Here is a 57671-nt window from a genome sequence, read left to right as displayed (position 1 = left end):
GGTGAACTCCTCGTCGTAGATGACGGTGTCGACATGTTCGCGATTGACCACCTCGGCCAGGGCGGGCCCGGCGAACGCGGTGTTCAGCAGCAACACGTCGGCGCCGATGCGGGTCGCCGCCACCAGTGCCTCGACGAAGCCGCGGTGGTTGCGGCACATCACCCCCACCACTTCGGGGGTACCGCCGGGCAGCGGGTGTAAGCCGGCGGCCAGGGCGTGCGAATTCTCGTCTAGTTCACGCCACGTCAGCGTGCCGAGTTCGTCGATCAGGCCGGGCCGGTCCGGGAACCGTTGCGCTGTGGTGGCGAAACCCGTTGTGATGGAAAGGCCCTCGTCGCGGGCTGCCGCCATCATCCGCAGGGTGCGGTCTGGGCGCATCGGGGTGAGGAACCCAGCCTTGGCCAGGGTGGTCACGGCGTCAGCGACGGCCGTCAGCCGCGACAGCGGGCCCATCAGCCGATCACCGGCAGGCGGCGCTGGGCGGCCAGCTCGTCGAGGGCCTGCTGCATGACGCGGCGGACGTAGGCGTCGACGGTGTCGATATCGGGGTCCTCGCCGAACATCTCGGTGATGTGGATCGGTTCGAGCGTCTGCGTGACGATCTTGGTCGGCAGCGGCACGTTGACCGGCAGGACTGCGCTGAACCCGAACGGGAAGCCGAACGAGATCGGCAGGATTTTCGAGCGCATCAGCTTGTCCAGCCGCAGCAACTTGGCCAGGCCGGTGCCGCGGGAGAGGTAGAGCTGGCTTTCCTGGCCACCGATCGACACGGTCGGCACGATCGGGACACCGGCGTTCAGTGCGGCTTTGACGTAGCCGGTGCGGCCGTCGAAGTCGATCTTGTTCTCCTGCAACGTCGGCCGGTACACGTCGTAGTCTCCGCCGGGGAAGACCACCACCACTCCACCGGAGCGCAATGCGGCGTCGGCGTTCTCGTGGTTGGCGCGGATGAAGCCGTTGCGGATGAAGAAATCGGCGGTCGGGCCCGTCATCAGCATGTCGTGGCTCAGCGTGTACACCGGCCGGTCGTAGCCGAAGGTGTCGTAGAAGCCGAGTGCGAACACCGGGACGTCCATCGCGAACAGGCCGCCGGAGTGATTGCTGACCACGAGGGCGCCACCGGGCGGGAAGGTTTCCAGGCCGCGGACCTCGCTGCGGTGATACAGCCGCAGGAACGGGCGCAGGACGGCCATGGTGCGCTCGACATGCTGGGGATCCCACTTCGCGGTGTCGCCGGGGGCTGCCGTTCGTGCGCCCATGCCATCTCCCTGAGCAAATTGGAACGTGTTCTAGTTTTCCGATGGTACCGCCCTCGGTGCGGCCCGTACACCACGCTCGTTACGATCAGCTGCGTGAGCGATAACGCCGTTACCGAAGAGCCCGCCGTCCTCACTGAGCAGCGCGGCCGCATCCTGATCATCACCATCAACCGGCCCAAGGCCAAGAACGCCGTCAACGCCGCCGTCAGCAATGGCCTGGCGGCCGCGATGGACCAGCTCGACGACGATCCCGGGCTGTCGGTGGGCATCGTCACCGGCGCCGGCGGATCGTTCTGCGCGGGCATGGACCTCAAGGCGTTCGCGCGCGGCGAGAACGTGGTCGCCGAGGGCCGCGGACTGGGCTTTACCGAGCGTCCGCCGATCAAGCCGCTGATCGCCGCCGTGGAGGGCTACGCACTGGCCGGCGGCACCGAGTTGGCGCTGGCCACCGACCTCATCGTCGCGGCCAACAACTCCGCCTTCGGCATCCCCGAGGTCAAGCGTGGCCTGGTCGCCGGCGGCGGCGGGCTGCTGCGGCTGCCCCAGCGCATCCCGTACCAGATCGCCATGGAGCTCGCGCTGACCGGCGAGAACCTGCCTGCCGAGCGCGCCCACGAGCTGGGGCTGGTCAACGTGCTGGCCGAGCCCGGTCACGCGCTGGAGGCCGCGATCGAGCTGGCCGAGCGGATCACCGCCAACGGCCCGCTCGCGGTGGCCGCCACCAAGCGGATCATCACCGAATCGCGGGCGTGGAGCCCCGAGGAGCAGTGGAAGAAGCAGGCCAAGATCATGATGCCGGTGTTCGGCTCCAAGGACGCCCAGGAAGGCGCGATCGCGTTCGCCGAGAAGCGGGCGCCGAACTGGACGGGTAGCTAGTCCGTCCCGGCGCCGATCGCCAGGTCCCACGGGTCGCCCTCGCGGGCGGCGACCAGCGCCATCCGCCCGAGCCGCGTGGCATACGAGGCGGTGTCGCCGAACTCGTCGATCCAGCTGCGCGCCCGCATGGTCGCCAGCCACAGCCGGTGTTCGATCGTCACCCCGATCGCGCCGTGTAGCTGGTGGGCCGCGGTGGTGACCGTTGGTACGACTCGGCCGAGCACCACTTTGGCCACCGTCACGGCGTAGTCGGCCTGTGTGCTGCCGAAGCCGTGCACGGCGGCCGCCGCTACCGCGAGTTCGGCTGCGGCGCGGGCCCGTTCGACCTCACCGGCCATCGAGGCCAACGTGTGTTGAACTGACTGGAACGCGCTGAGCGGACGGCCGAACTGCTCGCGCTCGCGGGTGTGCGCCGCCGAGAACTCGACGGCCGCGTCGAGCGCGCCGAGGGCCTGAATGCAGCGCGCCCACGCGCCGCGGCGCTCCAACTCCGCGGCAGCACCCTCGACGGTCACGAAGCCCTCGTCGGGGACAGCGACGGTGTCGCGAGGCTCACCGCCGAGGTTGTAGCCGCCGGTGATGGCCAGGACGGCCGGCGCCGCCGCGGCCACCCGCAGCCGATCGCCGTCGCGCAGCGCGAACACCACGCCGGCGGCATCGCCTGCGTACGGAACTCCGGTCACAGTCGAACTGCCCGCCGCACCGAGTGCGAGCGTCAGCGGCCCGGTTGCGGGTACTTCGACACCGGCCGTGGCGGCCAGCCAGCCGGCCAGCACGTCGGTCTCGGCCAGCGGAACCGTCACCGCATGCCGGGCCAATGCACGCAGTACCAGCGCCAGTTCGGTTGGGCTGCCGCCTGATTCGGCGTCACTGGTCAATCGCGTCAGCCCGGCGTCCTCGAGGTGGCGCCACGCCGCAGAATCGAAGGAGTCGGGAAGGCCGCGGTGGCCGATCCGCTCGTCGAAGCTACGTCCGCCGATGTCCTCGGCGAGCTGGCGCAGATCAGCAAGATCGTCGCCGTCCGACGTCCCGAACACCCCACCGGCCAGAGCTTTCATCACCTCAACCCCATCCCTCGGGCCACCACACCGCGCAGCACTTCGTTGGTGCCGCCGCGCAGCGTGAACAGCGGTGAATGCAGCCGTGCCACCGCCAGCAGTGCCGCCACCCGCTCACGGCCGGGCGCGTCGGTGGCAAGGTAGGAGAACAGGTCGGCCGCCAACTCCACCGATTCCTGTTCGAAGCGGGTGCCAAGATCTTTCACCAGCGCGGCCTCGTTGACCGGAGAGCGGCCGTCGGCCAGTTCGCGCGCCACCGACACCGACAGTTGCCGCAGCGAAATGAGCTGGGCCACAAGGTCTCCGACTGCTGCCGCAGCATGATCGCCGATATCGTCCTGGGTGGCCAGCGCCCGGATCAAGGCGGTCAGCAGCGGGGCGGTACTCAGGATGCGTTCGGGGCCGCTGCGTTCGAAGGACAGCTCCGCGGTCACCTGGTGCCAGCCGTTGCCCACCTCACCGAGCAGGTTGTCGTCGTCGACGAACACCTCGTCGAAGGTGACTTCGTTGAAGTGGTGTTCACCCGACATCATCACGATGGGGCTGATGGTGATGCCTGACGGCGGGCAGGAGCGCAGCGACCCGGGAGTGGGTCGAGCGTCTGTCGGCACGATGAACTGGCTGAATCCCGCATGCCGCCTGGCCGGGTCGACCGGACTGGTGCGGGCCAGCACCACGATCTGGTGGGACAGGTGAGCACCACTGGTCCACACCTTGGTCCCGGACAGCACCCAGCCCCCGTCGGTGCGGACCGCCTTCGCCGCCGACGCCGCCAGGTCGGAGCCGGCCTGTGGCTCACTCATCCCGATCGCCGAGAAGAGCTTTCCTGCAGCGATTTTCGGCAGCAGTCGTTGGCGTTGCTCCTCGGAACCGTAGGCCAGCAGCCCGGGTGCAACCTGCCGGTCGGCGATCCAGTGCGCGGCGACCGGGGCACCCGCGGCCAGCAGCTCCTCGGTCACCACATAGCGGTGCAGATGGCTCAGGCCCCGGCCGCCGTACTCGCGGGGAATGGTCAGGCCGAGGAATCCGGCTGCGCCGAGGCGGGCGCTGAAGGGTTCGTCCCAGCTCGACAACCAGGTGTCTACCGAAGGTTCCCAACCGAATTCGGCGCGGTCGGCGGCCAGGAAGTCCCGCACCGATACGCGCAGCGTCGCCAGTTCGGGTTCGTCGGCGCACAGCACTGCGAAGTCATCGGTCATAGTGGTCAACGGTATCCAGTGACGCGGGCCATGATGGCGGTCTTGCCGTCGTCGCCGATCGCCACGGCATCGCCGATCGCGGAGTTGCGGCCCACCCGCACGGCCGTTCCCTCGTAGCGGGATCGCTCACCGGCGAACAGCGGGCGCACGAAGTTCACCCGCAGCGACGCGGTGCGCAGCGGTTCGTCCTGGCCGTGGTTGATCGCCGCGGAGGCGACCAGCTCCAGCCCTGCGCTGCTGACACCGCCGTGCACGATGCCGATCAAGTTGTTGATGATGGGATCCGGCCGCTGGGCCAGCGTGAAGGTATCGCCGTCGACGGGCAGCCGATCGACCGACATCAGCTCGGCCAGCGACGTCTCGGGCGTGCGCTCGAGCGAATCCGAGCCGCGGGGCAGCGGCCCGTCGGGGCCGCCGTTGATCGCGACGGTGCGCACCGTGCCGCCGCCGATGGTGGTGCCGGCGTGGGTCAGCGTGCAGATCGCCAGCAGAGTGGCGCCGTGCGGTCCCAGTGGGCGGCTACTGGCCACCACCGGCTCGTCGGGGTTGGCCAGGATGCTGTCGATACCGTCCGGGCTGAGTTCGACGGCGAGCTCGCTGGACACCGTCCACTGCCCGGCGCCGCGGCGGAAGAAGTTGGCGCGGCCGGCGACGTCGTCGACCAGGATCGCCAGCGCACCGATCGTGGGATGCCCGGTGAACGGGTTGACCATCCCGCCGATCGGCATCGACGCCACCACCGTGGCGGCGGTGAGATCCTGTTCGAGCGTGGTGATGGCGAAGCGGGTTAGGACGCTTTCCGGCGTCTCCGGGTCCTGCCCCTCGAAATACGGATCAGACGTCATCACGTCTTGTATTCCAGCACGGCGCCCATAGTCTGCAAGACATGGCCACTGTCTATTTCACCGCCTCGAGTCTGGACGGCTACATCGTCGACGACCACGGCAGCCTGGACTGGCTGACCTCGCGCGATATCGACATCGACGGGCCGTTCGGCTACCGGGCGTTCGAAGCGGGCATCGGCTCGCTGGTGATGGGGTCGGCGACCTACCAGTGGCTGGTCGACAACCAGCCCGGCCCGTGGATGTACAGCCAACCGACGTGGGTGCTCACCCACCGCCCGGGAATCATCGCCGACGGCCATCCGGTGCGTGTGTTCGCCGGTGCGCCAACCGATCTGCACCCCGAACTGGTGCGGGCCGCGGGCGATAAGGACGTGTGGGTGGTCGGTGGTGGTGATGTTGCCGCGCAGTTCGTCGCCGCCGGTCTGGTCGACGAGATGATCGTGTCCTACGCGCCGTGCAGCCTGGGTGCCGGCGCGCCGGTATTGCCGATCCACTCGGAATGGACGCTGGCCGAAACAGGGGTTAACGGCGACTTCGTCTGCGCGCGCTGGCTGTTCAGGCATTGAGGCTGGGCATACCGAACTTCGTCACGAATTCCTTTGCCTTGATCAGGAATTCGAGCTGTCCGGCGACTTCGTGCAACGGCTCGAGACTGCGCACCGAACGGCACAGCACGACCGCGCCCTCCATGGCCGAGATCGTCGTATCGGCCAGCGACGCGGCTTCGGCGTCGTCGAAGCCTTCCCGGATGTAGGCCTGCTTGGACGCTTCGCGCCAGCGGCTGAAGATGTCGCCGGCCACGGCGGTGAGCTGCTGTTCGTCCTCACCGGAGCCGATCGCCGCCGCCAGCACGGGACATCCGGCGGAGTAGTCGCTGGCGATCAGGGCGTCTTCCCAGAGTTGGACGAAGCGGCGCAGCATCACGGTCGAGTTCTTCCCGGCCGCCTCGTCGATGCTGGCGGTGATGGCGTCGCCGGCGTAGTCCAGGGCTTCGCGCAGAAGCTGGCTGCGGCCCTCCGGGAAGTGGTGATAGACCGAGCCGCGGGGTGCGCCACTGCGGGCCAGCACCTCGTCGATGGTCACCCCGGCGGCTCCGCGCTCACGCAGTACCTCAGCGGCGCTGATAAGCATGTTGGTCCGCGTCGAACCGCGGGTTCGACGGACGGCGTCAGCAGGTTCTCTAGGGGCCATTCAGGCGGCAGAAGACGAACGGGAGGGCGAACCCCGCCACGTGAGCGCACGAGCACCGCGGCCGAACAAGTGCCGGCGTTTGTCGGGTACGTGGCGCGTGAACCGGTGGCCGGCGATATTCAACTCGATCAGCCACATGTCGGTCTCCTTGCGGGGCGGGCGGATGCCCGGTCCATAACTATGCTTATGACCATAAGATGAGAGTTTGATGAGCGCAACGGGGAATCCGCCGACCCGGGAAACCGCCGCAAGCGCGATCCCCTGACCTGCGGCAACGGATTGGCTGTGAGCTAGATCTATGGTGTAGATCATATTTTCGGCCGTTACCTGAACGCCCTGATCAGGCCACCTGAACGGGTTACGCTCTGCTCAGCCGCAACGGGAGGCGCAAGCGAATGGGCCATTACAAGAGCAACGTCCGCGACCTCGAGTTCAACCTGTTCGAGCTGCTCCAGCTGGAGAAGGTCCTCGACGGCACGACCTTCGGTGATCTGGACGGCGACTCGGTGCGCCAGATGCTGGCCGAGGCCGCCCGCCTGGCCGAGGGCCCGGTGGCCGAGTCGTTCGCCGAGACCGACCGCCACCCCCCGACCTTCGACCCCGCCGCCCACACGGTGGCCATCCCCGAGCCGTTCAAGAAGTCGCTCAAAGCCTGGCAGGACGGCGAGTGGTTCCGGATCGGGCTCGACGAGGAAGTCGGCGGGGTACCGGCCCCGGCGATGGTGGGCTGGGCGATCAACGAACTGGTGCTGGGCGCCAACCCGGCCGTATTCATGTACCTGGCGGGCCCGATCATGGCCGACATCCTGTTCCACATCGGCAACGAGGAACAGAAGCACTGGGCCCAGCTCGCCGTCGAGCGCGGATGGGCCGCGACCATGGTGCTGACCGAACCCGACGCCGGATCCGACGTCGGGGCGGGGCGCACCAAAGCGGTCGACGCCGGTGACGGCACCTGGCACATCGAAGGCGTCAAACGGTTCATCACCAGTGGCGACACCGACGACCTGTTCGAGAACATCATGCATCTGGTGCTGGCCCGGCCCGAGGGCGCCGGGCCCGGCACCAAGGGCCTCTCGCTGTTCTTCGTGCCGAAGTTCCTGTTCGACCCCGAAACCGGCGAGCCCGGCGAACTCAACGGCGCGTTCGTCACCAACCTCGAGCACAAGATGGGCCTGAAGGCCTCGGCCACTACCGAGATCAGCTTCGGGCTGCACGGCAAACCGGCGATCGGGTGGCTGGTCGGCGACGTCCACAACGGCATCGCCCAGATGTTCAAGGTCATCGAATACGCCCGAATGTTCGTGGGCACCAAGGCGATTGCCACCCTGTCGACCGGTTACCTCAACGCCCTGGAGTACGCCAGGTTCCGGGTGCAGGGCGCCGACATGACGCAGATGACCGATAAGACCGCACCGCGGGTGACCATCGTGCACCACCCCGACGTGCGCCGCGCCCTGATGACGCAGAAGGCCTACGCCGAGGGGCTGCGCGCGCTGTATCTCTACACCGCTGCACACCAGGATCCCGCTGCGGCACAAGTGGTTTCCGGTGCCGACGCAGACCTCGCCGAGCGGATCAACGATCTGTTCCTGCCGATCGTCAAAGGCGTCGGTTCGGAGCGGGCCTACCAGACACTGACCGAATCCCTGCAGACCTTCGGCGGGTCGGGTTTCCTGCAGGACTACCCGATCGAGCAGTACATCCGCGACGCCAAGATCGACTCGCTCTATGAGGGCACCACCGCAATTCAGGCACAGGACTTCTTCTTTCGCAAGATCGCCCGCGACCAGGGGGTGGCGCTGACCCACGTCGTCACCCAGATCGAGACGTTCATCGACAGCCCCGACGCCCGGCCGGAGCTCGCCGGTGCACGGACGCTGCTGGCCGAAGCGCTGGACAGCCTGCGGGCCATGGTCGCCAGCCTGACCGGCTACCTGTTCGGCGCCCAGCAGGACGCGCGGGAGCTGTACCGGGTCGGCCTGGAGTCGGTGCCCTTCCTGCTGGCCGTCGGCGATCTGATGATCGGCTGGCTGCTGCTCAGACAAGCCGAGATCGCACTCGGCGCACTCGACGGCGACCCGGATCCGCGCGAACGCGCCTTCTACAGCGGCAAAGTCGCCGTCGCGAACTTCTTCGCGCGCAACGTCCTGCCCCGCCTGACCGCCCAGCGCCGCATCGTCGAGGGCGTCGACCTGACGATCATGGACCTGGACGAAGAGGCCTTCTGAGCGTCGGTCAAGATGGAGCGCATGAAGCTGATCACGTCTATCGACGATGCCCAATCACTGGTCGGCCAGGAACTCGGCGTCAGCGACTGGCTCCAGATCGACCAGAAGCGCATCAACGACTTCGCCGACGTCACCGGCGACCATCAGTGGATCCACGTCGACGTCGAACGAGCCAAGACCGAAAGTCCGTACGGGACACCGATCGCCCACGGATTCCTCACGCTGTCGCTGATCCCCGCGCTGTCCAAGGACAACTTCCGCGTCGAGAACGCCAAGATGGCCATCAACTACGGGCTCAACAAAGTGCGCTTCGTGGCCGCCGTGCCCGTCGACAGCCGGGTGCGGGTGCGCTCGGAGCTGGCCGGCGCCGACAAGGTCGACGACAGCACGGTCAACCTGACGGTGAAGCACACCATCGAGATCGACGGAGTCGACAAGCCTGCCGCCGTGGCCGAGATGATCGTGCGCGCCTTGTTCTAGCCGCAAAACGAAAAGGCCCCCGCGCGCATGACGTGTCGGGGGCCTTTCCGTTTACCGCGTTTACTCCGGCTTGTAGCCGAAGGGCAGCAGCACGCTCTTGGCCTGCGTGTACTGCTCGATGCCCTCGGGGCCGTTCTCCCGGCCAATGCCCGAGTTCTTGTAACCGCCGAACGGTGCACCCGGATCGAAGGCGTACATGTTGACCGCGTAGGTCCCGGTGCGGATCTGCGCGGCGATCTTCATGGCCTTGTCGTTGTCGGTGGTGTACACCGAGCCGGCCAGTCCGTAGACGGAGTCGTTGGCGATCCGTACGGCATCTTCTTCGGTGTCGTACGGGATCACCGACAGGACCGGACCGAAGATCTCCTCCTGCGCGATGGTCATCGAGTTGTCCACGTCGGCGAAGACCGTCGGCTGTACGAACCAGCCGCCGTCCAGACCCTCGGGACGGGCGCCGCCGGTGACGATCCGCGCGCCCTCCTCGACACCCTTCTTGATGTAGCCCTCGACGCGCTCACGCTGCCGCTCGCTGATCAGCGGGCCGATCATCGCGGCGGCGTCGTCGGGCAGGCCGATCGGCATCGCGGCGACGGCAGCCGAGAGCTTTTCGACGACCTCGTCGTAGCGTGACCGCGGTGCCAGGATGCGGGTCTGGCCGACACAGGCCTGGCCGCAGTTCATCAGTCCCGAGAACACCAGCATCGGCAGCGTCGAATCGAGATCGGCGTCCTCGAGGATGATGGCCGCCGACTTGCCACCCAGTTCGAGCGTGCACGGCTTGAGCTTCTCGGCGGCGATCTTGGCGATCTCCTTGCCGACGGCGCTGGAGCCGGTGAACGTGAACTTGTCGATCTCAGGGTTGGCGGTCAGCGCCCGACCGGTGTCCGGCCCGCCCGGAACCACCGAGAGCACACCCTCGGGCAGCCCGGCCTCGGCGAAGACGTCGGCCATCGCGAACAGCGACAGCGGGGTCTCGGCGGCAGGCTTGACGACGACCGTACAACCGGCCAGCAGCGCCGGGCCGAGCTTGTTGGCGGCCAGGAAGAACGGCACGTTCCACGCGGTGACGGCGGCGACCACACCGATCGGCTCGCGCAGCACCATCGTGGTGCCGTACACCCCGTCGCGGAAGTCGCGCCAGGTGAACTTGTCGGCGGCGCCGGCGAAGTACTGGAACGACGACATCGCCGCGCCGTACTGCATCATGTCGACGATCGTCGGCGGCTGCCCGGTCTCGGCGGCCAGCAGATACTTGAACTCCTCGGCGCGCTCTTCGAGGATCTTGACGGCGCGGGTGAGGATCTCGCCGCGCTCGGTGGGCGACATATGCGGCCAGGGACCTTCGTCGAAGGCCTTGCGGGCGGCGGCGCAAGCGGCGTCGACGTCAGCCGCCACCGCCAGCGGCACCTTGCCGACCAATTCGCCGGTCGCCGGGGAGTGCACTTCGATGACCTCAGCAGAGGCCGGCTCGGTCCACTTGCCGCCGATGAATAGCTTGTCCCATTCGGTCTTGAACGCGGTGCTCTGTGTCATACCCGTCACAGTACCGACTGAAGACAAAAACTAGAACCTGTTCATTCCGGGGCTTTCGGCGGTCGCAGCACGAGCACCAGATTGCTCACCAGGAACTCCCGCACACCCGGAACAGAGGTCAGTCCCCACGCCCATCGCGGGTGGTAACGCGGGAATGCCGCCACCAGTGCGCCGGTGCCGGCCGCCCACCGCAGGCCGTCGGCCGCCGACACCGCGAACAGCGACGAGCCGTAGTTGTTCTTGGGCGGATGTCCGTGCTTGCGGGTGTAGCGGGCCGCCGCGCGCGCACCCCCGAGATAGTGCGTCAGCCCCATCTCGTGGCCGCCGAACGGCCCCAGCCACACGGTGTAGGACAGGATCGCCAGGCCGCCGGGCCGGGTGATCCGCAGCATCTCCGCGCCAAGCTGCCAGGGCTGCGCGACATGCTCGGCGACGTTGGAGGACAGGCAGACGTCGACGCTGTCGTCGGCGAACGGCAGCGCCATCCCGGAAGCACGCACGAACGATCCCGGGCTGCTGCCGCGGACGTGCTCGGCGGCATGCATCTCCGAGGGATCCGGTTCGACGCCGACGTAATCCCAGCCCGCAGCACAGAACGCCGACGCGAAGTAGCCGGGCCCACCGCCCACGTCGACCACGGTGCGCCCGGCGGATCCGCCGGCGCCGCCGGCTCGCCACAGGTCGGTGACCATGGCCGCGGTATCGGCGGCCAGCGCGCCGTAGAAGCGGTCCGGGTCGAGCTGTTCGTAGCGGAACTGCGACAGCAGGCGTACCGACCGGGCCAGCGTCGCACGCCTGGCGAACAGGTCGGTGACGGGCATCGGTTCACCCTAGCCAGCTCCAGATTCACCTTTCGCAGGAAAAGTTCGAGTGGAGAGCGGCAAAAAGTGAAACTCGATCGGCCGTCTAGGCGGGTACTGTCGCCCTCCTCCTCGGGCCTTGGGGGCCCGCATCGTCGGCCGACTAGGCTGGTCTCGATGTCCGCTCCCGTCCGCTCCGTGCTGGTTCTGTGCTGGCGTGATACCGGCCACCCGCAGGGCGGCGGCAGCGAGACCTACGTGCAGCGCATCGGCACCCTGCTGGCGCAATCGGGCGTCGAAGTGACGCTGCGCACGGCCCGCTATCCCGGGGCGCCGCGCCGCGAGGTCGTTGAAGGGGTGCGCGTCAGCCGCGGCGGCGGCCCGTACACCGTCTACATCTGGGCCGGGCTGGCGATGGTGCTGGCCCGTATCGGACTGGGACCGCTGCGCCGGGTCCGTCCCGACGTCGTCCTGGACACCCAGAACGGGGTGCCGTTTCTGGCCCGCCTGGCGTTCGGCCGGCGGGTGGCGGTCCTGGTCCACCACTGCCACCGTGAGCAGTGGCCGGTCGCGGGCCCGGTGATGGGACGCCTCGGGTGGCTCGTCGAGTCGTGGTTGTCGCCGCGGATGCACCGGCGCAACCAGTACGTGACGGTGTCGCTGCCCTCGGCACGCGACCTGGCCGACCTCGGCGTCGACGCCAGCCGGATCGCCGTGGTGCGCAACGGGCTGGACGAGGCGCCCGCCGACACGTTGACCGCCGACCGGTCGCCTACCCCGCGGGTGGTCGTGTTGTCTCGGCTGGTGCCGCACAAGCAGATCGAGGACGCGCTCGACGCGGTGGCCCGGCTGCGGTCGCGGGTCGACGGCGTGCATCTGGATATCGTCGGCGGCGGCTGGTGGCACGACCGTCTCGTCGAGCGGGCAGAGGTGCTGGGCATCACCGACGCGGTCACCTTTCACGGGCACGTCGACGATGTCGCCAAACACGCTGTCGTGCAACGCTCCTGGGTGCATGTGCTGCCGTCGCGCAAAGAGGGCTGGGGTCTGGCCGTCATCGAGGCGGCCCAGCACGGGGTGCCGACGATCGGTTACCGATCCTCCGGCGGCCTGACCGACTCGGTGATCGACGGGGTGACCGGCGTGCTGGTCGACAACGCCGACGAACTGGTCGACGGGCTCGAGCGGCTGCTGAGCGACCAGGTTCTTCGCGACGAACTCGGCGCCAAGGCGATGGCCCGAAGCCGGGAGTTCTCGTGGCAGCAGAGTGCGGCTGCCATGCGAAATGTATTGGAGTCCGTGCACTCCGGAACCCGCGTCAGCGGTGTGATCTAGGAAGCCATGACCGACAACGCACGTCCCAACCCGCTTCAGTACATCGCCTACTGCTACGGCAAGCCGCTACCCGCCTCGATGCGTGACTGGGTGCGAAACGACCTCACCGGCAAGGGCGCCCGGTTGCGAACACTGGTCCGGGTGGCGATTCCCGGTCTGATCCTCGTCTCGCCGCTGTGGCTCGTCCCGACGACGACGCCCATGCACCTGGCCATGTCGTCGCTGCTGTTCCTGCCGTTCCTGTACTTCGCGCACGCGCTGGACAAGATCTGGCGCACCTACCGGCTGCGCCAGCACAACATCGATCCGGCGCTGATCGACGAATTGGCCCGCAAGCGCGACGCGCACATCCACGAGTCCTACCGCGAGCGTTACGGACCCCGCGCAGAAGATTGACAGCTGATTCACGGGATCGCCGTGTGATGATCCGCGGATGCCGAGTATCTATGACTACGTCCGCCACCCCCGCGCCGCGGAGCTGAGCGCCAAGAAGCCGTTGACCGCCGCCGAGATCCGCGGTGTCAAGCACGACAACTGGTTCGTCCGATTCAATGCCAAGTTCGGCCTGAAGATCACCGTGATCGTCGGAACGATGTGGACCGCATACCTTTTCACGGTGCTGGCGCTGTTCGCGCTCCCGGATGCGATCAAACAGGGCACGTACTTCATCGTGGTGTGGCTCTCGAGCAGTTTCCTGCAACTGGTTCTGTTGCCGATCATCATCGTCGGCCAGAACATCCAGGCCAAGGCGGCCGACACGCGAGCCGACGAAACCTACAAGGACGCCGAGGCCGTGCTGAAGGAGGCCTCGATGATCCAGGACCACCTCACCAAGCAGGACGAGCTGATCTCCCACATCCTCGACCAACTCAAGCCGCTGCTCCCCAAGCAGGCCTGAGCCCGCCCGGTCAGGTACGTCGGACGCGGGCCAGCGCCATCGCCACGGCACTCGCCGTCAGCAATGCCAGCCAGGCCAGGTGCACCGCAATAATGGTCAGCCGATCACTATGTGCGGCAACCGGACTGGTTCCACCGGCGCGGTACAGCGTGAGGTCGGCGTCGTGGTAGGCCACCGGCAGCGCGTCGAGCGTGCGTTGCGCGCTGCCCACCTCACCGGCCGTACCGCCTTCGACGACCACCCAGCGCACACCCGCCGCGGCGATCTCCTGCGGCCCTGCCCCGGCGACCAGCAGCCGCTGGATCTCCCTGGCCCGGCCGCCCTCACCTGGCACCGTCTGTCCGGAGATGGTGAGGTCACCGGTGGTCAGCACCTCCGGGCGGACCCAGCGCGGCAGTGGGTCGAGGACCGGCGCCGGCCCGGCCCAGCCGAACCGGCGCATCGTGTCGGCGGGCAACACCGCGACGGCGCCGGGGTCGGCATTGACGATGCCGGCCACCGCGTTCCACCCGCGCGGATAGTGCACCGGGGTGAGCTTGCCTGCCACGCCCCAGGCCAGATCGGGCAGCACCGCGATCAGCGCGGCAATGGCAATCGCCGCCGCGATGCCGGGCCGCGTCCACGCCCGGGCCGTGACCACCGCGCCTGCCCCGGCGACCGCATAGCCGGGCATCGCCAGCGCCACCCACTTCTGCCCGTCTCGCAGAACCCCCAGGCCGGGGGCCGTGTCCACCACCGCGCGCAGCACCGCCAAGCCCGGGCCGGTCGCCATCAGTGCGGGCCCGCCGACACTCACCGCCGCCAGGATCAACAACGGCACGGCCGCCGGACGGCGGATCACGCTTGGAAGTCCGACGGCCACCACCGCCAGGAGCGCAGCAGTCGCCAGCAGCGCTAAAAGCGTTGTGCGCGAAGCCGGTACGGCCTCAGCGTTCCAGATTCCGCCAAGCCCGGCCAGGCTGCCCAGCGTCCCCAGCCCGGGTTCGGCCCGGGCGGCGAAGGCGGCCAGCCCTTCCGACGCCGAGGTGCCCAAGGCGTTGCCCACCGCGGCCGCCGTCAGCCACGGCAAGGCCGCGACCGTCGCCGCCGCGGCGATCCCGGCCGCGCAACGCAGCCGTGCCACACCGCTGCCGCCGACGGCAACGCAGACCCCCGCCACCACCGCCGCCAGGATCAGCCCGGTCGGTGTCAGTCCCGCCACCGCGATCCAGAACACCGCGGCGGCCCAGACCGGCCAGCGGGGCCCGTCGGCGCCGGTGCGCAGCCGGATCACCGACGCCGCAACCCACGGCAGGCAGCCGTAACCGACCAGCAGGCTCCAGTGCCCCTGCAGCAGCCGCTCGGCGACGTAGGGGTTCCACACCGCGAGCGTCGTCGCCACCAACCGGCCCGGCAGCCCCGCCTCCGGCACCACCTCGGCAGCGAGCCGGGCAGCACCCCACCCCGCCAGGAACACGCCGGCCACCAGCAACGCCTTCACCACCACGCCGCCGTCGATCACCGCCGACACGACGGCGACCAGAAAGTCCTGCGGCAGCGCGCGCGGCGCGGCCTGCGACAGGCCGAGGGCGGCGTCGGAGAGATAGGAGCGCGGGGTGGACACCGCGTCACGCAGGAGCAGATAGCCGGGCGCGAGCAGGGGAGCCGTCACCGCGACGGCCAGAATCAGGGCATATCCCGGCACCACCCACCGGAGCGCCCGGCGGTGTGCCCGGGTCATGCGGTCCTCACCGGTCCGGCGGAGGCTCCAGATCGGGTCTTGCGGCGGGCAGCTTCTCGGTGGCGGCCTCGGCGGCCGGCATCGGCCCCGTCTCGTCCTTGCCGAAGAAGCCGTGATCAGCGGAGTCCAGCCCGGGGTCGATCAGGGCCGCCTCGGCGCGCACGCTGAACAAGCCCAGCAGTGCGCCACCGACCAGCGCGACCAGACCGGCCGCGGTGAAGCTGATGGGCAGCACCCGCGACCACAGTCCCACCCGGTCGCGCTCGTCGCGGGCGGCGGCCACCTGAGATTCGATGGTCTGCTCGGTCGAGGTGACCTTGTAGTCGGCCAGCGCCATCTCCGGCTTGAGCGGGTCCCGCGAGTAGTAGTGGTTGGCGTGCTCCTCGGCCTTGACGATGGTCCCCGAGACCGGGTCCACCCAGAAGGTGCGCTGCGCGGCGTAGTAGCGCGTCATCGTGACCGGCTCGTCCGGCGGGCCGGGCAGGCCCCACAGCGACGCCCGGGCGGTCACCTGGCCCTCCTCGTCGTTGTCGTAGAGCGAGGCGTACTTGATCGGGGCGACCAGCTTGCCGTCGGCGTCATAGCCGACGTTCTGGGTGAACCGGTATGTCGTGAGCCCGTTGACGTCGTCCTCGCCGTCGTAGTTGGCGTCGAAGGCCTTCTGGGCTATCGGGTCGAAGTACGGGTACGTCTTCTTCTCGGTGTTGAACGGGAACCGGTAGGACAGGCCCTCGTGGGGCAGCGCGATGTTGGTCGGCGGCTTGGTGTCCTCGATGGTCCGCGGCTTCTGCACCGAACCGCCAGGATGGGTGTCGTCGGACACCGCCATGGCCGTGCTGCGGTTCAGGGTGACCGTATCCACCATCGCCAGTAGCAGGCCGTTGTCCTGCTGCTTGTCGCTGCGCCGCACGGTGGTGCCGACCTGGAAGGTGACCACATCGGCGTTGGCCGGCGACTCGACGGTGATCTGCTGCTGGGACACCAGCGGAACGTTCTTGTCGATGATGAACCGCTCACCGGAGAGTGACACGGGATCCAGTGCGGTGGCAGTGCCGTTGCTGACCAGCGTCTTGTCGATATTCAGCGGGATCTTCTTGATCTTGCCGGAGGTGTAGGTCGACAACAGCAGGGCGGCAATCAGAAGGGCGGCTCCGAGCCCGATGATGCCGTACGCCGCGATACGCAACATGCCCGCGCGATTCACGCTGCCGTGGCCTCCTTCTCCCGTAGGGTTCTGCACCGCCTACACGGCGAGGCAAACCGGTCTGACCCTAACAGCAGACGCCGAGGCACCGGCTAATTAGGAGGTCACGCCGCAAGCAGGGGTACCCACTTTCGCGGGGTAAGCCGCACCGGCAGACTGGCAGACATGAAACCGGAGGCCGAGCAGGTCGGGGGCACCCGCAGCTTCCTGCCCGCGGTCGAAGGGATGCGTGCGTGCGCCGCCATGGGGGTGGTGCTGACGCACGTGGCCTTCCAGACCGGAACCTCCAGCGGGGTGCTCGGCCGGCTGCTGCACCGGTTCGACCTAGCGGTCGCGGTGTTCTTCGCGCTGTCCGGATTCCTGCTGTGGCGCGGCCACGCGGCAGCCGCGCGCGGAATGCGCCACCGCCCGCCCACCGGGCACTACCTGCGATCCCGGCTGGTGCGGATCCTGCCCGGCTACCTGGTCGCCGTCATCGTGATCCTCACGCTGCTCCCGGAGGCCAACCACGCCAGTCCCACGGTGTGGCTGGCCAACCTCACGCTCACCCAGGTGTACGTGCCGCTGACGCTGACCGCCGGGCTCACCCAGATGTGGAGCCTGTCGGTCGAGGTGAGCTTCTATCTGGCGCTGCCGATCCTGGCGTTCCTGGCCCGCCGGCTGCCCGTGCGGGTCCGCATCCCGGTGATCGCGGCGGTGGCCCTGGCCAGCCTGGGCTGGGGACTGCTGCCGATCCACACCCCGCAGGGCGTCAACTTCCTCAACTGGCCACCGGCCTATGCCTCCTGGTTCGCCGCGGGCATGCTGCTGGCCGAGTGGACGGTCAGCCCGCCGGGCTGGGCGCACAAGCTGGCCCGTAATCGCTGGGCGATCACGGGCATCGCCGTGGTGGCCTATCTGTTGTCCGCCTCGCCGCTGGCCGGGCCGGAAGACCTGGTCCCGGCGACGCTGGGCCAGTTCGTCATCCGCACGTCGTTGGGGGCGGTGGTGGCGTGGGCGCTGCTGGCGCCGCTGGTGCTCGACCGGCCCGACACCGCGCACCCGATCTTGGGCAGCCCGGTGATGGTGACGCTTGGCCGCTGGTCCTACGGGCTGTTCGTGTGGCACCTGGCCGCGTTGGTGATGGTGTTCCCGATGGTCGGCAAGTTCATGTTCAACGGAAACCTGATCGTCGTGCTGGTCCTCACCACGATCTTCGGGTTCGCGATGGCTGCGGTCAGCTATGCCCTGGTGGAGTCGCCCTGCCGAAATGCCTTGCGGCGCTGGGAGTATCGGCGGTCAAGCGCCCGGCGCCCAGGGGGCCGGACGGCGCCGGTGCCGCCGCTGGACAGTTCGGTCAGCGACGAGCCCGAACCCGTCATCGCGCACTGAGCGGCCCCTTGCGCCGGGGCGGCGGCACGCCGCTCGTGGGCAAAGCCGGAGCCCCGCCGGCGCGGTGTGGGTCGTCGAACACCGGTGCTGATGCGCCCGGGGTGGCCGGTGCGCAATGATCTGTCAGACCCGATCGAGTCAGAAGGGACCCCCATGGCAGCCACGAGGCCGTTGACCGTGATGTTCTGGCCTGAGTCGGCCTATGGCCCGACGAACCAGTGCATCGGGTTGGCCGCCATCCTGCGGGACCGCGGCCACCGCATCGTGTTCGCGGCGGAGAGTTCGTGGGCGGGCAAGCTGGCGCCGCTCGGTTTCATCGAGGAACTCGTCGATCTCGCCGCACCTGTCGAGGGAGCCGAGGACGAGGACCCGGGCAAGTTCTGGACCGATTTCATCACCGAGACCTCTCCCGAGTTCCGCAAGCCGACGGTCGAGCAGCTGGAGACGTTCATCCAGCCGACCTATCAGGCGCTGATCGACGGCGCGAAGTACTGCGAGCCGCGGTTGCGGGCGATCGTCGCCGAGCACCGCCCCGACGTCATCGTCGAGGACAACGTCGTGCTGTTTCCCGCCCTGGTGACCGCAGGCGTCCCGTTCATCCGGATCGTGTCGTGCAGCCCGCTGGAGATCCCTGGGCCGAACATCCCGCCGCCGTTCTCCGGCCTGCCCAGTGACGACCGCTCCGCCTGGGACGACTACCGCGCCGAACTCGACCGCACCCACCGCGCACTGTGGGAGGACTTCAACGCCTGGGTACAGCAGCAGGGGGCCGACCCGCTGCCCGATCTCGAGTTCATGCCGCGCGAGAACTCCGCCAACCTCTACGTGTACCCCGCCGAGGCGGACTACGTCGAAGCGCGGCCGCTGGACGGCAGTTGGACCCGGATGGACTCCAGCGTGCGGGAAACCGACGACGACTACGTGGTGCCGGCCGAGGTCGCCGACCGCCCCGAGGGCAGCGCGCTGATCTACCTTTCCCTGGGTTCCCTCGGCGGCGCCGACGTCGAGTTGATGCAGCGCCTTGTCGACGTCCTGGCAGGCACCCGGCACCGATACATCGTCAGTAAGGGTCCGCAAGCCGATCGAATCACGTTGGCGGACAACATGGTCGGTGCGCAGATGGTGCCACAGACCAAGGTCATCCCGCAGGTCGACCTGGTGATCTCCCACGGCGGCAACAACACCGTGACCGAGACGCTGCATTTCGGCAAACCGCTGATCGTGCTGCCGCTGTTCTGGGACCAGTACGAAAACGCCCAGCGCATCGACGAACTCGGCTTCGGAGTGCGGCTGAACACCTATGCCTTCGCAGACGAGGAGCTCACCGGCGCGGTGGAGCGGACTCTGGCCGACACCGCCCTGCGGGACCGGCTCGCCGAGATCGGCGCGAAGATCAGGGCACGTGACGGGCTGCGCACCGGTGCCGACGTCATCGAGCGGGTGGGTCAGGCTGCGACGGTCTGATCCGGTGGACCGCGAACTCGACGTCCTGCAACTCGCTGATGCCAAACGCCTGGCGGTGATCGCCGACGACGCCGGCCACTTGGCCGCGTTGCCTCAGGTGCGCGACGCGGGCCGGTGGCGGCGCGCGCAGCCCGGTGACGGGGCGGCCGAGGCGCTGTGCCGGCTGCTTGAGAGCTCACCGGATGTGTCGGTGCGAGGTCGCTTCACCGTGCACGCGTGGGCCGCCCGCCCCGCTGACGGTGAGCGGTCGGTCACCGTCGACCAGACCAACGAGTCGGTGATCGTCGGCGATGCGGCCGTGGTCAAGTGGGCGACCCACCTGCAGGAGGGCCCGCATCCGGCCCCTGCGCGGCTGGAAGTTCTGCGCACCAACGGGTTTCGGTTCATGCCGCAACCGTGGGGCCTGGTCACCTGGCGGCCCGACGACGGTGCGGAGACGTTGGTGGTGAACGTCGACGAGTATCTGCCCGGCGCGGTCGACGGGTGGACCTGGGCGGTGGACAAGATGGCAGAAGCCGCCCGAGAGGCCACTGCGCGACCGGCCCCGGTGGTGTCGGCGGCGGCCGAGGTCGGCACGGTGGTGGCCGAGTTGCACGCCGCGCTGGCCAGCACGGCGGGCAGCGCATCGGTCGCCGACGCGCAGCGGTGGCACGAGGACGCGTGTGCGACCCTGCGCGAGGCGCAGGCGCTGAGCACGCCCGCCACCGCCGCGGTGTTGGACGACCGCCGGTCCGATATCGAGCAAATCTTGGCGGGCCTTGGGGCGCTGGCCGGCAGCCCGGTGATCGACGGTCACGGTGACCTGCATGTCGGGCAGGTCCTGCAGTGCGGCGGGCGTTACGTGGTCACCGATTTCGACGGTAACCCGGTATTGCCCCCGCAGCAGCGCGTGCTGCCGATCCCCGCGGCTCTGGACGTGGCCGGGATGGCACAGTCGTTGGCTCATGTCGCGATCGTGGCGCAGCGGCACCACGACCTCGACCCGCAGGCCCTGGCGATGGTGGACCGGGAGGCGTGCCGGTCCTTCCTGTCCGGTTACTCCGACAGGCTGGCTCGCCTCGGCCACGCCGAGCTGTACGACCCGGCGCAGCTCCCGGCGTTCCGCCTGCAACAGGTTTTGCGTGAAATCGTCTACGCAGCAAGGCATCTGCCGCGGTGGATGTATGTGCCCGACGCGGCCCTGCCCGCACTGCTCGACGAGAGGACCACTGGTGGACGCTGAGGGCTTCGCCGCCGATCTGCACCGCAAACCGGAGACGCTGGGCAGGCTGGCCCATACGCTGGGCGGCGCCAACCCGTGGGCGCCGGTGGTGCCGCCCGGTACCGACCGGGTGGTGCTGCTCGGGATGGGATCCTCGGCCTATGCCGGGGGTGTGGCGGCCGCCCGGATGCGCGCCCGCGGACTGGTTGCGGTCTCCGAGGTGGCGTCCACCCGATCGCTTCCACACTGGGGTCCCGGCACGTTGGTCGTGGCGACGTCGGCCACCGGCGGCTCGGTGGAAACCCTTGACGCGCTGAGTCGCTTGCCATCCGGTGTCACCACCGTCGCGCTGACCAATACGGCGGGCTCGGCCATCGCCGAGCGCTGTGATGCTGTCGTCGAACTGCAGGCCGATCGCGAGGTCGGCGGCGTGGCCTGCCGCACCTATCAGCACACTCTGGCCCTACTGATGGCGCTCGAGCTGCAGCTGGCCGGCATCGGCACCGCGGCGCTGGCCGCCGCCGTCGCCGCCGCCGGGGTGGCCAGCGCCCATTTGCTGGACACCGAATCTGATTGGCGGCCTGCGGTTTCCGGCCTGCTACTCGGGCCGGACGGCACGCACCTGGCAGCACCTGCGCACCGGTTCTGTTCAGCCCAGCAAGGTGCACTGATGCTGCGCGAGGGACCACGCCGCCCGGCGGTGGGCTGCGAAACCGGCGACTGGAGCCACGTCGACGTCTATCTCACCAAGACCACCGACTACCGGCTGCTGGTGTTCGCCGGGTCGCCGTGGGAGGAGCAGATGGCCGAGTGGACGACACTGCGCGGCACCACCGTTGTCGCGGTTGGGGGTAGCGTTCCCGGTGCCGGCGTCGAGGTGCGCTACCCCGGTGACGACGACGATGACGTACGCCTGCTCACCGAAGTGCTGGTGCCCGAACTCGTTGCGGCGCGTGCCTGGCTGGGCCAGGGGTAGGTGCTTGCCGGTGCAACAGGTGAACCGAACGGGGCTGAATTTCGTGTAGAACATGGGGATCCATCCCAGGGGTGCAATATCAGCGACGGGGTGGAGGATTGGCGGCGGCGTAGTGATCTCCGAAGACGGCCTCGGCACGTCGAGACGGCAGCGCGTGGTCGAGGCAGCCCTCGAGGTGTTCAGTGAGCACGGTGCCGCGAAGTCGACGTTGCAGATGGTCGCGCATGCCGCCGGTGTGTCAGTGGGATTGGTACAGCATCACTTCGGCTCCAAGGAGAATCTGGTCGAAGCGGTCACTGCCCACGCGCTGGCTGTCATCCGGACGGAGATGGCCAGACCGCTGACCACGTCGCCGAACGAGTCCGTTCTGGAGATGGGCCGGCGGGTGAGCTTCCTGCTGGCCCGGCAACTGACCGCCGTCGACTATCTCGCCACCCTGCTCGTCGAAGGCGCCCCCGCAGGGGCAGTGTTCTTCGACTCGACGGCCGCGATCGGCCTGGCGCGCTGGCGCCGTCTTGCCGACGAAGGCGGCTCGGCCGACGATCTCGATCTGGTGTGGGCCGCACTCAACCCGCTCGTCCTGGTGTTGGGGGCGGTGATCATGCGTCGGCACATCGACCGCCACCTGCCGGAGCCCTTCGTCAGCCCGGGTCAACTGCAGCGCTGGCGCGACGCCGTCAACGCACTGCTCGAACACGGCCAGATCAGGCGCCAGCCCGACGAACCCACGAACTAGTCGCTCAGCCCTGGAGCCGCGCGATGACCTCCTCGCGCACCGCCGAGCGCCGCGCCTTGCCGGCGTCGTCCCGCAACGGGGTGTCCACGAATTCGACGGTGCGCGGCACTTTGTAGTCGGCCAGCCGCTCGGCGACGAATGCTTGCACGTCGGCGTCGTCGAGACCGCCCCCGCCGGTATGGACCAGCGCATGCGGTACCTGGCCCAAATCCTCGTGCGGTACGCCGACCACCAGACACGACAGCACGGCCGGATGCTCAGCGAGCGCGCTCTCGATCTCGGCCGGGTACACATTGCGCCCACCCACGGTGAACATGTCCACCCGACGGTCGGCCAGATACAGGTAACCCTCCTCGTCGAACCAGCCGAGGTCGCCCAGCGAGTCCCAGCCGTCGCGGGTCTTGGCGGTGCTGCCGACGTAGCGGTAGGTCGGCGCGCTGCCCGGAGCCGGGCGCATGTAGATCTCGCCGACCACTCCGGGCGGACACTCGTTGCCGTCGTCGTCGAGCACCTTCATCTCGCCGACCACCACCCGGCCGACCGAGCCACGGTGCGCCAGCCACTCGGTGCCGCTGATGAACGTCAGGGCCTGAAGTTCGGTGCCGCCATAGAGTTCCCACACGACATCCGGCCCGAGCAGTTCGATCCAGGCTTCCTTGATGTTGGGTGGGCACGGGGCCGCCAGGTGCCAGAACCTGCGCAGCGAGGACAGGTCGTAGGCATCGGGGTCGGCCCGATACACCGGCAGCAGCCGCTGCATGATCGTGGGCACGGTGGCCAGGTAGTTGACCCGGTAGTCGGTGATCAGCCGCAGGAACTCCTGCGGGTCGAAGCGGCGCATCAACACCAGGTGCTGGCCGGTCAGCAGCGCCAGAGTGGCAGAGGTGAACCCGGTGTTGTGGCTCAGCGGCACCGGCAGCAGGTGGGTGTCGGTTGGCATGTTGCCCATTCCCATGGCGACGATCTCGGCCGGGATCCTGCCCTCGCCGCCGGCCTCGATGAGCTTGGGCCGCCCGGTGCTGCCACCGGAGGCAATCGACTTCCAGCACGGCGAAACCACTTCGGGCAGTGGGGCGTCCGACAGTTCGGGGCGGCCGGTGAAGTCGGCATCGACCGAGGGGACCACGCCGCGCGGGTCGGCCCGGCCGACCAGAAGTGCGCGCGGCTTGAGGTCCAGCAGACCCTCGAACTCGGCGTCGGGCAGCCGCGGCGACAGCGGCTGGGGGATGGCGCCGAGCTTCCAGACCGCCACCGTCGCCAGCACCCACTCGATCGAGTTGGCCACTGCGATCGTGACGTAATCACCCTGCCCCACACCGAGTTCGGCGTACGCACGGGCCAGCCGGTTCGACGCCGACTCGAGCTCACCGCGGGTCAGTGTCCGTCCGTCACAGCTCACTGCCGGCCGGTCGGGGTCCTCGGCGGCCAGTTGGCTCAGGCGGGCTCCGATCGGGAGAATCTCGTCACTCATAGGTTCCTTCTCGGGAGAAGATGGCGCGGGGGTTGTCCACCAGCATGGTGGTGATCTGTTCGTCGGTGACGCCGCGGCTGCGCAATGCCGGCAGCACGTCGTTGTGGATATGTAGGTAGTGCCAGTTCGGAAGCGCCACCGGCAGTGCGGCTTCGGGAAGCCAGTCGATGTAGCAGGATGCGTCGTGCGAGAGCACCATCCGGTCGGCGTGGCCGCGGTGGCACATCGCCGCGACGGTGTCCACGCGGTCGTCGAAGCTGAGCATGGCGTCCAGGCCGAATCGGTCCATCCCGAGGTAGGAGCCGGCGGCGATCAACTCCTCGAGGTAGGCCAGGTCGGTGGTGTCACCGCTGTGCCCGATGATGACCCGGCTCAGGTCGACGCCCTCCTCGGCGAAGATGCGCTGCTGCTCCAGACCCCGCCGGGTGGGGGCGTGGGTGTGGGTGGTGATCGGCACACCGGTCTGGCGGTGGGCCTGGGCCACGGCGCGCAGCACCCGCTCGACGCCGGGTGTCACGCCGGGTTCGTCGGTGGCGCACTTGAGGATCGCGGCCCTGACGCCGGTGTCGGCGATGCCCTCGGTGATGTCACGGACGAACAGGTCGGTCATCGTCTCCGGGCCGCCCAAACCGGTGCCCGGACCGGTGAAGTGGAAGTACATCGGGACGTCGTTGTAGGTGTACACCCCGGTGGCGACGACGATCTGCAGGTCGGTCTGGGCTGCCACCCGCTGGATGCGCGGGATGTAGCGGCCGAGGCCGATCACCGTGGGATCGACGATGGTGTCGACCCCGGTCGCTTTGAGCGCATTGAGCTTCTCGACGGCGTCGGCCTCGCGCGCGGCCTCGTCACCCCAGCCTTCCGGGTAGTTCGCCAGAATCTCGGGGGACAGCACGAACACGTGCTCGTGCATCAGCACGACGCCCAGATCGGTGGTTGCGACGGCGCCTCGAACGGTCTCGACCTGCGACGGCTCTGTCATGCCACGACACTAACGGGAAGCTGTTGAGCCCTGGCCGCTTTCGTCAGATAGGTGCGGTGTGGGCAGGGCGGAGGCGGCCAGGGCACCGAGTGCGATCAGCGCCGGGAGCTGCACCCACGGCGAATGCCCGACGTAGCCGTCGACCGAACGCCACGGATACCGCGACAGCACCGCACCGGCGAGGATCAACCCGCACGACGCGGTCCCCAGCGTGACCCTGTCGCGCAGCACCTGTCGGTGCCGCAGCCCGTAGGTCACCAGCAGTGCGATGCCGAACACCGCAAGCCCGCCGAGGCCGGCGATCAGACCGCCCACGGCCAGCACACCGGCCCCGGCCAGCACCGGCACGGTCCAGGGCTTCGCCGGGACTGCTGCCGGCGGTGGCCGGCGGGCGGGGACGAACGCGAGCAGCGCCAGCAGCGGCAGCAGGGACAGCCCCACGGCCAGTCCGGTGCGGTAGGCGGCATTCGACGGAAAGCTCAGCGTGATCGTGCCCTGCTCCCCGGCGGGCACCACCCAGCCCTGCTGCCAGCCGTTGACGACAACCGGGGTCAGGGTCACCCCGTCGGGGGCGTGGGCCACCCAGCCGGGATTGACGCTCTCGGGGACCACCAGCACCCGGGCGATCGGTGCGCGGCTGACGTGTATGACCCGGCGGTCCGGGCCCCAGCTCGTGACGTCTGCGGGAGTGGTTGTCGCCGTGGGTATCTCAGCTTCCTGCGGTCCGGCCAGTGCCACGCCGTCGACGATGAAACCGGAGCCCGGACTGACCAGCAGCTCCTGCTGGCCGGCGGGCAGCGCGATCGGCGCCGGGTCGCACGCGCTGGCTGCCAGCGGCTCGCCGTCGAGCAGGGCGGCCACCGTGGTGCGTACCGAGGTCTGCACGAACCTGCCCGACACCGCGATGATCGGGCCCTGCCCGCATGGGATCTCGATGGTGCGGCTGCGGTTGCGTGCCGCATCGGCGGCGGCCACCGGCTTGCCGTCGGCGCCAAGCACGCTGACCTCGGCCAGACCGGGCGGTTTGAGCTGGTCGAAACCCAGCGCGGTGCGGTCGATGACGTCGTCCCAGTCGAGCAGGCTGATCCGGACGGTGTCGGTGGTCCTGGGGCGCAGCGACACGGTCTGTGGGCCGCGGTCGTCCGCTTTCAGCCTGCGGACTTGCGGTCCGTCGCCGAGGTCGATGGCGACCATCGTCGGATGTGTCGGCAGCGGTGAGGAACTCGGCGTGAGCCGCAGCCCGGTGACCTCGGTGGCCTTGGGTAGCGTCACGGTCAGCGTCGGCCCGGTCTTGTACTGGACCACACTTTGCGAGGCCGTCCACGAGGTCCTGGGGTCGCCGTCGGTGGCCGCATATGCCGAACCGTCGACGTCGATGAGGTCGGAGTCGGCCCGGGACCGGGTGGTACCCGGCTGGGCGATCAGGTCGGCCAGGTTCGGTCCCTGGCGGGCGCGCACCCACACAATCGGTTTCACCTGGATCGGGGCGGGCACCGTCAGTGTTCGGCTCAGCGTCACCGGTTCCTCCGGTGCCTGTGACATCGATGCGGCGCAGTGCACACCGTCGGGGGAGTCCGCGCAGCCGGGCCTGCCCAGCAGTTCGGAGCCCAGATCCCACGCTGCGACGGTGGACCCGGCGGGTGGGCCGGGCACGACGACGGTGTGCCGGATGTCGACGGGGTGGGCGTAGCCCGACGCGTCGTACTGGGTGACCGACAGGTCGGTGATCCCGAACTGCACACCGGAGGATCCGTCGTCGGTCCCGATCGCGGTGATCCGCACCCACGGTGTCTCGCCGACCGGGAGCGCGATCGTCAGTGGCTTTCCGGGTTCCTCGAAACGCACTGTGGTGGTGCCGTTTACGGTCGACACCTGCAGGCGGCGGACCTGTGCTCCGACGGCGGTGGCGCTCGGCGTGACGGTGAGCGTGGCGTTGGTGACCGGATGGTCGAAGTCGACCTGGAGCCACTGGCCGACCGCGGGCTGCAGCGAGTTCGACACCCATGCGGTCGCCGAATCGCCGTCGACGGCGGCGGCGGGGCCGCTGGCCGGTGCGACGGTGGGCAGCGCGGTGGAGTCCGACGACGAACTCGAGACGCTCAGCCGCCCGCCCGACCAGGCGCCGTGCACCAGCTTGGCGCCGGGCACCGGGTAGTCGGGCACCCGGTTGAAGGTGTTGCGCCGGTCGCCTTCGGCCCGTACGGCCGATGTGTGGTCGTCGACGCGGCCGTAGTCGGTTTCGCGGTCGACGGGGGTGTCGGTGACGGTGACGAGCGGGACCGGAAGATTGGCGTGCTGGGCGTCGGAGGTCAGCAGCACCGGCCCGAGCGGAGCCTGCCGCAGCAGGCGGCGCCGTTCGTCGAGCCTCAGCAGTACCTCGGGGCCGCCGTCCACCCTGCTCATGCGGTCGGCGTCGGCCAGATACGGTGCACCCGGATTGCCTTGTGCGTCAACGTGATAGATCTCGACGGCGGGATAGGCCGGCCGCAGGCCGCTGTCGCTGATGAAGCCCGACAAGGTGCCCGCTCCGATGGGTTCGCCGAACTCGGCCACCTTCGTCAGTCCCGGCGAGCCGTCGATGGCGCGGTGTACCAGCAGCGGCCGCGCCGATCGGGACGTATCCGGGTCGAGATCGTTTCGTACCACCACATAGGAAATGCCTTGGCGGGCAAGGGTGTCGGCTAGACCCGCCGACGGGCGCCCGGCTGCGAACAGCCGCTGCACGGAGTCTAGTGCGCGGATTGTCTGTGGCGGCGTCAGCGGGATGGAATCCCTTACCCCCCAAGGGCCTTCGCTCAACACCTGGAGGGGCTCGTCGTGGCTGTTACCCCATACCTGGGTGGCGAACGGCGCGCCCGGTGCCACAAGCACCCGTCCCGGGGTCGGCTCGCCCCTGTTGTGTTCGGCCAGCCAGTCGGCGGCCTGATACCAGTAGTCGGGGATGGCGCGGAAGGTGCCGGGCGGGGTGAGCCGGCCCGTCCACGCCATCGAGGTGGCCACCGCCAGCGCGGCGAGCACGACGATGCCGACGGCCACCCGTTTGTCGTCCTCGGGGTGGGCGAACGCCCGGATCCACACCGGTCGCGGGGCACTGCCCGGCAGCGGAATGCGGCTGAGCAGGTGGGCGATCCCGAGCACCAGCGGTATGCGGACCACCGGTTCCAGCTTGTGCACGTTGCGCAGCGGGGCGCCTGCGGCGTCGAGGAACGACTGCACCTGATGGGCCAGCGGTGAACCGAGCCCGCCTGAGTAACCCACGGCCAGCAGCACCACGCCGACGAGCAGCATGGTGATCAGCCGACCGCGCGCCGGCATCGAGCGCAGTGCCAGCCCCGCCAGCCCGCCCGCGGCGACCAGGACGGTCGCCAGAATCAGCACCGGCTGGGTCACCAGCGAGGAGCCCGCGGTCGCATTGGGCGAGACGAACGGCGTCCAGCTGTCGGTTCCGCGCAGCACCTCGGTCAGCGATGTCCACTGCGTGGTGACCCCGGAGGATTCGATGAAGTCCAGGAACGGCGGGCTGATCCTGCCGAGCAGCAGCAGCGCCACCACCCACCAGGTGACCGCCAGTGCCGAGGCCAGCGCCCACCAGCCGGTGAACCGCCACCACGTCCGGTTCGGCCGGTGACACAGCCACCAGATGACGGCCGGCAGGCATCCGGTGATGGTGGCCACCGCGTTGACTGCGCCCATCAACGCCAGGGCGATACCGGCGCGGGCGGCCAGCATCCGAAGCGATCGTGACGAGTCCGCGCGCAAGGCGAGGATCACCGGCAGGAGTACCCACGGCGCCAGCATCATCGGCAGCGTCTCCGAGGAGATCGAGCCGAGCGTCGTCAGCACCCGGGGTGACAGCGTGAAGGCCACCGCCGCGATCAGTCGTGACGGCGTGGTCCCGATGCCCCGGCCGTCGTTCAACGCTTCGGCCACCCGCAGCAGGCCCCAGAACCCCGCGGTCAGCAGCAGCGCCCACCACAGCCGCTGGGTGACCCAACCGGGCAGCCCCACGGTGTCACCGAGCAGGAAGAACGCCCCGTGTGGGAAGAGATAGCCGTAGGCCTGGTTCTGCGCCTGCCCGAACGGCAGATCGCTGTTCCACAGGTTGGCGGCGCGGGCCAGGAACCGCAGCGGGTTGGCGGTCAGGTCGAGTTTGGTGTCGGGGGAGACCATTCCCGGTGACTGCGCGAAGCACAGCACCAGTGCGACGGCGAATGCGCCGCCCAGCCACCGTCGGGACAGCGGCGTTGTGGTGACGGGTGCCTCCCTGACCGCGGGGGAGGCGGCGGCGAGCGTGCTCAGGCTAGCCGCGGTTGCCGTACTCGACGCGGTTGAGCACCGATGACGCCGGGTCGCCGGAGGACAGCGGCGGCTTGGTGTCCTGCTGGATCATCAGCGTCACCCCGAATACCGAGGCCGCTCCCAGCAGCAGGCCGACCACGATGCTGGCGGCGGCGGGAACCACGAACCGGGTCATGATCGGGTCTCCTCTGCGCTACGGGGACGGGGTCGGGTCAGGTGGGGTTACCCGCTGGTCAACCTAACACGCGTCCAACCCCGGTTGGACGACGGCGGCGCTCGTGACAGCATGGTCGGATGGCCAGACGCGTGCCCTTCCTCCGCGGAATCGCAGCGGTGTCGACGTTGCCGTTGCTGATCCTGGGTTGTTCGACACCCGCCACCAAGAGTGCGCCTGCATCGTCGTCGCCGGTCAGCTCCTCCTCCGCAAGCGGAGCCACGCCGCTGGCCGGCCCGGTCCCGGCTCCGGCCGCCCCGGCCCCACCGGTGTGCGGTGACCCGCTGACAATGTCCACCCGCGACAAGTTGGCGCAGCTGTTGATGGTCGGCGTGCGCAACGCCGCCGACGCCCGTGCCGTGGTGAGCAACTATCACGTCGGCGGGATTTTCATCGGCAGCTGGACCGACCTGTCGATGCTGACCGACGGTTCGCTGCCCGACATCGCCAATGCGGGTCCGCTGCCGCTGGCGGTCAGCGTCGACGAGGAGGGCGGCCGCGTCTCCCGGCTGACCAGCCTCATCGGTGCCGCACCTTCGGCCCGGGTGCTGGCCCAGACGAAATCTCCCGACGAGGTCTACCAGCTGGCACTGGACCGCGGCCGTCAGATGCGGGGCCTGGGTATCACCGTCGACTTCGCACCGGTGGTCGATGTGACCGCCGCCGCCGACGACACCGTCATCGGCGACCGGTCCTTCTCCAACGACCCGGCCGTGGTGACCACCTACGCCGGTGCCTACGCCCGCGGCTTACGGGACGCCGGTCTGCTGCCGGTGCTCAAGCACTTCCCCGGCCACGGCCACGGCTCGGGCGACTCGCACACTGCCGGTGCGGTCACCACCCCGCCGCTGGCGGACCTGCAGAACAACGACCTCATTCCGTACCGCACCCTGACCACTGAAGCTCCGGTGGCGGTGATGATCGGCCACCTCGAGGTGCCCGGCCTGACCGGTGGGGTACCGGCCAGCCTGAGCCCCGCCGCGGTGAACCTGCTGCGCAGCGGGAACTACGGCGGGCCGCCCTTCAACGGGATCGTCTTCACCGACGACCTGTCCTCCATGGCGGCCATCTCCTCGCATTACGGGGTCGCCGAGGCGGTCCTGCGGGCCCTGCAGGCCGGTGCCGACGTCGGCCTGTGGGTGACCACCGACGAAGTTCCCGCGGTGCTCGACCGGCTGGAGGCGGCCCTCAACGGCGGTGAGCTGTCATTGCCTGCGATCGACGCCTCCGTATTGCGGGTGGCCGGCTTGAAGGGCGCCAGTCCGCGTTGCGGCGGCTAGCCTCTTCCTAGGACGGCCGAAAGGCCCAGGACAGAGAAGGCGGCGACCATGGCGGCAGGTGGCACCAAACGGTTGCCGCGTGCCGTGCGTGAGCAGCAGATGCTCGACGCGGCCGTCCAGATGTTCTCGGTCAACGGCTATCACGAGACGTCGATGGACGTGATCGCCGCCGAAGCCGAGATCTCCAAGCCGATGCTCTATCTCTATTACGGCTCCAAAGAGGAGCTGTTCGGGGCGTGCCTGAGCCGCGAACTGAGCCGGTTCATCGAGGCGGTCGGCCAGGACATCGACCTCAAGCAGAGCCCGCACGAACTGCTGCGCAGCGTCATTCTCTCGGTGTTGCAGTACATCGACGCCAACCGGGCGTCCTGGATCGTGCTGTATACCCAGGCGACCAGTTCGCAGGCGTTCGCGCACACCGTGCGGGAGGGGCGCGAGAAGATCATCGACATGGTGGCCCGCCTGCTGGAGACGGGCACCCGTCATCCCGAGCCGGGCACCGATTTTCACATGATGGCCGTCGCTCTGGTGGGTGCGGGCGAGGCGGTGGCCGCGCAGGTGAGCGCCGGGGAAGCCGACGTCGACGAGGCGGCGGCGCTGTTGATCAACCTGTTCTGGCGCGGCCTCAAGGGCGCACCGACCGACAAGGACGGCCATTCGGCCGGTTCGCACTGACCAGGCGGGCTACAGCCCGCGCACCGTCGCCGTCAGGTGCGGATACCCCTTGGCGAGGTTGCGCAGCGCGATATCCCATCCGTCGGCGGCCCTTTCGACGTAGAGGCCGGCGCTGGCCGGCAACACCACCGGTTTGCCGAACTTCACCGAATAACGCACGGCGTCGGGCAGCTGACCCTCGATATTGGCCAGAACTGCTGCAGCACTAAACATCCCGTGCGCGATAACAGTCGGAAACCCGAACAGCTTGGCGCCCAGGGCATTGGTGTGGATCGGATTGTGGTCACCGCTGACGGCGGCGTAGCGACGAATCTGGCCGGGGGTGATCCGCAGAATTGTGTTGGGCGGCGCCAACTTCGGCTGCTTCGGCGGCTCGGGGCGGGGCTCGCCGGAGAGGCTGGTGCGCTGCTGGTGCAGGAAGGTGGTGACCTGGTGCCACGCCGGCTCGTTGCCGACCTTGACGTCGGTGACCAGATCGACAAGCAGGCCCTTGCGGTGTTCGCGCAGATTCTCCGCGTGCACGGTGACGCCGACGGTGTCGGTGACCGCGATCGGCCGGTACTGGGTGATGTGGTTCTCGACGTGCACCGCACCCATGGCCGCGAACGGGAAGTCGAACCCGGTCACCAACGACATGACCGTCGGGAAGGTCAGGGCGAACGGATAGGTCAGCGGAACGGTGTCGCCGTAACGCAGCCCGGTGACCGCCGCGTAGGCGGCCACATTCGATCGATCGATCGGCAGCTCGTCGACCGTCAGCGATCGGGTGGGCAGGTTCTCGGTGCGCGGGATGAACGGCAGCGAGCCGGCCGCGGCCCGCAGCATGTTGCGCAAGCTGCTGGGTTGTTCGGTCATAGTCCCGACTATGCCCCCAGCATGGCTTGGCCGCACACTCGGATCACATTGCCGGTCACCGCGTTCGAGGCCGGGTTCGCGAAGTAGGCGATGGTCTCGGCGACATCGACGGGCTTGCCGCCCTGGTACAGCGAGTTCAGCCGCCTGCCGACTTCCCGGGTGGCCAGCGGGATCGCCGCCGTCATCGCGGTTTCGATGAAGCCGGGTGCCACCGCGTTGATGGTGATGCCCTTCTCCGCCAGCGACGGCGCCAGCGCCGAGGTGATGCCGATCATGCCGGCCTTGGTGGTGGCGTAGTTGGTCTGGCCGCGATTGCCTGCGATACCGGCCATCGAGGACAACCCGATGATCCGCCCGCCTTCGGAGATGCTGCCGTTGCCGACGAGACCCTCGGTGAGGCGTTGCGGGGCAAGCAAATTCACCGCGACCACCGCGTCCCAGCGCGCGTCGTCCATGTTGGCCAGCAACTTGTCGCGGGTGATGCCGGCGTTGTTGACCAGGATGTCGGCCCGGCCCCCGTTGATCTCCGAGTAGTGCTCACGCAGGTGTGCGGTGATCTTGTCGACCGCGTCCGCGGCGGTGACGTCGAGCGCCAGCGCGGTCCCGCCCACCTTGGCGGCGGTCTCGTCGAGAGCGTCATGGGCTGTCTCGACGTCGATCGCCACGACCTTGGCGCCGTCGCGGGCGAACACCTCGGCGATGGTGGCGCCGATACCGCGGGCCGCGCCCGTCACGACGGCGACCTTGCCGGCCAGCGGCTTGTCCCAGGCGGCGGGCGGGGTCGAGTCGGCGGGCCCGACGTAGAACACCTGCCCGTCGACGTAGGCCGACTTGCCGGACAGGATGAACCGCAGGGTCGATTCCAGGCCTGTCGCAGCGGGTTTGGCCGCCGGTGACAGGTAGACCAGGGCCACGGTGGCGCCGCGGCGCAGCTCCTTGCCCAGTGATCGGGTGAAGCCTTCCAGTGCGCGCTGGCAGATCTGTTCGTCGACGGTGGCGGTCTCGTCGGGGGTGGTGCCGATGACGACGACGCGCCCCGACGGTCCGAGGTTGCGCAGCAGCGGGGTGAAGAACTCGTAGAGGCCGCGCAGCTGGACCGGTTCGGTGATGCCGGTGGCATCGAAGACCAGTCCGCCGAACGAGTCGGCCCAGCGGCCACCGAGATTGTCCGACACCAGCTGGTAGTCCTCGGCCAGCGCGGCGCGCAGCGGTTCGACCACGCGGCCGTGCCCGCCGATCAGCAGCGAGCCGGCCAGCGGGGGTTCGCCCGGGCGGTAGCGGCGCAGGGTTTCGGGCTGCGGGACGCCGAGCTGCTTGGCCAGGAACGATCCGGGGGCGGAGTTGACGACTTGTGTGAACACGTCGGAAGCCACGAATCTGCCTTTCGCGTTTGCGGTGGGGGTGGACCGGGAACGAACTTACTCTAGAGTAAGAACGGTGCGTACTATGGGTGCGTATACCCACCTCGAACCGACGACACAGCGGAGATTCCCGTGGCTTCCACCAGTCAGAAACCCCGTAAGGTAGCCGTCCTCGGCGGCAACCGCATTCCGTTCGCCCGGTCGGACGGCGCCTACGCCGAAGCCTCCAACCAAGACATGTTCACCGCCGCACTCGACGGCCTGGTGGACCGGTTCGGTCTGGCCGGTGAACAACTCGGTGCCGTGATCGGCGGAGCGGTCCTCAAGCACAGCCGCGACTTCAACCTCATGCGCGAGAGCGTGCTGGGCAGTGCGTTGTCGCCCTACACCTCCGCGATCGATCTGCAGCAGGCCTGCGGCACCGGGCTGCAGGCGGCCATCGCCGCAGCCGACGGCATTGCCGCCGGCCGCTACGAGTCCGCCGTCGCCGGCGGCGTGGACACCACCTCCGATGCGCCAATTGGCTTGGGCGACAATTTACGTCGCACCTTGCTGGGGTTGCGTCGGGCCAAGTCGAACGTCGATCGGCTGAAGTTGGTGGGCAAACTGCCGGCCGCCCTGGGCGTGGAGATTCCCACCAACGGTGAGCCCCGCACCGGACTGTCCATGGGTGATCACGCCGCCATCACCGCCAAGCAGATGGGGATCAAGCGCGTCGATCAGGACGAGCTCGCCGCCGCCAGCCACCGCAATATGGCCGCGGCCTATGACCGTGGATTCTTTGACGACCTCGTCACACCGTTCCTGGGTCTCTACCGTGACAACAACCTTCGGGCCGACTCCAGCGCCGAGAAGCTGGCCAAGCTCAAGCCGGTCTTCGGTGTCCGCAACGGCGACGCCACGATGACGGCAGGCAACTCCACCCCCCTCACCGACGGTGCTTCGGTGGCGCTGCTCGCCAGCGAGGAGTGGGCAGAATCACATTCGTTGACGCCGCTGGCCTACTTCGTCGACTCCGAGACCGCGGCCGTCGACTACGTCAACGGTGTCGACGGCCTGCTGATGGCGCCCACCTATGCGGTGCCGCGGCTGTTGGCTCGCAACGGACTCGCGTTGGGCGACTTCGACTTCTATGAGATCCACGAGGCTTTCGCCTCGGTCGTGCTGGCCCATCTCCAGGCGTGGGAGTCCGAGGAGTACTGCAAGGAACGGCTGGGCTTGGACGCCGCGCTGGGTGCCATCGACCGCTCCAAGCTCAACGTCAACGGCTCCTCGCTGGCCGCGGGACATCCGTTCGCGGCGACCGGCGGCCGGATCGTGGCCCAGCTGGCCAAACAGCTGGCCGAGAAGAAGGCCGAAACCGGCAGGCCGGTGCGGGGCTTGATCTCCATCTGTGCAGCCGGCGGCCAGGGTGTGACCGCCATCTTGGAGGCCTGAAAAAAATGTTGAAAAAAGTTTGGCCGAGTTTGTAACGGACCGCCTGGGGTACCCGATGTACCGGATAGCTCCGTGTTGCCGTCTGACCCCCCGACCCGACGGCAACACGGGGCATCCTCTTTATCTGGGTCTTATTGACACAGGTGAAGGACCGCCGCTGGAGAAGAGGGGAGTCCAGCGGCGGTCATTTTTGATTGACGACGAGCCCTGACTGTACGAGTGCCGAGTCGACGAAGCGCTGCACCGGCCGGGCTTGGAAGAAGCCGGTGTGTCCGCCGCGGTACCACCCGATATCGGGTCGTCCCCAGTGCTCCCACAGCTGCAGTACCTGCTCGCGGGGATGCACGATGCGATCGGCGACCCCTGCGTAGATGAACCGGCCCTGCGGAGGGACTTTCGGCTCCAGCGACAGCGGCGAGATCATCCGGCCGATCGGGGCGGCCAGCTCCAGCGTCCGGTGCCTCGGGTCGTGTTTGTCCAAGCCGGCGTGCCGGCCCAGGATCTCGACGAGATTCGACGGGGGCACCCCGAGGATCGCGCACGACAACCCGTCCTCGAGGCTGGCCACCAGCGCGGCGATGTAGCCACCCAGCGAGATGCTGTTGAGCCCGATCTGGGCATCAGGCTGCTGGGACCGGATCCAGGCCAGCACCCGGCGCACATCCCAGACCGCCTGTGCGGTCGCGTGGACGTCGTCCATCACGTCCTCGCCCGGATAGACCGCGTTCTTGGGGAGTCCTCTGGCCCGTGGCCCGTGCATGGGCAGTACCGGCAGCACGACGTTGAGGCCGAAGTCCTCGTGTAGATGCCAGGCCCGGAACAGGGTCAGGTCGAGCCCCACCCGCCCCATCTCGGTTCCATGGACGCACACCAGCCAGGGCCGCGGCTCGGGATGGCGCAACACCAGGGCGTACTCGCGGTGGTTGCCGGTGTAGCTCAACCAGCGGTCGCGGCCCGGCTCCTTGGGGTACGGCTGGTAGCCGCTCTCGAATGACAGCCGTTCATGGGTGCGGTTGCGGCTGGTGAACGACCGGATCGAGACGTCGGTGGGCGCCGGTGGCGAGGCGAAGAACCCGGCCGGTTTGGTCAGCCAGCCCTTCTTGTCGTAGAGCTTGATCGCCTCGGCGACCTCGGCGTTGATGCGCTCGTAGACCCTCGCGTCGCTCAGCGGCCGGCGCCAGCGCAGGCCCACCAGCACGATCTCGTCGCGCAGGGCGTGAGTGGCCAGCGAGAGGGTGGGCCGCGCGACAGGCAGTTCACCGTGGGTGCCGTCGAGGTAGGCGCCCCAGGAGCGGGCGTAATAGCCGCCGGCTTTGGTGAAGGGTCCGACGATCGTCGCCAGCGGACCGCTCGCGGGCGGTTTTCCCGCGTCCGCAGCGGTTTGCTGCGGGTCGGTGTCTTTGCTGTCGTCGGGCGTCGCCATGCCCCTCAACCTAGCGGATACCCGGCGAATTACCAGAGCCTAAGGTCCCGATTAGATCACCGCCGTGAGCTGGGGTTGCGGTGATTGTCGATACCGTCAATGCTTAGCCGATGGGTCGGGAACCCGTCCCGCTACGTCGGCTTCGCAAGCGGCGGCTGCGGGGCGTTTTGTGCTTGCTGGTGGGGTTGGTTATCGCGCTGGCCGCACCAGCCAACGCGTCGACCGTCTTGTGGGTCGGGGGAACCAGCGGCTCGCTGGGCGCGGTGCTCTCCCAGATCTTCAACGTCAATGCCTCGCTGCTGGGCGGGGCCTATGCCGACGACACGATCACCACGGTCAACTATCCGGCGGCCATCTGGCCGGTCACCGGGGTGCTGGACCCGACACTGGGGGTCTCAGTGGCTGCCGGGGTCGCCAATGTGGAAACCGCCGTCGCCGGACTGAGTGTGGGTGCGTTGGATTCACTGGTGCTCATCGGGACCTCACAGGGCGCCATGGTCGTTCAGCAGGTGGCTGCCGACCTCAACGCCGACCTCAGCGTCCCCTCGAACACCACCTTCGTCCTGATTGCCGACCCCAACTTCGGGTTGTTCGCACACAACGGCGGCACCTACGTTCCGATCTTCGACTACACGCCCATCACGTTGCCGGAGACCCGTTTCCACACGGTGGTGGTGATCAACCAGTACGACGGGTTCGCCGATCCGATCACTCAGCCCTGGAACATGCTGACGGTGCTCAACGCGGTGATGGGGATCTACTACGTACACGCCGTGGCCCACACCACGGACCTGTCCACCGTCCCCGCGGCGAACATCACCACGACCACGAACAGCCTGGGCGGCACCACGACGACCTACTTCGTGCCCACCAACTTCCTGCCGCTCACAATGCCGTTGCGCCAGTTGGGTGTTCCCAAGGACATCGTCGACAGCATCGACGCTCAGCTGCGGCCGATCATCGATCAGGGCTACGCGCCGCTGCCGTCGACCCAACCGGCAGCATCGTCGGTGACCGCGGCGCTGACACCGACATCGTCGGCGCAGACACCGACAACCCCAAGCACCCCCGCAGGCGCCGGCGCGACCGCCAGGAAGAAAGCGCAGAAGCAGGCGTCATCTCAGGGCGGCTCGTCTGCCGGCGGGTCGAGGGCCACCGGATCCTCGGGCCGCAGCCGGGCGGACTAGCCACACCGGCATACAGAACGGCCCCGGGACTGAAAAGTCCCGGGGCCGTTCTGCTTCGGCGGTTTAGAAGGCCGCTTCGTCGAGTTCCATGATCTCGTTGTCGATCGTCTCGATCACCTGACGAGTGCTCGTCAGCAGCGGCAGCATGTTCTTGGCGAAGAACGACGCGACGGCGATCTTGCCCTCGTAGAAGGAACGATCGGCGCCGGTGGCACCCGCGTCGAGCGCGGCGATGGCGACCGCAGCCTGACGCGCCAGCAGCCAGCCGGTCATCAGATCGCCGACGCTCATCAGGAAGCGCACCGAGGCCAGGCCCACCTTGTAGATGGACTGGGGGTCCTCCTGCGCGGCCATCAGGTAACCGGTCATCGTTGCCGCCATGGCCTGGACATCCTCCAGAGCCTTGGCCAGCAGCGCACGTTCGGTCTTGAGGCGGCCGTTGCCGGACTCGTTCTTGATGAACTCGCCGATCTGGCCCGCCACGTGGGCCAGTGCCACGCCCTTGTCGCGGACGATCTTGCGGAAGAAGAAGTCCTGGGCCTGGATGGCGGTGGTGCCCTCATACAGCGAGTCGATCTTGGCGTCGCGGATGTATTGCTCGACCGGGTAGTCCTGCAGGAAGCCCGAACCGCCGAAGGTCTGCAGGCTCTCGGTGAGCTTGGCGTAGGCCTGCTCGGAGCCACAGCCCTTGACGATCGGCAGCAGCAGATCGTTGACCTTAGCGGCCAGCTCGGCGTCGACACCGTGAACTGCCTTGGCCAGTGCGGCATCCTGGTAGCTGGCGGTGTAGAGGTACAGCGCGCGACCGCCCTCGGCGTAGGCCTTCTGGGTCATCAGGCTGCGGCGCACATCGGGGTGATGGGTGATCGTGACGCGCGGCGCGGCCTTGTCGGTCATCTGGGTCAGGTCGGCACCCTGCACCCGGTCCTTGGCGTATTCCAGGGCGTTGAGGTAGCCGGTCGACAGCGTCGAGATGGCCTTGGTGCCCACCATCATTCGGGCCTGCTCGATGACGTCGAACATCTGCGCGATGCCGTCATGGACCTCGCCGACCAGCCAGCCCTTGGCCGGGATGCCGTGCTGGCCCATGGTCAGCTCGCAGGTCGCCGAAACCTTCAGCCCCATCTTGTGTTCGACGTTGGTGACGAAGACGCCGTTGCGCTCGCCCGGCTCGCCGGTCTCGGGGTCGAACAGGAACTTCGGCACGAAGAACAGCGAAAGCCCCTTGGTGCCGGGGCCTGCGCCCTCGGGGCGGGCCAGCACCAGGTGGAAGATGTTCTCGAACAAGTCATCTGAGTCGGCCGAGGTGATGAATCGCTTCACACCGTCGATGTGCCACGAGCCGTCGTCCTGCTTGACGGCCTTCGTCCGGCCGGCGCCGACGTCAGATCCGGCGTCCGGCTCGGTGAGCACCATGGTGGCACCCCACCCGCGCTCGGCGGCCAGCTCGGCCCACTTCTTCTGTTCATCGGTGCCGAGGTGGTAGAGGATGTTGGCGAATCCGGCGCCGCCGCCGTACATCCACACCGCGGGGTTCGCGCCGAGCACGTGCTCGTGGATGGCCCACACCAGGATCCGGGGCATCGGCATGCCACCGAGCGACTCCAGAACGCCGACTTTGTCCCAGCCGCCGTCGATGAACGCCTGAACCGACTTCTTGAACGACTCCGGCAGGGTCACGGTGTGGGTGTTGGGATCGAAGACCGGGGGATTGCGATCACCGTCTACGAAGGAGGCCGCAATGGGTCCCTCGTTCAGGCGGGCCGACTCGGCGAGCATCTCGCGCACCGTGTCGGGGTCGAGATCGCTGTACTCGCCCTGGCCGAGGACCTTGTCCAGGCCAAGTACCTCGAACAGGTTGAACTCCTGGTCGCGCACGTTGCTCTTGTAGTGGCTCACTGCTTCTCCTCGATGGGAATGTGCCTTTTCGGGTTGGGTACTTAGCTCTAAGTTACCCACCAGTAACACGGCAACTATACCGCCCGGTAACCCTGTTGCAAATCCCTGTGAGCAACTCAGACGGGATGGCCAACCCACCGGTTGGACTGGCCGCCCAGCGCAGCGCCGCAGGCCCCATCTGTGCAGCTAGTGGTCACGATGGGCGTCGTACGACGGTTTGCCTCGGCGTCCGGCGAACCAGATGGTGCGATGGAAATCACACCGGCTTGTCGGTCTCCGGCGCGGGTTCAGGCTGCTGCTCAGGACCCTCGCCGGAGGCCGGCAGCTGGCTGGCCAGGTGCTGCGCCAGCTCGCCGATCGTCGGGTAGTCGAACACCGCGGTCGGGCTGATGTCGAACTTGCCCCCGAACTGCCCGAACAGCCGATTGCGTAACTCGACGGCCATCAGCGAATCAGTCCCCAAATCGAGGAATCTGCTGGTGGCGGCGGGTGGCTGGGCGAGCCGCAGGAAGCCCTGCACCTCACGTTGAAGGAACTCGGCGATGAAATCGACCCGCTGCGCTTCCGGTGTCTCCTGAAGCTGGCGCAGCAGCTGGCTGTCGCCTGCGGCTGCCGCGTCGTCGCGCGGAAGCACGTTATCGAGCAACGGCGGCCGGATGTTGCCGAGCATCTTGGCGGTGCGTTGCCAGTTGGCCTTCAAGACCGTGGCCTGCCCGGTTCCGTGGCGGACCACCTCGCCCAGTGCAGCAAGCGCCGCCTGCGGATCCAGCGGCATCATGCCCTGGGCACTGAGATTGGCCAGTGCCGCCTGTGAACTCGCCATGCCGCCGCTGCCCCACGGTCCGAAGTCGACCGCCGTCGCCGGCAGACCCCGAGCCCGGCGGTAAGCCGCCAGTCCGTCGAGTAGACCGTTGGCGGTGGCGTAGTTCGCCTGCGCGGGCGAGCCCAGGACCGCTGATGCAGACGAGTACACGATGAAGAACTCGAGATCGTCGTCAGCGGTCATCCGATGCAAATGGTAGGCGCCATAGGCCTTGGGCCCCAGCGTCTTCCGGAAGCGGTCCAGTGTCTGCCCCGGCAACAGTGCGTCATCGAGCACACCGGCCAGATGCGCGACTCCAGCCAGCGGCGGCAACTCGCTGCGGATCCTGGCCAGGATCCGGGCGACCTCGTCCTCATCGCCGACATCGCCGGCAAAGACGTGCACCCTGCAGTGGTATCGCTCGGTGATCGCGTCGATGGCCTGCTGCGACTCGGCGTCGGGGGAGCGCCGGCTGGTCAGCACGATGTCCCCGGCGCCCAGCTGAGCCAGATACGCCGCGGTGTGCAGGCCGAGTGCGCCCAGGCCGCCGGTGATCAGATAGCTTCGATCCCCGCGCGGCTGAAGAGGTTTGGGCATCTGCACCACGATCTTGCCGATGTGCCGTGCCTGCTGCATCCGCCGGAACGCCGCCCTCGCTTCGGGAAGGGGGTACACCTCAGCGGGCACGGGTGCCCATTCGCCGGTGGCCAGTCCTTGTGACACCTCGGCCATCAACTGCGCAATCCGCTCAGGCTCGCTCATCATCGTCACGTCCAGGGCGACGATCTCGTAGGCGATGTCTGGGCGTATCGCGCCCATCTGCTCGGGTGACCAGATGTCGCGTTTGGCGATCTCAGCGAACCGGCCACCCTGCGCTGTCGCCCGTACCGTGGCGTCGATGAATCCGTCATTGGTGAGGCTGTTGAGCACCACGTCGACACCCACCCCGCTGGTGTCGGCGAGGATCTGGTCGGCGAAATCTGTTGTGCGCGAGTCATAGACGTACTCGACACCCATGTCGCGCAGTGTCGAGCGCTTATAGGTGCTGGCGGTCGCGAAGACGGTGGCGCCGTGCTGTCGGGCCATCTGCACCGCGGCCAGACCCACCCCGCCGCTGGCGGCGTGGATAAGCACCTTGTCCCCGGGCTTGAGCTTCGCCCAGTCGAAGGCGAGCCGGACCGTCAGCGCAGCGGCGGGAATGGTCGCCGCATCCACGGCGCTGATCCCCTCGGGAACAGTCGCCAGCAGTTGGGCAGGCACGTTCAGCCGGCTTGCGAAGGCGCCCTGCATGGAGCCGAACACGCGCTGGCCGATCTCGAAACCGGTGACCTCGGAACCCACTTCGGTCACCACACCGCACAGGTCACCGCCGATCGGCCCGGGATCACCGGGGTACAGACCGAGCACGTTGAGCACATCACGGAAGTTCAGCCCGGCGGCCTCGATGGCGACCTGAACTTCGTTGGGGCCCGGTGCAGTCACGGTGGTCTCGGTCAGGCGGAGGTTGTCGATCGCACCCCGTTCGGTCGGCGCCAGCACGTAGTCGTCGCTGCGAGGCATCGACAGCTGACCCGAGCGCGCCCAGTGCAACAGCCGTGGCACCAGGAAACGGCCTTGCCGAACGGCCGTCTCAGGTTCGGTGACCGGTGTGCCCACGGCGTCGGCCAGCCAGCTCAGCGACTCTTCACCGGCGTCGGTGTCGACCAGCCGGCACCGCAGCGTGGGCTGCTCGGCAATCAGGGTGCGCCCGAAACTCCACAGTGCAGCCTGGACGGGATCGACCGACTCGGCCGGTTCGGTGGCCACGGCATGCTCGGTGAGGATCCACATGCCGCCCGGCAGGGTGGCCTTCTGTTCGGCCAGTGCGGTCTGGGTGGCGGCCAGCAGGGCCGAGACCTCGGCCTCCAGCCGGCCCGCCAGCTGACCCGCTGTCCCATCGGCATCCGGCTTTCCCGCACTGCGCCAGACGATTCCGGCGACCGGAGCGCCGTGCTCGGCGGCGTCGAGGAATGCCTGCCGCCAGGTGTCCGGGTCGGCCACGTCGTCGATGCTGACTGCGCCGGGTAGTCGCGAGGCCAGGGTGTCGAATCCGGCGACCAGCCAGGTCCCGCCGGCCTTGTCCGCGGTGTCCTGACCCGTTCCCGGCGGTGCGGCCTCCTGCCAGCCCAGCGTGTAGAGCAGGCGTGTCGAGTCCCCGCCCAGCCCGCGCAGCAGTGCTTCCCGCGGCGCGCGCTTGACGGTGAACTCCCGGATGCCACCCAGCGACCGCCCGTCCGGGTCGACGAAATCGAGGTCGAAGACCTGGGTCTCGTTGGTCAGGGGGCTGTCGTGCCAGCGGGCACGGCAGTAGAACCGGCGCGGCATCTTCTCGCGCAGCTGGACCTGTCCGTACCTCAGCGGCAGGAACAGGTCGGACATCCCCTGCTCGGCGGCGAGGGTCGCGGGGAACGCCGGGAACGCAACGCCCGTGCACAGGTCGAGCAGCACCGGGTGGATCGGCTCGGTGCCGAGATGTTCGGCGAGCTCGTCGCCGACGACGATGTCACCGATCGCCTCACCCTCGCCGACCCACAGTGACTTCAGCGATGTCGACCACGTCGGACCCCAGGCCAGTTCCATGTCGTTGAAGATGTCGAACAGATCCTGCGGCCGGGTCCGCTCCATCTGCTCGATCGCTTCGTCCGGACTTAACACCGCCTCCGTCGACTCGGCCTCCGGATCCGCACCCGCCGCCAGGCTGCCATCGGCGTTCAGCGACCACTCGGCATCCCGAACCCCATAGGGCCGGCTGTGCACCTGGAACTTCCAGCCATCGTCGACCGGACTCAGCGTCAGCTGGACCTCACGAGAAGCCTTGTCCGGCAGAATGATCGGCTCGTAGAAGAATGCCTCACGCACGCGCGCGGGCGCCCCGACCGAGGCCAAAGCCATCGCCGCATACGTCGCTCCCGGCACCACGACGGTGCCGTAGATCACGTGATGGGCGAGCCACGGCTGCGTCTTGACCGACAGCACGCTGCTGTACACGGTGTCACCGGAGGCGAGATCCTTTGCGCTGCCGACGATGCCGGACGCCGACTGGGATCCGGAGCCCAGTGCCGACATGCCGGAGCTCTTCGGCCAGTAGCGACGCCGCTGGAACGGATAGGTCGGCAGCTCGAGCGTGTGCACCGGCGTGTGCTGCGTGGCGCCGAAATTCGGCCGGTGTCCGCAGACGTACGTCGTTGCGAGGGCTTCGCTGATCTGGCGCTGCGCGTTGGCTCCCTTGCGCAGCGAGACGATCGCGAGCGGCGTTGCCGACGACTCCGGCCAGGTCTGCAGAGCCGCGGCGGTCAGGATCGGCTGCGGGCCGATCTCCATCAACACCGAGCAACCCAAGCCTGCGACGGTGCGCACGCTTTCGGTGAACTGCACGGGCTGGCGGGAATGCCGCCGCCAGTACTTCGCATCCAGCGGTGTCTGCGCATTCAGCACCGCTCCGGTGCGGTTGCAGACCAAAGGCAGGGTGGGGGCGTCGAAATGGAACTGGCTGGCGAATGTCTCGAACTCGTCGAGGACTGGATCGAGCAGTTCGGAATGGAAGGCGTGGCTGGTCTCCAGCCACGTGCACCTGGTCCCGTCCTGGCTACAGGCCGCGGCGATCAGCTCGAGGTCCTCGGCGGGTCCCGACAGCACGGTGTTGCGGCCGTTGTACGCCCCGACCGAGACGCGCGGGAAAGCCTCGGCGGCACGCTCGACGTAGTCGGGATCGGCGAAGATCGCGACCATCCGACCGCCCGGCGGCAAGCTGCCGAACAGCCTGCCGCGTTCGGCGATCAACCGGGCCCCGTCCTCGAGGCTGAACACACCTGCCACGCAGGCGGCGGCGTACTGGCCCACGCTGTGGCCCAGCACCACGTCCGGTTGGATGCCCCACGATTGCCACAGCCGGGCCAGCGCCATCTCGACAGCGAATATCGCCGGCTGCGCAAATGACGTGTGCCGCAACGTCTCTGCAGCCGACCGGTCGGTGGCGTACAGCACCTCCAGCAACGGCTGCGGCAGTATGGGGTCGACGGCCTGCGCGCACTGCCGCATCGTCTCGGCGAACACCGGTTCGCTGTCGAACAGCTCCCGTGCCATCCCGGCGTACTGGCTGCCCTGGCCGGGGAAGAACCACGCCGTCGTGGGTGGGTCGGCGCACTCCCTGCGCAGCACCCCGGGCCGGGTCCGGTTGGCCAGCAGGTCCTCGAGGAGAATCCCGGCCTCACCTGTGGAGTTGGCGACGAGCGCGGCGCGGTGCTCGAAGTGGGAGCGTCCCGCCCCGGCGGTGAAACACACATCGGCGAACGGGGCGTCGGGATGCTCGGCCAGCCAACCGGAGTATCGCGCAGCCAGTGCCATCAGACCTTGGGCAGACCGCGCGGACAGCGGCAGGACGCTGTAGGGCTCCCGGGTCGGCTCGGGTGCGGGACCCTCGTCGGCGGGTTCCGGGCCGTCCGCCGCTGCGGGGGCCTCCTCGATGACGACGTGCGCGTTGGTGCCGGTGAACCCGAAGGCACTGATACCGGCCCGCCGTGGCCGGCCCTCGGCATGCCACGGGGTGGCCTCGTCGACGACGCGCACGGGCAGCGAGTCCCACGGGATGTGTGGTGACGGGGTGTGGAAGTGCAGGCTCGGCGGCAGCAGCTCGTGCTGCAGGGACAATACGACCTTGACCAGACCGGCGACGCCGGCCGCGGACTCCAGGTGCCCGATGTTCGTCTTGGCCGTGCCGATCAGCAGCGGCCGGCTCGGGTCGCGGTCGGCGCCGTAGACGGCTGCGGCGGCCTGCACTTCGATCGGGTCGCCCAGCGGCGTGCCGGTACCGTGCGCCTCGAGGTAGTCCACATCAGCGCCGGTGAGACCCGCGCGCGCCAGCGCCGTGGTGATGAGCCGTTGCTGCGCACCACCATTGGGCACGGTCAGCCCGCTGGATGCACCGTCCTGGTTCACCGCGGTGCTGCGGATGACAGCGCAGATCCGGTCGCCGTCACGCTGGGCGTCGCTGAGGCGTTTGAGCACCAGGACACCGCAGCCCTCACCGCGGACATAACCGTCGGCCGCCGCGTCAAAGGTCTTGCATCGGCCGTCGGGGGCCAGCATCCGTGCGCGCGAGGCGGCGACGATCGACGCCGGGCTCAGCAGGACGTTCACCCCGGCGGCCAGCGCCAGTTCGCAGTCACCGGAGCGCAGTGCCTGGGTGGCCTGATGGACCGCGACCAATGAGGAACTGCACGCGGTGTCCACCGCGACGGCGGGGCCCTCCAGCCCGAGGACGAAGGCAACCCGTCCCGCGACGGCGTTGAGCGCATTGCCGGTGATGAAGTGGGCTTCGAGATTGTCCACCGAATCCCCGGACAGCAGATGCGAATACTCATTGGCGCCGACACCGACGAAGACCCCGGTCTGGCTGCCTCGCAGCGATGCCGCCGAATAGCCGGCCCGCTCAAGGCCTTCCCAGGCGACTTCGAGCATCAGGCGTTGCTGAGGGTCGATCCAGACCGCTTCGCGCGGGGAGATCCCGAAGAACTCCGGGTCGAATCCGTCGACGCTGTCGAGGTATCCGCCGCTGCGGGTGTAGATCTTGCCCGGCGTCTGCTGATCGGGGTCGTAGAACTCGTCGATATCGAAGCGGTCTTCGGGAATCTCCCGGATGGTGTCCACGCCCTGGGAGAGCACTTGCCAGTAGGCATCGGGATCCGGCGCACCCGGGAACCGGCAGGCCACCGACACGATCGCGATGGGCTCGTCCGCGCCCACGGCCGGCCGTGCGGCCATTGGCGTCGCGGCCGCGGTTGTCGGCCGGTCACTGAGCTCGAGGACGTCGCCGATGAGGTAGTTGGCTACGTCGGACAGCCGCGGATAGTCCATCGCCAATGTCGCGGGCAGTTCCTTGCCGACGGCCTGCTCCAGCCGGCGGCGCAGTTCGACCGCCATCAGCGAATCCATGCCGAGATCGAAGAATCCGGTGTCCTCGCGGATCTCGGAGGCTTCGATCCTGGTCACCTCCGCCACGGTGGTGCGCAGGTGGTCCAGCACGAGCCTGCGGCGCTGCTGCGCCGGGGCTGCCGTCAGCTGCTCGACCAGTCGGGTGCTGCCGGATGTCTGTGCAGGGCCGGCCGTCTCGTCGGATTCGGCCAGGCGCGCTTCCTGCGCCACCTCGTCGAGGAGGGCACGGGCGCCGGTCTGTAGGTAGACGTCGAGGAATCGACTCCAGTCGACCCGCGCCACCACCTGCTGCGCAGCCGACTGCTGGCGCCGCATGGTGTCCGCCAGGGCAGCCATGGCTTCACCGGGTGTGAGCGGATGAACTCCGCGGCGTTCCAGTTGCGCGCGTGCCTTCGGGTCGGCCATACCTGCCGTCCACGGGCCGAAGTTGACGCTGACGGCGGGAACGCCGTGCTCGCGAAGCCACCAGGTGAGTCCGTCGAGGAAGGCGTTGGCCGCACTGTAGGCGCTCTGGCCGTAACTACCCCACACCGAGGAGATCGACGACGTGGACACGAAGAAGTCCAGGTTCCGGCCGGCGCATGCCTCGCTCAAATTCCAAGCGCCCCAGACTTTTCCGTCGAAAGTGCGATCGATGTCGTCACCTGACAACGCGCTCAGCGGGGTGGTGTCGTTGACGCCGGCGGCATGGACGACGCCGGCCAGCGGCGGAAGTTCGGCATCGACGGTTGCCAGTAGCCGGGTCACGTCCTGCGGATCGGCGACATCGGCGGTGATCACCGAGACCCGGCAGCCGTGCCGCTCCCCGAGTGCGTCGACGCGCGCCCGGGTGGCCTCGCCGGGAAGCTGCCTGCTGGTCAGCACCAGCTGGCGGGCACCGTGTGCAGCCAGGTATTCGGCGAACTCCAGGCCGAGCGAGCCAAGCCCGCCGGTCACCAGATAGGTTGCGTCACTGCGCAACACGAGCGGGCCCGCACCTGCCCGAGCGCTGCGCCGGGCCAGTCGGGGGACGTAGGTGGTTTCCTCGCGTACCGCGATCTGGTCCTCACCGGCTGCAGCGCCGGCGATGTGGTTGATCAGCCTGCTCCACTGGCCGACATCCCCGCCGGACAGGTCGCCAAGCCCGCCCCATACCTGCGGGTACTCCAGGGCCGCGGAGCGGCAGAAGCCCCACAGGCTGGTCTGCTCGGGTGAGACGGAGTCGGCGTCGAGCACGTGCTGCGCACCCGTGGTCACTACCCAGACCGGAGTCCTCATCTCGGCGGCCGCTGCGGCCCGGAAGACCCGCTGACTACCGCCCAGGATTCGATGCTGCATCCGCAGCAGCGGTGCCGCGCCGTCGCCGTCTGAAGTCGACTCCAGCGCAGCGCAGTTCAGGATTCGAAGCCCCGGTTCGTCCTGTGCCGCATCGCGCAGTGTGGTGGCGAGGCGCAGCTCGTCGTCGTCGGACACCGGCAGCCCGACGATGCGGTAGCGACGGCCGAGGCCGGTCAGCAGCTCGATCAACGGCGCGATTGCCCCGGTGTCGTCGGCCACCAGCAGCCATGTCGCGCCGGCCGCAGCGCCCGAGGCCGGTGCGCCGGTGAACTTCTGCCAGCGAACCTCGTAGCTGATGTCCGCAATCGATAGGGCATCGCGTTGCTGATTGTGCTGGGCGGCAAGCAATGTCAGCGAATCGACGGCGGCTCGCTGGTCGCCCGTGCTGTCGAGGAGCGCGGCGAGTTCCTCGATCCGGCCCTCTTCGAGAAGCTGGACCACCTCGGTGCGCTCGGCGGTGTCGCTGTTGGCCTGCCGTCGGTGCACGCCCTCTGTCTGACGGAACCAGTAGCGCCGGTGCTGGAAGGGATAGGGCGGCAAGTCGAGCCGGCGGGCCGGCTGCACCGCCAGTGCACCGAAGTCGGGCAGGTGCCCGGCGACGTAGGCCTGTGCCAGCGCGTCGGTGATTTGGCGGTGGTCGGCGGTGTTTCGGCGAAGCGACGCAACCGCTTTCGGCATGTTGGCCGGGTCCGGCCAGGCCCGCAGTGCAGTGGCGGTTAGCACCGGCTGAGGACCCACTTCCAGCAGCATGGTGCAGCCGAGTTCGGCCAGGGTGGCCACACACTTGGCGAACTGGACCGGCTGGCGCGCATGGCGGCGCCAGTAGGGGCCGTCGAGTCTAGCCGTTCGGCCCAGTGCGGCACCGGTCCGGTTGCACAACAGAATCCGTTGCGGTGGAGCGAATTCGAAGCCGCTCGCGACGGCCTCGAACGCGTCCAGTGCCGGGTCCAGCAGCGCCGAGTGGAAGGCGTGGCTGGTGTCGAGCCAGTCGCAGCGGGCGCCCTCGTCGGACAGCTGGGCGACCGCCTGCTCCAGGTCGGATCCAGGACCGGACAGCACCGTGTTCGCGCCGTTGTAGGCGGCCACCGACAGGCTCGGGAATTCATCGGTGATCCGTTCGACCCGGTCGGCGTCGGCGAAGATGGCGCACATCTGCCCACCGGCGGCCAGGTCGGCGAACAGCCGGCCCCGTTCGGCCAACAGACGGGCGCCGTCCTCGAGGCTGAATACTCCTGCGACACAGGCCGCGGAGTACTGACCGACGCTGTGCCCCAGCACCACGTCTGGTGCGAAGCCCCACGATTGCCAGAGCCGGGCCAGGCCCATTTCCACCGCGAAGATGGCGGGTTGGGCGTGCCGGGTCTGCTTGAGCGTCTCGGCACCGTCGGCATCGAAGATGAGATCCAGCAGCGGCTTGTCGAGGACATCGGAAACCGCTTGCGCGCAACGATTCAGGGTGTCGGCGAAGACCGGCTCTGTCTCGAACAGTTCGCGGGCCATACCGGTGTATTGGCTGCCCTGTCCGGGAAACAGCCATGCGGTCTTGGGTGGGGCGGAGCTCTGGCCACGGACCAGGCCCTGGGCCGGTAGGTCGTCGGCCAGCGCGCCGAGCAACTCCCGGGCCGATTCGACGGAGTTCACGACCAGGGCGGCCCGGTGCTCGAAGTGCGCGCGGCCGGTACCCGTGGTCAGGCACAGGTCGGCCAGCGTGGCCTCCGGATGCTCGGCGAGCCAGCTTCGGTAGTCCTGGGCGGTGTGCACCAGTGCGGCAGGGGTGCGCGCGCTGAGCGTGAGCAGGCTGAACCGCCGGTCGTCTACCGGTTCGGCCGAGGCCACCGCCGGCGCCGGCAGCGGTGCCTCCTCGAGGATGACGTGCGCGTTGGTACCCGTGAACCCAAACGAACTGATACCGGCGATCCGCGGTCGCGGGCCCCGCTGCCAGGTGACGGCCTCGTCGACGACTCGCACCGGAATGCGGTCCCACGGAATGTGCGGGGACGGATTCTGGAAGTTGAGATGTTTCGGCAGTTCCTGGTGTTCGAGGGAGAGCACGACCTTGAGGACGCCCGCGACGCCCGCGGCGGCCTCCAGGTGCCCGATGTTGGTCTTCGCCGACCCGATCAGCAGCGGTTCGTGCGCGTCGCGCCCGGTTCCGAGTACGGCAGCGGCGGCCTGGACCTCGATGGGATCGCCCAGCGAGGTACCGGTGCCGTGCGCCTCCAGATAGTCGACATCGCGCGCAGTCAGGCCCGCGCGTTGCAGCGCTTCGGTGATGACCCGTTGCTGGGCAACCCCGTTGGGCACCGTCAATCCGCCTGATGCGCCGTCCTGGTTGACGGCACTGCCGCGGATCACGGCGCGGATGTGGTCACCGTCGCGCACCGCGTCGGCAAGGCGCTTGATGACGATGACACCGCACCCCTCGCCGCGTACGTAGCCGTCGGCCGCCGCGTCGAAGGTCTTGCAGCGCCCGTCTGGCGCCAGCATCCGGGACTGGGAGAACGTGATCATGGTGGCCGGGCTGAGCAGGACGTTGACGCCGCCGGCCAGGGCGAGGTCGCACTCGCCGAGCCGCAACGCCTGGCAGGCCTGGTGGATGGCGACCAGCGAGGAGCTGCAGGCGGTGTCGACGGTGATCGCGGGTCCCTGGAGGCCGAGCCGGTAGCTGATCCGCCCGGCGCCGGCGGCCGCCGACGTTCCGATCGCCATATAGGCTTCGATCTCCGGATAGTCCAGGTCCGCGGACGCCATGGTCAGGTAGTCATGGGTGGATTGGCCGACGAAAACGCCTGTTCTGGTGTTGGCCAATGTCGTTGGTGCGGTTCCGGAATGCTCGACCGCGTGCCAGGCGGTTTCCAGCAGCATCCGGTGCTGCGGATCCATCAGGTTGGCCTCGCGGGTCGACACCCCGAAGAACGGCGCGTCGAATCCGGTGGCGTCGGCGAGGAAACCGGCCCGCCGGGTCACCACCTTCCCGGGCGTCGACGGGTCCGAGTCGAAGAACTCCTCGGAGTCCCAACGGTCGGCCGGAACCTGAGATATCGCGTCGCGGCCATTGCGCAGGACATCCCAGAACTCGTCGGCGTCCGCTGCCCCGGGAAGGCGCGCCGCGTATCCGATGATCGCGAAACGGGGCGCCTGGGGCGTCGGGTCGTCGGCATTGCCCATAGGTTGTGTCTCTCCGCATCGCTCAGATGTCGGCGCCAGGCGCCAGGACGAGGACGGGGAGGACTCTGGTGTCAACCGCGACGGCGCCCGCAATCCTCCCCAACGACGTCCTGCCGCTTTACGCGTGGGTCAGTATTGCACGCGGGTTGCCATGCGGGTCTCCATCCAAATGCGATTCACAGCTGGGCGTCGTCTCGGATCGGAGCGATTCAGGTGCGGTGCGACTATGGTCCTTGCTTGCGGCCCTCCGGGGCTGGTTCGGGTGTCGTGCGCACAGGCTGCGTTCGGGGTTGTAGTGATGCGGGAGGACCTGTTGCAGATCGGCAAGATCACGATCGGCACCATCGACGATTGGGACCCACGGCCCGGAGAGGTGATCTCCTGGCACCCGACCGAGGCGGCCATCGAGAAGGCCAGGCAGGCGCCGGTCAGCTCAGTACCGGTCAGCTACATGCAGAGCCAGCACATCCGCGGCGTCTACAACCAGGCGGCCGCCGGGCTGGACTATTCACGGCAGATCATCGCGACGTGCGAAGTCCCTGGTCAATGCGATATCGAGGCGATGAGCCGGGCGATCAACTCCTACATTCGCCGCCACGACACCTACCGGAGCTGGTTCCAGTACTCCGGTAGTGGCGACGTGGTGAGGCGCTCGATAACCGATCCGTCGGATATTGAATTCGCGGCGCACAACTACGGTGAGATGAACGTCGCGGAAGCCCGCAAACACATCGTCGATATCCCGAGTCCGTTGGAGTGGGGCTGCTTCAGCTTCGGAATCGTGCAGAGCGCGGAGCATTTCGATTTCTACGCCAGCATCGATCACGTTCACGGGGATGCGGCGCTGATCGGGATCACCATGCTCGAAGCTCACGGCATGTACTCGTCGTTGATCAGTACGGGTCAGGAAATGCCGCTGCCCGAGGCGGGCAGTTTCGACGACTTCTGTTGCCATGAGCACGAACGCAATGCGGAACTCACGGTGGATTCACCCGAGGTCCGCGAGTGGATCGAATTCGCCGAGCAAAACGGCGGCACGTTGCCGGAGTTCCCGCTGCCGCTGGGTGATCCGTCGGAACCGACGGTCGCCGATATGGTCGGCGAGATGTTGCTCGACCCCGACCAGAGCGCGCGATTCGAAGCCGCGTGCTCGGCCGCCGGCGTGCGCTTCGTCGGTGGTCTGTTCGCCTGCACGGCGATGGTCGAGCATGAGTTGACCGGGGCCGCTACCTATTTCGGGCTCACCCCCAGAGATACCCGCCGAACGTCGGACAATTTCATGACCCAGGGCTGGTTCACCGGCCTGGTTCCGATCACTGTTCCGATTGCTGCAGCGTCTTTCAGTGAAGCCGCATGGGCGGCGCAGACGTCGTTCGATTCCGGTCTGAAACTGGCCAGGGTGCCCTATTACCGGGTCCTGGAATTGGCCGACTGGCTCGACAAGCCGCACCCGAACTTCCCGGTGTCGAACTTTCTGCACGGCAACGCCGCTCCGATGAATGCCGTTCTCGCAGCAGCGGACATGGGGTATTCGAACAACATCGGTATTTATGCCGATGGCCGGTTTTCGTTTCAGCTGACGATCTATATCTTCCGGTATGACGGCGGCACCGCGATGGCGGTGATGTTTCCGGACAATCCGATTGCGCAGAAATCTGTTGCGCGCTACATCGCGGCGATGAAGTCGGTATGCGTGCGGGTGGCTGACAGCGGCCAGTGGTGATGTTGCGGTGACGGTGGTCGAGAGGGTGTCGTGCGACGACTAGCCGATTCCGTGGTGCGCTGGCCCTGGGCGGTGATCGGATTCTGGGCCGCGCTGGCAATTGTCCTGCCGCTGTCGTTTCCCAGCCTGAACGACATGGCGACGAAGCATCCCCTATCGATGCTGCCCGCCGATGCACCCTCGAGCATCGCCGCCCGGCAGATGACCGAGGCGTTCCAAGAGCCTGGCGGCGACGATCTTCTCCTGGTGGTGCTGACCGCCGAGCGAGGTCTTGATCAGAGCCACGAAGCCACCTACCGCAGGTTGGTCAGTGCGCTGCGTGACGACCCGCATGACGTCGTGATGGTGCAGGAATTCGTCGGAACACCGGCGCTGCGTTCGGTTTTGACGAGCAAGGACAACAAGTCCTGGGTGGTGCCGGTCGGGCTGTCCGGCGCACTGGGGACCCCGCAGTCCTATGCCGCCTACAAGCGGGTGGCCGACATCGTCAAGACGAGCACGGCGGGCAGTCCGCTGGAGGTCCACCTGACGGGGCCGGCGGCCACGGTCGCCGACCTCACGGTTGCCGGCCAGAACGACCGGCTGCCGATCGAGATCGCCATCGGTGTCCTGGTGCTGCTGGTCCTGCTGATCGTCTACCGCAACCCCATCACCATGCTGCTGCCGCTGATCGGGATCGGGACATCGCTGGTGATCGCGCAGGCGGCGGTCGCCGGGGTGTCCGAGTGGACCGGCCTGGGGGTGTCGAACCAGGCGATCATTCTGCTCAGCGCGATAATCGCCGGTGCCGGAACGGATTATGCCGTCTTCCTGATCAGCCGCTATCACGATTTCCTGCGGCAGGGGGACAGCTCCGACCACGCGGTCCGTCGGGCATTGGGCTCGGTGGGCAAGGTCATCACCGCATCGGCCGCCACGATCGGTGTCACGTTCCTGGGGATCAGCTTCGCCAGGATGGGGGTGTTCTCCACGGTCGGTGTGGCCTCGGCCATCGGTGTCGCGGTGGCGTACCTGGCGGCGGTGACGCTGCTGCCGGCGATCATCGTCCTGGCCGGGCCGCGCGGGTGGATAACGCCGCGCAGGGAGCTCACCGCGCGCTGGTGGCGACGGTCGGGGATTCGTATCGTGCGGCGGCCGCTGGCCCATCTGGTGACCAGCATGCTGGTACTGCTTCTGCTGGCTAGCTCGGTGTTGTTGGCCAGGTATAACTACGACGACCGTAAGGCGGTGGCGCCCGCTGCGCCGAGCTCGGTCGGCTACGCCGCGCTGGATCGGCACTTCGACATCAACCAGTTGATTCCGTCGTACGTTCTGGTGCGGTCACCGCAGGACCTTCGCACCCCGCAGGCGCTGGCCGACCTCGAACAGATGGCCAGCCGCATCAGTCAGCTTCCCGACATCGCGATGGTCAGCGGGATCACCCGGCCGCTGGGCTCGGTGCCGAAGGAGTTCCGGGCCACCTATCAGGCGGGTCTGGTCGGCGATCGGCTGAGCACGGGTGCGGCGGTCATCGGCGACAACATGGCCGATCTGAATCGGTTGGCCAACGGGGCAGACACCCTGGCCACCAACCTGGGCGATGTGCGCGGACAGGTCAGTCAGATAGCCACGAGCATCCAGGCCATGGTGGACGCGTTCGCCTCCATCAAGGGTCAGTACGGCGGCGACAAACTGGTTCAGAACGTCGAGGTCGCAGCCAAACTGGTCAACGCGGTCAATCGGCTCGGCAACGCGATGGGGGTGAGTTTCACCGCGGCCCGCGACATGTTCGCCTGGGTCGGCCCGGTGCTCGTTGCGTTGCACGGCAACGCGGTCTGCGACCTCGACCCGTCGTGCGCCGAAACGCGCGGTCACTTCCAGGCCCTCGTCGACGCCCGCAACGACGGCACCATCGACGAGATCAATGCTCTGGCAGGTCAATTGCAGTCCATGCAGGACAAGCAGTCGCTCAGTGCGGCGCTGGAACAACTCAACGGCGCCTTCGACCGGCTGACCAAGATCATGCACACCATGGGCCTGGATACGCCTGCCGGTGCCCAGGCCGGCACCGGCAAGCTACGCAAGAGTGCCGATCAGGCGGCAAGCGGCAGCCGTGAGGTGGCCAACGGCGTCGACGAGGTCGTCGACCAGATCAAGCTCATGCGCAGCGGACTCGACCAGGCCGCGGCGTTCCTGCTGTCAATGAAGCAGAACGCGGCCAGCCCGGCGATGGCGGGCTTCAACATTCCGCCCGAGGTACTCGGGCTGCCCGATTTCAAGACGGCCACCAAGGTGTTCATCTCACCGGACGGACACGCGGCGCGCTACCTGGTGCTCACCAAACTCGATCCGTTCAGCGCCGCGGCGATGGATCAGGTGTCGACCATCGCCGACACCGCAAAAGGCGCACAGCCCAACACAATGCTGGCCGACGCCACGATATCGATGGGCGGCTACCCCGCCGCGCTGCGCGACACCCGCGACTACTACCACGGCGACATCCGGTTCATCATCGCCATGACCGTCATCATCGTGCTGCTGATCCTGATGACGTTGCTGCGCGCGGTCATCGCTCCGCTGTATCTGGTCGGCACGGTGGTGCTGTCGTACTTCGCGGCGCTGGGTCTGGGCGTCCTGGTGTTCCAGGTGCTGCTGCACCAGCAGCTGCACTGGACGGTGCCGCCGCTGGCGTTCGTGGTGCTGGTCGCGGTGGGCGCCGACTACAACCTGCTGTTCGCCTCGCGATTACGCGACGGGTCCCACGGCTCCACCCGGTACGGCATCGTCCGGACGCTGTCCTCGACCGGCGGTGTCATCACCGCCGCCGGCTTGATCTTCGCGGCCTCGATGTGCGGTCTGCTGTTCTCCAGCATCGGGACGGTCGTCCAGGGCGGCTTCGTGATCGGCGCCGGAATCCTGCTGGACACATTCCTGGTCAGGACCATCACCGTGCCCGCCATCGCTACTCTGGTCGGAAAGGCGAACTGGTGGCCGTCTCGATCCATCCGGCAGGGGAGTAGTAGCGCGTGAGAAAACTACTCGCGGCGGTAACGGTGCTCATGACGCTCGGTGCCACCGGAGGTGTCGCCACCGCAGACCAGCCGTCGCCGGATATCTCGCCGGACAACGCGACGGCCCAGCGGGGCACCGCGGGCCGTGGCTACGCCCTTGGCGGCGCTCACGTTCTGGGAATCCCCTACGACGAGTACATCCGCCGCACCGGCGCGGACTGGTTCCCGGGTCTGGATCGGCAGATCGTCGACTATCCCGCCGGGCAGGTGCAGGGCCACGTGCTGGAACGCCTCTTCCCCGGGATCGGTCGGCTCGACAAGAGCTTTCCCGGTCTGGGTGTCGACGGGCCGAGCATCGGCGAATCGGTCGACGAGGGCGAGGGCAACGTCATCCGTGCGATTCAGGAGGGCGGTCCTGGCACGGCGATCGGGCTGTCCGAGGGTGCGATGGTGCTCAACGCCGTGCAGAACCGGTTGGCCACGGATCCGAACGCGCCGCCGCCGGACCAGTTGTCCTTCGCCACCTACGGTGATCCCGTCGCGCCGCACGCCTTCGGTGCGGGATTCCTGGCGCAGAACTTTCCGGTGGGCAGTGTCGTGCCGGCCCTGGACTACCGGATGCCGCCGCAGGTGGACAGCCAGTACAACTCCTACCGTTTCGTCTCGGCCTACGACAGCATCGCGGATTGGCCGGACCGGCAAGACAATTGGATGTCGCTGCTCAACGCGGTCGTGGGGCTGGCCACCGGCCACACCGCGGTCGCGTTCACCAACCCGAGCATGGTCCCGCCCCAGAACATCCGGACCACGGTGAACTCCAGGGGAGCGACGACGACGACGTACCTGATACCGGAACAACACCTGCCGCTGGTGCTGCCGTTCAAGTACCTAGGTGTCGATGAACCGACCCTGAACCGGCTCGACGGCGTGCTCAAACCCATGGTGGATTCCGGCTACTCACGTAACGACGATCCGGCGACGGCGCCGATCGAGGTGGACCCGGTCCGTGGCTACGATCCGGCCGCCGTCACGGCGCCGGCAACCCAGGCCGCATTCGGCGGTGGCGCCGACCCGGTGTCGCAGTTGATGGCCGGTCTGCAGTACGTGCTGTCACACAGCCCACGTTGAGTCACACCGAAGCCAGCCCCGGGGCCAGCCCCGCGATGAGCAGAACGGCTCCGATCACCGCCAGCAGCGCTGCGACTTCACGACGGCTTCTGGCCCGAATCCAGCGATGTACGGCGGTGGTCGCGGCGTAGGTGCGCTGCGGGGCGACCAGATAGGCCAGCAGCGGCAACTCCACCAGGGCGAAAGCCACCACGTTGAACATCACCAGTGCGGCCACCCGGGTCGTCGAGGTGACGTCCGCGGCGGCGATGACGGCCAGCGCCGCCAGGTAGTCGACCGAGGGCAGGGCGATCCCGAGACCGGCGACCCCGGCCCACACCAGCGACGGCCTGGTGAGCGCCCGGCGCAGCCAGTCCGGTGGCGGTCGTTCCCGGCCCCTGGTGACCGCCAGGGCCAGCGACGCCAGCAGTGCCAGTGCTCCGATGGCGATCTGCACCATCGGCAGGGTGACGTCAGAGCGCGCGGTGATATGGGCCCCGAGCGCGAAAACCACGACGGCACCGACGGTCAGACCCATCAGGAATCCGCCGAACAGAAACGCGGTGAGCTGCAGGACCGGTCGCGGCCGATTGAGCATCAGCACGGTCATCCCGACGCGGAACGGCTCCACACTGACGGCGGCGGCCATCACCAGCAGGGTGAACCACATCAGCTGGTCGGTGACACGTCCAACCGCACGAATTGACCTTGCCGGTACTGCTCGGCACTGGCAGCACGTCGAACCTTGCCACTGGTGGTGGTGGGTAAGGCCCCGGCTTCCACGAGCACGATGTCGGAGACCTGCAGACCGTGGACGCGCGAGATCGCCGCGATGACATCGTTTTTCACCGTGGTGAGCGTATCGGAATCGCCGGTCTTCTTGAGTTCCACGATGGTGACCAGTTTCTCGGTGTCTTCGTCGGCCACGGCGATGGCGGCCACCCGCCCGCGGGTTATCCGCTGTACCGTCGCCTCGATGTCGTCGGAGTAGTGGTTACGTCCGCGCACGATCAGCATGTCCTTGATACGGCCGACCACGAACAGTTCCCCGTCGGAGATGAAGCCCTGGTCGCCGGTGCGCAGCCAGCCCTCGGTGGGAAGGTCGAGCCCGTCGGGTGCATCGACCACATGCGC

Annotated in this window: 40 protein-coding genes (2 of these 40 cut by a window edge); 19 read left to right on the top strand and 21 right to left on the bottom strand. The window is 68.1% G+C overall.

From position 1 onward, the window contains the following. Nucleotides 1–453, bottom strand: the beginning of a protein-coding gene (fadD12, locus tag HBE64_RS23120; RefSeq protein ID WP_167107737.1) for an acyl-CoA ligase FadD12. Its footprint begins 1176 nt before the window's first position; 453 of the gene's 1629 nt are visible here — the first part of the coding sequence; its start codon is at nt 451–453; the stop codon falls past the left edge of the window. After that, a complete protein-coding gene (locus HBE64_RS23115) occupies nt 453–1259 on the bottom strand; it encodes a 1-acyl-sn-glycerol-3-phosphate acyltransferase (RefSeq protein ID WP_167107735.1) in 807 nt (268 codons plus the stop codon). Before HBE64_RS23115 ends, fadD12 begins: the two co-directional genes overlap by 1 nt. A gap of 84 nt (nt 1260–1343) precedes the next feature. Here HBE64_RS23115 and HBE64_RS23110 point away from each other — a divergent pair, with 84 nt between their 5' ends. Continuing rightward, a complete protein-coding gene (locus HBE64_RS23110; RefSeq protein ID WP_167109568.1) occupies nt 1344–2135 on the top strand; it encodes a crotonase/enoyl-CoA hydratase family protein in 792 nt (263 codons plus the stop codon). On the opposite strand, the gene HBE64_RS23105 is transcribed toward HBE64_RS23110, so the two are convergent. The 3 genes from HBE64_RS23105 to HBE64_RS23095 are packed head-to-tail and all read right to left on the bottom strand — an operon-like array spanning nt 2132 to nt 5237. After that, on the bottom strand, nt 2132–3193 hold the full coding sequence (locus HBE64_RS23105; RefSeq protein ID WP_167107732.1) for an acyl-CoA dehydrogenase: 1062 nt from the start codon (nt 3191–3193) through the stop codon (nt 2132–2134). The two genes, HBE64_RS23110 and HBE64_RS23105, sit on opposite strands and share 4 nt — an antisense overlap. Continuing rightward, entirely contained in the window at nt 3193–4392 is a 1200-nt protein-coding gene (locus HBE64_RS23100) for an acyl-CoA dehydrogenase family protein (protein WP_167107729.1), read from the bottom strand. Before HBE64_RS23100 ends, HBE64_RS23105 begins: the two co-directional genes overlap by 1 nt. Nucleotides 4393–4397: 5 nt before the next feature. Next, nucleotides 4398–5237 (bottom strand): PaaI family thioesterase, encoded by an 840-nt coding sequence (locus HBE64_RS23095; RefSeq protein WP_167107726.1) that lies wholly within the window; start codon nt 5235–5237, stop codon nt 4398–4400. 41 nt (nt 5238–5278) lie between these two features. Here HBE64_RS23095 and HBE64_RS23090 point away from each other — a divergent pair, with 41 nt between their 5' ends. After that, nucleotides 5279–5803, top strand: coding sequence for a dihydrofolate reductase family protein (locus HBE64_RS23090; protein ID WP_167107723.1), 525 nt, complete (start codon nt 5279–5281; stop codon nt 5801–5803). Here the strand turns inward: HBE64_RS23090 and HBE64_RS23085 are convergent. Further along, nucleotides 5793–6368: a TetR/AcrR family transcriptional regulator gene (locus HBE64_RS23085; RefSeq protein ID WP_167107720.1), complete on the bottom strand. Its 576-nt coding sequence runs from the start codon at nt 6366–6368 to the stop codon at nt 5793–5795. The genes HBE64_RS23090 and HBE64_RS23085 overlap by 11 nt on opposite strands. Before the next feature lie 455 nt (nt 6369–6823). Here HBE64_RS23085 and HBE64_RS23080 point away from each other — a divergent pair, with 455 nt between their 5' ends. Further along, complete coding sequence (locus HBE64_RS23080; RefSeq protein WP_167107717.1) at nt 6824–8659, top strand: acyl-CoA dehydrogenase; 1836 nt, start codon at nt 6824–6826, stop codon at nt 8657–8659. A gap of 21 nt (nt 8660–8680) precedes the next feature. Then, a complete protein-coding gene (locus HBE64_RS23075) occupies nt 8681–9139 on the top strand; it encodes a MaoC family dehydratase (protein WP_167107714.1) in 459 nt (152 codons plus the stop codon). 60 nt (nt 9140–9199) lie between these two features. Here the strand turns inward: HBE64_RS23075 and HBE64_RS23070 are convergent, their stop codons facing one another. Further along, on the bottom strand, nt 9200–10672 hold the full coding sequence (locus tag HBE64_RS23070; protein WP_167107711.1) for an aldehyde dehydrogenase: 1473 nt from the start codon (nt 10670–10672) through the stop codon (nt 9200–9202). A 41-nt stretch (nt 10673–10713) separates the two neighbouring features. Beyond that, nucleotides 10714–11493, bottom strand: coding sequence for a class I SAM-dependent methyltransferase (locus HBE64_RS23065; RefSeq protein WP_167107708.1), 780 nt, complete (start codon nt 11491–11493; stop codon nt 10714–10716). A 156-nt stretch (nt 11494–11649) separates the two neighbouring features. Here HBE64_RS23065 and HBE64_RS23060 point away from each other — a divergent pair, with 156 nt between their 5' ends. The 3 genes from HBE64_RS23060 to HBE64_RS23050 are packed head-to-tail and all read left to right on the top strand — an operon-like array spanning nt 11650 to nt 13705. Next, nucleotides 11650–12807, top strand: coding sequence for a glycosyltransferase family 4 protein (locus HBE64_RS23060; RefSeq protein ID WP_167107705.1), 1158 nt, complete (start codon nt 11650–11652; stop codon nt 12805–12807). 6 nt (nt 12808–12813) lie between these two features. Next, nucleotides 12814–13203 carry a DUF5313 domain-containing protein gene (locus HBE64_RS23055; protein ID WP_167107702.1) on the top strand — a complete coding sequence of 130 codons (390 nt, stop codon included), beginning with the start codon at nt 12814–12816 and terminating at the stop codon, nt 13201–13203. A 37-nt stretch (nt 13204–13240) separates the two neighbouring features. After that, nucleotides 13241–13705: a DUF1003 domain-containing protein gene (locus HBE64_RS23050; protein WP_167107699.1), complete on the top strand. Its 465-nt coding sequence runs from the start codon at nt 13241–13243 to the stop codon at nt 13703–13705. Nucleotides 13706–13715: 10 nt separating this feature from the next. Here HBE64_RS23050 and HBE64_RS23045 read toward each other — a convergent pair whose 3' ends face one another. Both HBE64_RS23045 and HBE64_RS23040 read right to left on the bottom strand, forming a co-directional pair. Then, the gene (locus tag HBE64_RS23045; RefSeq protein WP_167107696.1) at nt 13716–15425 is read right to left on the bottom strand and encodes a hypothetical protein; all 1710 of its coding nucleotides are present in this window, start codon (nt 15423–15425) and stop codon (nt 13716–13718) included. 7 nt (nt 15426–15432) lie between these two features. Continuing rightward, nucleotides 15433–16629, bottom strand: a complete 1197-nt coding sequence (locus HBE64_RS23040; protein WP_167107693.1) for a DUF3068 domain-containing protein — start codon at nt 16627–16629, stop codon at nt 15433–15435. Between the two features lie 165 nt (nt 16630–16794). On the opposite strand from HBE64_RS23040, the gene HBE64_RS23035 reads away from it, so the two are divergent. The 5 genes from HBE64_RS23035 to HBE64_RS23015 all read left to right on the top strand — a co-directional run bounded on the left by HBE64_RS23035 (nt 16795) and on the right by HBE64_RS23015 (nt 22377). After that, complete coding sequence (locus HBE64_RS23035; RefSeq protein ID WP_167107691.1) at nt 16795–18000, top strand: acyltransferase; 1206 nt, start codon at nt 16795–16797, stop codon at nt 17998–18000. Nucleotides 18001–18153: 153 nt separating this feature from the next. Continuing rightward, entirely contained in the window at nt 18154–19464 is a 1311-nt protein-coding gene (locus HBE64_RS23030) for a glycosyltransferase (protein ID WP_167107688.1), read from the top strand. Between the two features lie 4 nt (nt 19465–19468). Beyond that, nucleotides 19469–20686, top strand: a complete 1218-nt coding sequence (locus tag HBE64_RS23025) for a glucosamine kinase (RefSeq protein WP_167107685.1) — start codon at nt 19469–19471, stop codon at nt 20684–20686. Next, the gene (locus tag HBE64_RS23020; RefSeq protein ID WP_167107682.1) at nt 20676–21641 is read left to right on the top strand and encodes an SIS domain-containing protein; all 966 of its coding nucleotides are present in this window, start codon (nt 20676–20678) and stop codon (nt 21639–21641) included. The genes HBE64_RS23025 and HBE64_RS23020 overlap by 11 nt, the downstream gene beginning before the upstream one ends. 112 nt (nt 21642–21753) lie before the next feature. Then, nucleotides 21754–22377 carry a TetR/AcrR family transcriptional regulator gene (locus HBE64_RS23015; protein ID WP_243841429.1) on the top strand — a complete coding sequence of 208 codons (624 nt, stop codon included), beginning with the start codon at nt 21754–21756 and terminating at the stop codon, nt 22375–22377. A gap of 4 nt (nt 22378–22381) precedes the next feature. Here the strand turns inward: HBE64_RS23015 and HBE64_RS23010 are convergent, their stop codons facing one another. The 4 genes from HBE64_RS23010 to HBE64_RS22995 form a co-directional block, all read right to left on the bottom strand. Then, complete coding sequence (locus tag HBE64_RS23010) at nt 22382–23848, bottom strand: AMP-binding protein (RefSeq protein WP_167107676.1); 1467 nt, start codon at nt 23846–23848, stop codon at nt 22382–22384. Continuing rightward, on the bottom strand, nt 23841–24830 hold the full coding sequence (locus tag HBE64_RS23005; protein WP_167107673.1) for a phosphotriesterase: 990 nt from the start codon (nt 24828–24830) through the stop codon (nt 23841–23843). Before HBE64_RS23005 ends, HBE64_RS23010 begins: the two co-directional genes overlap by 8 nt. 9 nt (nt 24831–24839) lie before the next feature. After that, entirely contained in the window at nt 24840–29069 is a 4230-nt protein-coding gene (locus HBE64_RS23000; RefSeq protein ID WP_167109567.1) for an alpha-(1->3)-arabinofuranosyltransferase, read from the bottom strand. Between the two features lie 61 nt (nt 29070–29130). Then, nucleotides 29131–29304 (bottom strand): DUF2613 domain-containing protein, encoded by a 174-nt coding sequence (locus HBE64_RS22995; protein ID WP_167107670.1) that lies wholly within the window; start codon nt 29302–29304, stop codon nt 29131–29133. Between the two features lie 119 nt (nt 29305–29423). Between HBE64_RS22995 and HBE64_RS22990 the strand changes: the two genes are divergently transcribed. Together HBE64_RS22990 and HBE64_RS22985 are read left to right on the top strand one after the other, a co-directional pair. Next, on the top strand, nt 29424–30623 hold the full coding sequence (locus tag HBE64_RS22990; protein WP_208300534.1) for a glycoside hydrolase family 3 N-terminal domain-containing protein: 1200 nt from the start codon (nt 29424–29426) through the stop codon (nt 30621–30623). A 48-nt stretch (nt 30624–30671) separates the two neighbouring features. Then, the gene (locus tag HBE64_RS22985) at nt 30672–31298 is read left to right on the top strand and encodes a TetR/AcrR family transcriptional regulator (RefSeq protein ID WP_167107667.1); all 627 of its coding nucleotides are present in this window, start codon (nt 30672–30674) and stop codon (nt 31296–31298) included. Nucleotides 31299–31307: 9 nt separating this feature from the next. On the opposite strand, the gene HBE64_RS22980 is transcribed toward HBE64_RS22985, so the two are convergent. After that, nucleotides 31308–32153, bottom strand: coding sequence for a MaoC/PaaZ C-terminal domain-containing protein (locus HBE64_RS22980; protein ID WP_167107664.1), 846 nt, complete (start codon nt 32151–32153; stop codon nt 31308–31310). Nucleotides 32154–32161: 8 nt separating this feature from the next. Then, nucleotides 32162–33526, bottom strand: coding sequence for a 3-oxoacyl-ACP reductase (locus HBE64_RS22975; protein ID WP_167107661.1), 1365 nt, complete (start codon nt 33524–33526; stop codon nt 32162–32164). A gap of 114 nt (nt 33527–33640) precedes the next feature. Between HBE64_RS22975 and HBE64_RS22970 the strand changes: the two genes are divergently transcribed. Continuing rightward, nucleotides 33641–34951, top strand: coding sequence for an acetyl-CoA C-acetyltransferase (locus HBE64_RS22970; RefSeq protein WP_208300717.1), 1311 nt, complete (start codon nt 33641–33643; stop codon nt 34949–34951). Between the two features lie 184 nt (nt 34952–35135). Here HBE64_RS22970 and HBE64_RS22965 read toward each other — a convergent pair whose 3' ends face one another. Next, nucleotides 35136–36374 (bottom strand): S9 family peptidase, encoded by a 1239-nt coding sequence (locus HBE64_RS22965; RefSeq protein ID WP_167107655.1) that lies wholly within the window; start codon nt 36372–36374, stop codon nt 35136–35138. Nucleotides 36375–36553: 179 nt separating this feature from the next. On the opposite strand from HBE64_RS22965, the gene HBE64_RS22960 reads away from it, so the two are divergent. After that, nucleotides 36554–37561: a PE-PPE domain-containing protein gene (locus HBE64_RS22960; RefSeq protein ID WP_167107652.1), complete on the top strand. Its 1008-nt coding sequence runs from the start codon at nt 36554–36556 to the stop codon at nt 37559–37561. Nucleotides 37562–37624: 63 nt separating this feature from the next. Here the strand turns inward: HBE64_RS22960 and HBE64_RS22955 are convergent, their stop codons facing one another. Beyond that, nucleotides 37625–39460, bottom strand: a complete 1836-nt coding sequence (locus HBE64_RS22955) for an acyl-CoA dehydrogenase (protein ID WP_167107649.1) — start codon at nt 39458–39460, stop codon at nt 37625–37627. A 256-nt stretch (nt 39461–39716) separates the two neighbouring features. Next, on the bottom strand, nt 39717–50717 hold the full coding sequence (locus tag HBE64_RS22950; RefSeq protein ID WP_167107646.1) for a type I polyketide synthase: 11001 nt from the start codon (nt 50715–50717) through the stop codon (nt 39717–39719). 313 nt (nt 50718–51030) lie between these two features. On the opposite strand from HBE64_RS22950, the gene HBE64_RS22945 reads away from it, so the two are divergent. The 3 genes from HBE64_RS22945 to pe are packed head-to-tail and all read left to right on the top strand — an operon-like array spanning nt 51031 to nt 56558. Continuing rightward, nucleotides 51031–52440, top strand: a complete 1410-nt coding sequence (locus HBE64_RS22945) for a condensation domain-containing protein (protein ID WP_305792215.1) — start codon at nt 51031–51033, stop codon at nt 52438–52440. A gap of 30 nt (nt 52441–52470) precedes the next feature. Beyond that, nucleotides 52471–55449 carry an RND family transporter gene (locus tag HBE64_RS22940; protein ID WP_167107643.1) on the top strand — a complete coding sequence of 993 codons (2979 nt, stop codon included), beginning with the start codon at nt 52471–52473 and terminating at the stop codon, nt 55447–55449. Further along, nucleotides 55446–56558: an acyltransferase PE gene (pe, locus tag HBE64_RS22935; protein WP_167107640.1), complete on the top strand. Its 1113-nt coding sequence runs from the start codon at nt 55446–55448 to the stop codon at nt 56556–56558. The genes HBE64_RS22940 and pe overlap by 4 nt, the downstream gene beginning before the upstream one ends. Before the next feature lies 1 nt (nt 56559). Here pe and HBE64_RS22930 read toward each other — a convergent pair whose 3' ends face one another. Continuing rightward, on the bottom strand, nt 56560–57207 hold the full coding sequence (locus HBE64_RS22930) for a GAP family protein (RefSeq protein WP_167107637.1): 648 nt from the start codon (nt 57205–57207) through the stop codon (nt 56560–56562). Then, nucleotides 57207–57671: the end of an AMP-binding protein gene (locus HBE64_RS22925; RefSeq protein ID WP_167107634.1), read on the bottom strand. 1266 nt of this gene lie beyond the right edge of the window; the window shows 465 of its 1731 coding nt (coding positions 1267–1731); the start codon falls outside the window, past its right edge; it ends in the stop codon at nt 57207–57209. The genes HBE64_RS22930 and HBE64_RS22925 overlap by 1 nt, the downstream gene beginning before the upstream one ends.

The sequence above is a fragment of the Mycobacterium sp. DL592 genome, from assembly GCF_011694515.1.
Taxonomy (GTDB): Bacteria; Actinomycetota; Actinomycetes; order Mycobacteriales; family Mycobacteriaceae; genus Mycobacterium.
Note: the sequence above shows the minus strand (reverse complement) of the source record. Positions and strands in the feature narration are given on the sequence as shown.

What these genes read in the sequence shown, in the direction of transcription:
- HBE64_RS23045 (WP_167107696.1), bottom strand. Translation starts at nt 15,425, where the DNA reads ATGACCCGGGCACACCGCCGGGCGCTCCGGTGGGTGGTGCCGGGATAT.
- HBE64_RS22930 (WP_167107637.1), bottom strand. Translation starts at nt 57,207, where the DNA reads ATGTGGTTCACCCTGCTGGTGATGGCCGCCGCCGTCAGTGTGGAGCCG.
- HBE64_RS22980 (WP_167107664.1), bottom strand. Translation starts at nt 32,153, where the DNA reads ATGACCGAACAACCCAGCAGCTTGCGCAACATGCTGCGGGCCGCGGCC.
- HBE64_RS23010 (WP_167107676.1), bottom strand. Translation starts at nt 23,848, where the DNA reads ATGAGTGACGAGATTCTCCCGATCGGAGCCCGCCTGAGCCAACTGGCC.
- HBE64_RS23030 (WP_167107688.1), top strand. Translation starts at nt 18,154, where the DNA reads ATGGCAGCCACGAGGCCGTTGACCGTGATGTTCTGGCCTGAGTCGGCC.
- HBE64_RS23065 (WP_167107708.1), bottom strand. Translation starts at nt 11,493, where the DNA reads ATGCCCGTCACCGACCTGTTCGCCAGGCGTGCGACGCTGGCCCGGTCG.
- HBE64_RS23075 (WP_167107714.1), top strand. Translation starts at nt 8,681, where the DNA reads ATGAAGCTGATCACGTCTATCGACGATGCCCAATCACTGGTCGGCCAG.
- HBE64_RS23035 (WP_167107691.1), top strand. Translation starts at nt 16,795, where the DNA reads ATGAAACCGGAGGCCGAGCAGGTCGGGGGCACCCGCAGCTTCCTGCCC.
- HBE64_RS23105 (WP_167107732.1), bottom strand. Translation starts at nt 3,193, where the DNA reads ATGAAAGCTCTGGCCGGTGGGGTGTTCGGGACGTCGGACGGCGACGAT.
- HBE64_RS23060 (WP_167107705.1), top strand. Translation starts at nt 11,650, where the DNA reads ATGTCCGCTCCCGTCCGCTCCGTGCTGGTTCTGTGCTGGCGTGATACC.
- HBE64_RS23115 (WP_167107735.1), bottom strand. Translation starts at nt 1,259, where the DNA reads ATGGGCGCACGAACGGCAGCCCCCGGCGACACCGCGAAGTGGGATCCC.
- HBE64_RS23085 (WP_167107720.1), bottom strand. Translation starts at nt 6,368, where the DNA reads ATGCTTATCAGCGCCGCTGAGGTACTGCGTGAGCGCGGAGCCGCCGGG.
- HBE64_RS23095 (WP_167107726.1), bottom strand. Translation starts at nt 5,237, where the DNA reads ATGACGTCTGATCCGTATTTCGAGGGGCAGGACCCGGAGACGCCGGAA.
- HBE64_RS22995 (WP_167107670.1), bottom strand. Translation starts at nt 29,304, where the DNA reads ATGACCCGGTTCGTGGTTCCCGCCGCCGCCAGCATCGTGGTCGGCCTG.
- HBE64_RS22985 (WP_167107667.1), top strand. Translation starts at nt 30,672, where the DNA reads ATGGCGGCAGGTGGCACCAAACGGTTGCCGCGTGCCGTGCGTGAGCAG.
- HBE64_RS23055 (WP_167107702.1), top strand. Translation starts at nt 12,814, where the DNA reads ATGACCGACAACGCACGTCCCAACCCGCTTCAGTACATCGCCTACTGC.
- HBE64_RS23050 (WP_167107699.1), top strand. Translation starts at nt 13,241, where the DNA reads ATGCCGAGTATCTATGACTACGTCCGCCACCCCCGCGCCGCGGAGCTG.
- HBE64_RS23080 (WP_167107717.1), top strand. Translation starts at nt 6,824, where the DNA reads ATGGGCCATTACAAGAGCAACGTCCGCGACCTCGAGTTCAACCTGTTC.
- HBE64_RS23005 (WP_167107673.1), bottom strand. Translation starts at nt 24,830, where the DNA reads ATGACAGAGCCGTCGCAGGTCGAGACCGTTCGAGGCGCCGTCGCAACC.
- HBE64_RS23100 (WP_167107729.1), bottom strand. Translation starts at nt 4,392, where the DNA reads ATGACCGATGACTTCGCAGTGCTGTGCGCCGACGAACCCGAACTGGCG.
- HBE64_RS22990 (WP_208300534.1), top strand. Translation starts at nt 29,424, where the DNA reads ATGGCCAGACGCGTGCCCTTCCTCCGCGGAATCGCAGCGGTGTCGACG.
- HBE64_RS22950 (WP_167107646.1), bottom strand. Translation starts at nt 50,717, where the DNA reads ATGGGCAATGCCGACGACCCGACGCCCCAGGCGCCCCGTTTCGCGATC.
- HBE64_RS23070 (WP_167107711.1), bottom strand. Translation starts at nt 10,672, where the DNA reads ATGACACAGAGCACCGCGTTCAAGACCGAATGGGACAAGCTATTCATC.
- HBE64_RS23090 (WP_167107723.1), top strand. Translation starts at nt 5,279, where the DNA reads ATGGCCACTGTCTATTTCACCGCCTCGAGTCTGGACGGCTACATCGTC.
- HBE64_RS22965 (WP_167107655.1), bottom strand. Translation starts at nt 36,374, where the DNA reads ATGGCGACGCCCGACGACAGCAAAGACACCGACCCGCAGCAAACCGCT.